The organism is Moraxella porci DSM 25326, assembly GCF_002014855.1.
Taxonomy (GTDB): domain Bacteria; phylum Pseudomonadota; class Gammaproteobacteria; order Pseudomonadales; family Moraxellaceae; genus Moraxella; species Moraxella porci.
Genome location: NZ_MUYV01000002.1, coordinates 115,344 through 165,327, shown reverse-complemented (window position 1 = coordinate 165,327; position 49,984 = coordinate 115,344). Strand labels below are relative to the sequence as shown.

48 protein-coding genes and 1 pseudogene (1 of these 49 running past the window's edge) are annotated in these 49,984 nt (G+C 49.1%); 37 read left to right on the top strand and 12 right to left on the bottom strand.

Annotated features, from left to right (window positions below):
• Positions 1-201 precede the first annotated feature (201 nt).
• Positions 202-255 (bottom strand): annotated as a pseudogene (locus tag B0681_RS10555) (DUF1289 domain-containing protein); the annotation flags it as partial.
• 190 nt (positions 256-445) lie between these two features.
• Here B0681_RS10555 and B0681_RS03575 point away from each other — a divergent pair.
• Positions 446-1,060: a YqiA/YcfP family alpha/beta fold hydrolase gene (locus B0681_RS03575; protein ID WP_078317378.1), complete on the top strand. Its 615-nt coding sequence runs from the start codon at positions 446-448 to the stop codon at positions 1,058-1,060.
• 26 nt (positions 1,061-1,086) lie between these two features.
• Here B0681_RS03575 and B0681_RS03570 read toward each other — a convergent pair whose 3' ends face one another.
• Complete coding sequence (locus B0681_RS03570; protein WP_078317377.1) at positions 1,087-1,725, bottom strand: alpha-ketoglutarate-dependent dioxygenase AlkB family protein; 639 nt, start codon at positions 1,723-1,725, stop codon at positions 1,087-1,089.
• 259 nt (positions 1,726-1,984) lie between these two features.
• Here B0681_RS03570 and B0681_RS03565 point away from each other — a divergent pair, with 259 nt between their 5' ends.
• The 4 genes from B0681_RS03565 to B0681_RS03550 all read left to right on the top strand — a co-directional run bounded on the left by B0681_RS03565 (position 1,985) and on the right by B0681_RS03550 (position 6,626).
• Positions 1,985-3,241, top strand: a complete 1,257-nt coding sequence (locus B0681_RS03565) for a putative DNA modification/repair radical SAM protein (RefSeq protein ID WP_078317376.1) — start codon at positions 1,985-1,987, stop codon at positions 3,239-3,241.
• The gene (locus B0681_RS03560; protein ID WP_078317375.1) at positions 3,238-3,999 is read left to right on the top strand and encodes a TIGR03915 family putative DNA repair protein; all 762 of its coding nucleotides are present in this window, start codon (positions 3,238-3,240) and stop codon (positions 3,997-3,999) included. Before B0681_RS03565 ends, B0681_RS03560 begins: the two co-directional genes overlap by 4 nt.
• Before the next feature lie 87 nt (positions 4,000-4,086).
• Positions 4,087-5,976, top strand: coding sequence for a DNA topoisomerase IV subunit B (gene parE, locus B0681_RS03555; protein ID WP_078317374.1), 1,890 nt, complete (start codon positions 4,087-4,089; stop codon positions 5,974-5,976).
• A gap of 2 nt (positions 5,977-5,978) precedes the next feature.
• Positions 5,979-6,626 carry a 1-acyl-sn-glycerol-3-phosphate acyltransferase gene (locus B0681_RS03550; RefSeq protein ID WP_078317373.1) on the top strand — a complete coding sequence of 216 codons (648 nt, stop codon included), beginning with the start codon at positions 5,979-5,981 and terminating at the stop codon, positions 6,624-6,626.
• A gap of 21 nt (positions 6,627-6,647) precedes the next feature.
• Here B0681_RS03550 and hisH read toward each other — a convergent pair whose 3' ends face one another.
• Both hisH and hisB read right to left on the bottom strand, forming a co-directional pair.
• On the bottom strand, positions 6,648-7,280 hold the full coding sequence (hisH, locus tag B0681_RS03545; RefSeq protein WP_078317372.1) for an imidazole glycerol phosphate synthase subunit HisH: 633 nt from the start codon (positions 7,278-7,280) through the stop codon (positions 6,648-6,650).
• A 10-nt stretch (positions 7,281-7,290) separates the two neighbouring features.
• The gene (hisB, locus tag B0681_RS03540) at positions 7,291-7,884 is read right to left on the bottom strand and encodes an imidazoleglycerol-phosphate dehydratase HisB (protein WP_078317371.1); all 594 of its coding nucleotides are present in this window, start codon (positions 7,882-7,884) and stop codon (positions 7,291-7,293) included.
• Between the two features lie 220 nt (positions 7,885-8,104).
• Here hisB and def point away from each other — a divergent pair, with 220 nt between their 5' ends.
• From def to B0681_RS03485, 11 genes are all read left to right on the top strand, one after another.
• Entirely contained in the window at positions 8,105-8,623 is a 519-nt protein-coding gene (gene def / locus B0681_RS03535) for a peptide deformylase (RefSeq protein WP_078317370.1), read from the top strand.
• 150 nt (positions 8,624-8,773) lie between these two features.
• A complete protein-coding gene (recN, locus tag B0681_RS03530; RefSeq protein WP_078317369.1) occupies positions 8,774-10,492 on the top strand; it encodes a DNA repair protein RecN in 1,719 nt (572 codons plus the stop codon).
• Positions 10,489-11,043, top strand: coding sequence for a YqgE/AlgH family protein (locus tag B0681_RS03525; protein ID WP_078317368.1), 555 nt, complete (start codon positions 10,489-10,491; stop codon positions 11,041-11,043). The genes recN and B0681_RS03525 overlap by 4 nt, the downstream gene beginning before the upstream one ends.
• The gene (gene ruvX, locus B0681_RS03520) at positions 11,043-11,519 is read left to right on the top strand and encodes a Holliday junction resolvase RuvX (protein ID WP_078317367.1); all 477 of its coding nucleotides are present in this window, start codon (positions 11,043-11,045) and stop codon (positions 11,517-11,519) included. The genes B0681_RS03525 and ruvX overlap by 1 nt, the downstream gene beginning before the upstream one ends.
• A 64-nt stretch (positions 11,520-11,583) precedes the next feature.
• Entirely contained in the window at positions 11,584-12,045 is a 462-nt protein-coding gene (locus B0681_RS03515; protein ID WP_078317366.1) for a hypothetical protein, read from the top strand.
• A gap of 24 nt (positions 12,046-12,069) precedes the next feature.
• Complete coding sequence (gene tusA, locus B0681_RS03510; protein WP_078317390.1) at positions 12,070-12,306, top strand: sulfurtransferase TusA; 237 nt, start codon at positions 12,070-12,072, stop codon at positions 12,304-12,306.
• 10 nt (positions 12,307-12,316) lie between these two features.
• Positions 12,317-13,240, top strand: a complete 924-nt coding sequence (gene xerD, locus B0681_RS03505; RefSeq protein WP_078317365.1) for a site-specific tyrosine recombinase XerD — start codon at positions 12,317-12,319, stop codon at positions 13,238-13,240.
• Positions 13,241-13,349: 109 nt separating this feature from the next.
• Positions 13,350-14,672 carry a beta-ketoacyl-ACP synthase II gene (gene fabF, locus B0681_RS03500; protein ID WP_078317364.1) on the top strand — a complete coding sequence of 441 codons (1,323 nt, stop codon included), beginning with the start codon at positions 13,350-13,352 and terminating at the stop codon, positions 14,670-14,672.
• 169 nt (positions 14,673-14,841) lie between these two features.
• Positions 14,842-16,053: an MFS transporter gene (locus tag B0681_RS03495; RefSeq protein ID WP_078317363.1), complete on the top strand. Its 1,212-nt coding sequence runs from the start codon at positions 14,842-14,844 to the stop codon at positions 16,051-16,053.
• Positions 16,054-16,211: 158 nt separating this feature from the next.
• The gene (locus B0681_RS03490; protein WP_078317389.1) at positions 16,212-16,661 is read left to right on the top strand and encodes an NfeD family protein; all 450 of its coding nucleotides are present in this window, start codon (positions 16,212-16,214) and stop codon (positions 16,659-16,661) included.
• A gap of 56 nt (positions 16,662-16,717) precedes the next feature.
• Positions 16,718-17,575 carry an SPFH domain-containing protein gene (locus B0681_RS03485; RefSeq protein ID WP_078317362.1) on the top strand — a complete coding sequence of 286 codons (858 nt, stop codon included), beginning with the start codon at positions 16,718-16,720 and terminating at the stop codon, positions 17,573-17,575.
• Positions 17,576-17,655: 80 nt separating this feature from the next.
• On the opposite strand, the gene B0681_RS03480 is transcribed toward B0681_RS03485, so the two are convergent.
• Positions 17,656-19,080 (bottom strand): phosphohexomutase domain-containing protein, encoded by a 1,425-nt coding sequence (locus B0681_RS03480; RefSeq protein WP_078317361.1) that lies wholly within the window; start codon positions 19,078-19,080, stop codon positions 17,656-17,658.
• A 197-nt stretch (positions 19,081-19,277) separates the two neighbouring features.
• Between B0681_RS03480 and cysK the strand changes: the two genes are divergently transcribed.
• The 10 genes from cysK (at position 19,278) to B0681_RS03430 (ending at position 28,139) form a co-directional block, all read left to right on the top strand.
• Positions 19,278-20,207, top strand: coding sequence for a cysteine synthase A (gene cysK / locus B0681_RS03475; protein WP_078317360.1), 930 nt, complete (start codon positions 19,278-19,280; stop codon positions 20,205-20,207).
• Between the two features lie 77 nt (positions 20,208-20,284).
• Positions 20,285-21,088, top strand: a complete 804-nt coding sequence (gene mazG / locus B0681_RS03470; RefSeq protein WP_078317359.1) for a nucleoside triphosphate pyrophosphohydrolase — start codon at positions 20,285-20,287, stop codon at positions 21,086-21,088.
• 53 nt (positions 21,089-21,141) lie between these two features.
• Complete coding sequence (locus tag B0681_RS03465; RefSeq protein ID WP_228143850.1) at positions 21,142-21,429, top strand: ComEA family DNA-binding protein; 288 nt, start codon at positions 21,142-21,144, stop codon at positions 21,427-21,429.
• A gap of 179 nt (positions 21,430-21,608) precedes the next feature.
• A complete protein-coding gene (gene pcnB / locus B0681_RS03460) occupies positions 21,609-23,468 on the top strand; it encodes a polynucleotide adenylyltransferase PcnB (protein WP_078317358.1) in 1,860 nt (619 codons plus the stop codon).
• An 11-nt stretch (positions 23,469-23,479) separates the two neighbouring features.
• Positions 23,480-23,968 carry a 2-amino-4-hydroxy-6-hydroxymethyldihydropteridine diphosphokinase gene (folK, locus tag B0681_RS03455; RefSeq protein WP_078317387.1) on the top strand — a complete coding sequence of 163 codons (489 nt, stop codon included), beginning with the start codon at positions 23,480-23,482 and terminating at the stop codon, positions 23,966-23,968.
• A gap of 73 nt (positions 23,969-24,041) precedes the next feature.
• Positions 24,042-24,869 carry a 3-methyl-2-oxobutanoate hydroxymethyltransferase gene (gene panB, locus B0681_RS03450; protein ID WP_078317357.1) on the top strand — a complete coding sequence of 276 codons (828 nt, stop codon included), beginning with the start codon at positions 24,042-24,044 and terminating at the stop codon, positions 24,867-24,869.
• Positions 24,870-24,899: 30 nt separating this feature from the next.
• Complete coding sequence (gene panC, locus B0681_RS03445; RefSeq protein WP_078317356.1) at positions 24,900-25,748, top strand: pantoate--beta-alanine ligase; 849 nt, start codon at positions 24,900-24,902, stop codon at positions 25,746-25,748.
• 62 nt (positions 25,749-25,810) lie between these two features.
• The gene (rapZ, locus tag B0681_RS03440; RefSeq protein ID WP_078317355.1) at positions 25,811-26,713 is read left to right on the top strand and encodes an RNase adapter RapZ; all 903 of its coding nucleotides are present in this window, start codon (positions 25,811-25,813) and stop codon (positions 26,711-26,713) included.
• A gap of 71 nt (positions 26,714-26,784) precedes the next feature.
• On the top strand, positions 26,785-27,288 hold the full coding sequence (gene yjgA / locus B0681_RS03435) for a ribosome biogenesis factor YjgA (RefSeq protein ID WP_078317354.1): 504 nt from the start codon (positions 26,785-26,787) through the stop codon (positions 27,286-27,288).
• Between the two features lie 425 nt (positions 27,289-27,713).
• Positions 27,714-28,139 carry an acyl-CoA thioesterase gene (locus tag B0681_RS03430; RefSeq protein ID WP_078317353.1) on the top strand — a complete coding sequence of 142 codons (426 nt, stop codon included), beginning with the start codon at positions 27,714-27,716 and terminating at the stop codon, positions 28,137-28,139.
• Positions 28,140-28,205: 66 nt separating this feature from the next.
• Here the strand turns inward: B0681_RS03430 and B0681_RS03425 are convergent, their stop codons facing one another.
• The 4 genes from B0681_RS03425 to B0681_RS03410 form a co-directional block, all read right to left on the bottom strand.
• Complete coding sequence (locus B0681_RS03425) at positions 28,206-30,203, bottom strand: TRAP transporter permease (protein ID WP_078317352.1); 1,998 nt, start codon at positions 30,201-30,203, stop codon at positions 28,206-28,208.
• Positions 30,196-30,696, bottom strand: coding sequence for a DUF1850 domain-containing protein (locus tag B0681_RS03420; protein ID WP_078317351.1), 501 nt, complete (start codon positions 30,694-30,696; stop codon positions 30,196-30,198). The genes B0681_RS03425 and B0681_RS03420 overlap by 8 nt, the downstream gene beginning before the upstream one ends.
• 79 nt (positions 30,697-30,775) lie before the next feature.
• Entirely contained in the window at positions 30,776-31,780 is a 1,005-nt protein-coding gene (locus B0681_RS03415) for a TAXI family TRAP transporter solute-binding subunit (protein ID WP_078317350.1), read from the bottom strand.
• Positions 31,781-32,274: 494 nt separating this feature from the next.
• Entirely contained in the window at positions 32,275-32,895 is a 621-nt protein-coding gene (locus B0681_RS03410; RefSeq protein ID WP_078317349.1) for a thiol:disulfide interchange protein DsbA/DsbL, read from the bottom strand.
• Positions 32,896-33,324: 429 nt separating this feature from the next.
• On the opposite strand from B0681_RS03410, the gene ubiG reads away from it, so the two are divergent.
• The 3 genes from ubiG to B0681_RS03395 are packed head-to-tail and all read left to right on the top strand — an operon-like array spanning position 33,325 to position 35,585.
• Complete coding sequence (ubiG, locus tag B0681_RS03405; RefSeq protein ID WP_078317348.1) at positions 33,325-34,077, top strand: bifunctional 2-polyprenyl-6-hydroxyphenol methylase/3-demethylubiquinol 3-O-methyltransferase UbiG; 753 nt, start codon at positions 33,325-33,327, stop codon at positions 34,075-34,077.
• A gap of 3 nt (positions 34,078-34,080) precedes the next feature.
• Positions 34,081-34,767 (top strand): HAD family hydrolase, encoded by a 687-nt coding sequence (locus B0681_RS03400; RefSeq protein WP_078317347.1) that lies wholly within the window; start codon positions 34,081-34,083, stop codon positions 34,765-34,767.
• A gap of 41 nt (positions 34,768-34,808) precedes the next feature.
• The gene (locus B0681_RS03395; RefSeq protein WP_078317346.1) at positions 34,809-35,585 is read left to right on the top strand and encodes a YciK family oxidoreductase; all 777 of its coding nucleotides are present in this window, start codon (positions 34,809-34,811) and stop codon (positions 35,583-35,585) included.
• 17 nt (positions 35,586-35,602) lie between these two features.
• Here the strand turns inward: B0681_RS03395 and B0681_RS03390 are convergent, their stop codons facing one another.
• Entirely contained in the window at positions 35,603-36,085 is a 483-nt protein-coding gene (locus B0681_RS03390) for a hypothetical protein (protein WP_078317345.1), read from the bottom strand.
• 57 nt (positions 36,086-36,142) lie between these two features.
• Between B0681_RS03390 and B0681_RS03385 the strand changes: the two genes are divergently transcribed.
• From B0681_RS03385 to B0681_RS03360, 6 genes are all read left to right on the top strand, one after another.
• On the top strand, positions 36,143-36,697 hold the full coding sequence (locus tag B0681_RS03385) for a hypothetical protein (protein ID WP_078317344.1): 555 nt from the start codon (positions 36,143-36,145) through the stop codon (positions 36,695-36,697).
• A 44-nt stretch (positions 36,698-36,741) separates the two neighbouring features.
• Positions 36,742-38,064: a hemolysin family protein gene (locus B0681_RS03380; RefSeq protein WP_078317343.1), complete on the top strand. Its 1,323-nt coding sequence runs from the start codon at positions 36,742-36,744 to the stop codon at positions 38,062-38,064.
• Between the two features lie 192 nt (positions 38,065-38,256).
• The gene (locus B0681_RS03375) at positions 38,257-39,336 is read left to right on the top strand and encodes a calcium:proton antiporter (RefSeq protein ID WP_078317342.1); all 1,080 of its coding nucleotides are present in this window, start codon (positions 38,257-38,259) and stop codon (positions 39,334-39,336) included.
• 154 nt (positions 39,337-39,490) lie between these two features.
• The gene (locus B0681_RS03370; RefSeq protein WP_078317341.1) at positions 39,491-40,414 is read left to right on the top strand and encodes a LysR family transcriptional regulator; all 924 of its coding nucleotides are present in this window, start codon (positions 39,491-39,493) and stop codon (positions 40,412-40,414) included.
• 174 nt (positions 40,415-40,588) lie between these two features.
• Positions 40,589-41,785 carry an amino acid aminotransferase gene (locus tag B0681_RS03365; protein WP_078317340.1) on the top strand — a complete coding sequence of 399 codons (1,197 nt, stop codon included), beginning with the start codon at positions 40,589-40,591 and terminating at the stop codon, positions 41,783-41,785.
• Between the two features lie 340 nt (positions 41,786-42,125).
• Positions 42,126-44,621 (top strand): TonB-dependent receptor, encoded by a 2,496-nt coding sequence (locus B0681_RS03360; protein ID WP_078317339.1) that lies wholly within the window; start codon positions 42,126-42,128, stop codon positions 44,619-44,621.
• Between the two features lie 110 nt (positions 44,622-44,731).
• Here the strand turns inward: B0681_RS03360 and B0681_RS03355 are convergent, their stop codons facing one another.
• Positions 44,732-46,249, bottom strand: a complete 1,518-nt coding sequence (locus B0681_RS03355; RefSeq protein WP_078317338.1) for a leucyl aminopeptidase — start codon at positions 46,247-46,249, stop codon at positions 44,732-44,734.
• A 297-nt stretch (positions 46,250-46,546) separates the two neighbouring features.
• Here B0681_RS03355 and B0681_RS03350 point away from each other — a divergent pair, with 297 nt between their 5' ends.
• Together B0681_RS03350 and lptG are read left to right on the top strand one after the other, a co-directional pair.
• Positions 46,547-47,746: an LPS export ABC transporter permease LptF gene (locus tag B0681_RS03350; RefSeq protein ID WP_228143849.1), complete on the top strand. Its 1,200-nt coding sequence runs from the start codon at positions 46,547-46,549 to the stop codon at positions 47,744-47,746.
• Positions 47,743-48,846 (top strand): LPS export ABC transporter permease LptG, encoded by a 1,104-nt coding sequence (lptG, locus tag B0681_RS03345; protein WP_078317337.1) that lies wholly within the window; start codon positions 47,743-47,745, stop codon positions 48,844-48,846. The genes B0681_RS03350 and lptG overlap by 4 nt, the downstream gene beginning before the upstream one ends.
• 66 nt (positions 48,847-48,912) lie before the next feature.
• Here lptG and B0681_RS03340 read toward each other — a convergent pair whose 3' ends face one another.
• Positions 48,913-49,984: the 3' portion of a DUF1615 family protein gene (locus tag B0681_RS03340; RefSeq protein WP_407661952.1), read on the bottom strand. It continues 134 nt past the right edge of the window; the window shows 1,072 of its 1,206 coding nt (coding positions 135-1,206); the start codon falls outside the window, past its right edge — the gene reads right to left on this strand; the stop codon is at positions 48,913-48,915.

Below are 49,984 nucleotides of genomic sequence, written 5' to 3'. Positions count from 1 at the left end.
TGAGGGGGTTTTTTGTTGGTTAGAATAAAGGATTTGTTGTGGTGGATATAAGCGGCTGAGTTATTAAAACATTCCCAACTGTTCTATAGCCATAGATTCTCCGTTTCGTTTACTTGCTCGATGATCGCGGATACGTTTGGCTCGGCGTGTGATGAGCAGAATGACTCTTCGCTTTTCATCATCGCTCATCTGATGCCACGCCTGTCGCTCTGTCCGATTACGCAGACAGCCGATACAATAGCCTTTTTTATTCATCGTACAGACACCGATGCAAGGGCTGTCGATGCCAAATAGTTCAAATTGCGACATGATGCGATAGCTTATGCCAAAAACTACTTAGATTTTGGCAAAAAATTTGTTAAGATGGTTTGGTTGTTAATATATCCTAAGAAGTGATGCTTAGGCAATGATTTTTTTAAACATTTGAACACATAGAGAAACGCCCATGCGATTGATTTATCTACACGGACTTGACAGCGACAGCAATGCCATCAAAGCTCAGATCACCGATGCTTATTGCCAAGAGCATCATCCTGACATCACTGTCATCCGCCCTGATTTGAACCGCTCGCCTGATGAAGTTGTGGCGTTATTGACACAGCTGATCGGCGATGGTGTGGATACGGTATTGGTCGGGTCGAGCTTGGGCGGCTATTTTGCCAATCTATTATCGGACATGACCGGCGTGCCTGCGGTATTGCTTAATCCTAGCATCCGCCCAGATCTTAGCTTTCGCCGATTTTTGCAGGATAATTTTGCTGATGATGGTGGACAGGCTTTGCAAGCAGATACGGTGATCTACACCACCACAGGCGGATGGCAGATCGTCTATGGGGATCTGGCGTGGTTTGATGACCATCGTTTACAGGCGGCATATCCAGATCGCCTAAAAGTCCTCTTAAAGCTGGGCGATGAGCTGTTGGATGCTCAGGCGACTAAAGATTTTTATACCCAAAAAGGCGCAGGCGTGCTGGCACAGGCAGGCGGTGATCATCGTATCAGTGATTATGATCAGCAGGTCGCCACCGTGATCGACTGGGTGAATCAGCTTGCCAAATGATCACTCATTTTGATCATCAGTCCCGATCACAGTATCTGCCGAAAGGTGAGATTAATGCGTGGCTGCTGCACTTTGGTGGTTTTCATTAAGGCGTGTTGCCAGTAGCGCTGAGTGCTGCCGCGCATGACGATCAGCTGCCCGTGTGCTAACGAAAGCTCGATCTTTTGTTTGCTGGATTTGTGGCGCAGTACGAATTTTCTGGTGGCGCCCAAACTTAAGGATGCGATGATCGGCATCTGCCCCAGCTTTGGCTCATCGTCACTGTGCCATCCCATGCCTTGACTGCCATCGTGATACAGATTTAATAAACAGGCATTGAAGCTGATAGGATGGATCGCTGCCAGCCTTGCTTCGATCGCAGCTTTGAGTTGTAATAACGGCTCAGGCCAAGGCAAAGCGGTGCGTGTGCTGCCTGAATAGCGATACTGCACGCCATCGTCGCCATACCACGCTACTTGCCTTGCAGTGGTGATGGTTTTGCCGTAGAGCTTGAGGACATCATGCTGCCAATCAATCCCATCGTACAGCGCATCAAAATAAGCATCGGCATCGTCTTGCCTAAAAATCACCCCACAATCCTGCACAATGCCATCATAAGGCAAAAGATTAGCCACCGTCGGATCGATGCTTAAGTTTAAGGGTGAAAATAAGTCGTGTTGCGACATGGATTTGTCCTTTTTTATCGGCGATACATCGCCTTTTCGCTGATCTGTAAGCAGTGATCAAAATCAATCACATTGTAATACGCTTTGGTAAAATTTAACACAAAATTCCCAAAAAACTCAGGCATACGCTGCTATCTTTTGGATGTAGTTTTGTTATAATTTAAGATGGATAGCGCCTTGTCGCAGGCTTAGTGATAGACCCAAATTTTATTTAAGAGTGTAAGATAAATTAAGAGAGTATTGAGATAATATAGTTGATATGATCAATTACGACAGAATTTCAAAAAAACTGGCCATTTTGGCCGATGCTGCCAAATATGATGTCTCATGTTCATCAAGCGGCGGCAATCGCAAAAACAGCGGCGGCCTTGGTGATTCCTCCAAATCAGGCATCTGTCACAGCTACACCGAAGATGGCCGCTGTGTCTCGCTACTAAAAATTTTGCTCACCAACCACTGCATCTATGACTGCGCCTACTGCACCTCGCGCCGTAGCAATGACACGGAGCGCGCCGCCTTTACGGTCGAAGAGGTGGTGGATCTGACGATGGAGTTTTATCGTCGCAACTACATTGAGGGCTTGTTTTTGTCCTCAGGCATCTTCAAAAATCCCGACTACACGATGGAGCGGCTGGTACGCGTCGCCAAAGAGCTGCGCTTGACGCACCGTTTTCATGGCTATATTCATCTAAAAACCATCCCTGGTGCATCCGATGAGCTGATGAAAGAAGCGGGTTTATATGCCGATCGCTTGTCGGTGAATATGGAAATTCCGACCATCTCAGGCCTTGCGCTGCTGGCACCTGAGAAGAACCATGATGACATGAAAGCGCCGATGCAGACGGTGCAAACGCAGATCGCCGTTTTTAAAGACAGCCAAAAAACCCACAAGCACGCCCCAAAATTCGTGCCAGCAGGTCAATCGACCCAGTTCATCATCGGCGCATCGAATGAAAACGACCATCAGATCATCCGCTTATCGAGCCATTTTTATCAGCAATATGATCTTAAACGGGTGTATTATTCAGGCTATGTGCCGATGCTTGAGGACAGTCGTTTGCCAACCAAAGATACGCCAGTGCCGTTTGTGCGTGAAAACCGCCTTTACCAAGCCGACTGGCTGATGCGCTTTTATCAATTTGAAGCCGATGAGATCTTGGATCGGGACAATCCGTTTTTGGATTTGGAATGCGATCCGAAACTGGCGTGGGCGATCCGCAACAAGGCGCATTTTCCTGTGTGCATACAGACCGCGCCGTATCGGATGATTCTGCGCATCCCAGGCGTCGGTGTGCGCAGTGCCAAAAAGATCGTCCAAGCGCGCAAATTCACCACGCTGACCTTAGATGACCTCAAAAAATTTGGCGTTGCGACCAACCGCGCCAAGTACTTTGTGGCGTTTCGTGCGCCCAATCCAGCGCTGCAATATTTGCAGCAGGATGATTTTCGCCAAATCGTGCTGAATGATACCTCAAGTAAATTTCGCAAAGCCGCTCAGCTGGATTTGTTTGCATGAATTTGGTGTTTGATGACAGCTTTGATGGGTTTTTGACAGCGGTGTTCGAGGCGTACGCACAGTCGTATGCGGTAAGTGCGATCACTGCGCGCCGTGATTTTGTGCCAGATTTTTTGATAGAGCATGTCGACATTAATACCAGCGCTCAGAAGTCTGAGCGTGTTTGGAATAAGCTAAAAGCATTATTTGGCCGTGATAATTATATGATTTTATGGGCGTTTTTATCTGAACAGCCTGATATTTATACGCACATTTATCACATCATCCGCCAAAAGATCAAACAGCCTGAAATAAATATCCTAAATCACCACACCGATGCATCGGTGGCAAGCTTTCATCGCGCCATCAAAATCGTCGGCCGTGAGCGCCATCGTATGCAAGCCTTTGTGCGCTTTGAGCTGATGGTCGGTGGGGTGTATTTTGCCAAAGTCAGCCCTGATTTTAATGTCTTGCCGCTGATTGGGCGTTTCTTTGCGCGCCGATTCGCTGACCAAAGCTGGCTGATTTTTGATGAAAAGCGTTATTTTGGCATTTATTATGATAAACAGACAAGGCAGCTGACTGAGGTGGTCGATGTGGATGCGTTCATTTTGGCACAACCCAAAAAGCATCATGACGAAGTGGAGGCGCGTTATCAGCATCTGTGGCAGACTTATTTTAAGCATGTCACCATCGCTGAGCGTAAGAATCTTAGGCATCACATCCAGCAGATGCCCAAGCGATACTGGCGCTACCTCACCGAAAAACAAGCCATCTGATCAGTCATCGATGGCTGTGATAAAATCCGATTTCCCAAAGGTTTGGCTTTGGTGTACAATGGGAAAAATTTTTCAACACTTGTAATCATGAGCAATTATAATTCACAAAACTTAGAAGTCTTAGAAGGGCTTGAGCCTGTCCGCCGCCGCCCTGGGATGTACACGGATACCACACGCCCCAACCACCTTGCCCAAGAAGTCATTGATAACTCCGTCGATGAAGCCTTGGCAGGCTATGCACGCCACATCATCGTCTGCTTGCACGCTGATGGATCGCTGTCGGTCGAAGATGATGGCCGTGGGATGCCGACAGATATTCACCCTGAGTTCAACCAGTCTGGCGTTGAGCTGATTTTGACTCGCTTGCATGCAGGTGGCAAATTTAGCACCGAAAACTATCAAGTCTCAGGCGGTCTGCACGGCGTGGGCATCAGTGTGGTCAACGCATTATCGACCCGTGTCGAAGTCACTGTATGGCGTGATGGGCTAGAGCATACGATGGCGTTCGAGCATGGTGATGCGGTGACGCCACTGATTGCCAATAAAGCATCGAATAAGAAAAAGCGTGGCACCAAAGTGCAGTTTTGGGTGGATGGCCAGTATTTTGATCATCCCAAATTTGCCATCAAAGCGCTCAAGCACACCCTAAAGGCAAAAGCGGTGCTGTCAGCAGGCTTGCAGATTGATTTTATTAATGAAATGGATCCAGCTGACAACGAAAGTTGGCAGTTCGTCGATGGTGTGGTCGGTTATCTGACTGAGCAACTTGGGGAGATGCCTTGCCTACCCGAAGAGCCATTTTATTATAGCGTTGAGCCTGCCAAGGGCGAACGCGGTGGAGCGACTTTTGCCATCTCATGGCTGTCAGAGGGTGGTATACCAATCCAAGAAAGCTATGTCAATCTGATCCCCACTGCCCAAGGTGGTACGCATGTTAATGGCCTGCGGACGGGGATTTTGGAAGCCTTGCGAGAATTTTGTGAAATTCACAACCTATTGCCACGCTCGGTCAAGCTGTCGGGCGAAGATGTATGGGATGGGGTGAATTATATTTTGTCGCTCAAATTCGTCGAGCCACAATTTAGCGGACAGACCAAAGAGCGGCTGTCTAGCCGAGAAGCAGCGCCACTGGTGCAGACGCTTGCCAAAGATGCCTTTAGCCTATGGCTCAACCAGCACCCCGACAGTGCCAAAGCCATCGCCGAGCTTGCTATTTCTAAGGCATCTCGTCGCCTTGCCACCGCTCAAAAAGTCGCCCGCAAAAAAATCACCCAAGGCCCTGCCTTGCCAGGTAAGCTGTGGGATTGTCGTGGTCGCCTAAAAGATGGCTCGGAGCTGTTTTTGGTCGAAGGTCAATCGGCAGGCGGCAGTGCTAAGCAGGCTCGAGATAATGCGTTTCAGGCAATTTTACCGCTGCGTGGTAAGATTTTGAACGCTTGGGAAGTATCGTCCGATACGGTGCTATCGAGCCAAGAGATCCACGACATCGCCATCGCCATCGGTGTCGATCCTGCTAGTGATGATTTATCTGAGCTACGCTATGATAAGATCTGTATCCTAGCCGATGCTGATAGTGATGGGTTGCATATTGCGACTTTGATTTGTGCGTTATTTGTGAAGCATTTTCCTGCACTGATTGAAGCAGGTCATCTATATGTCGCTGTGCCGCCGCTCTATCGTATCGATGCGGGCAAAGAAGTGTATTATGCACTCGATAACGAAGAGCTTGAACAGGTGCTTGCTAAGGTTGGCAACAAAAAACCACAAATTACCCGCTTTAAGGGCTTGGGTGAGATGAATCCAAGTCAACTCAAAGAAACGACGATGAATCCTGACACTCGTAAGCTTGTGCGACTGGATTTGGATGACATCAGTGCCACCAATGGCGTGATGGATATGCTACTTGCTAAAAAACGCTCTGCCGACCGCAAACACTGGCTTGAGACCAAGGGCGATTTGGCAGAATTGGCGGTGTAGCAATGAAGGGTGCAGCCTGCTCATTAGCCAAGCTCGATTATGATGATTTGGGTAAGCTGTTGCCGCGTCGTCATCGTCCGATTGCCACCAAAGTTGCTCGTAGGCTCTTATCCTTGCTAGGCTGGCGACTGCTTGGCAAACTGCCTAATGTGCCCCAAGCGGTCATCATCGGTGCACCGCATACTTCCAATGTCGATGGTGTGCCTGCGATTTTGACCATGCTTGCTTTGGGGCTGGACATCAAGGTCATGGGCAAAAAACAGCTGTTCTCTGTGCCGATACTCTCGCAGTTTTTGACATGGGTGGGAGTGATTGCCATCGACCGTGACAAAAAAGGCTCGGTATTACAGGCCAACATCGACCGCTTCGCCACAGGTGCACCGCTACTTATGGCACTAGCGCCCGAAGGTACGCGTAAGTATACCGACAGCTTTCGCACAGGCTTTTATTATCTGGCGATGGGTGCAGGTGTGCCGATTATCCCTGTCGCACTGGATTATCCGACCAAGACAGTGCGGTTTTTGGAGGTGTGCTATCCGACGGGGGATTATCAGGCGGATTTGGCGGTGATCTTGTCGGCCTATCGCGGCATCGAAGGTCGCCACCCATCACAGATGGCGCAGGTGCTACAAGATCTTAAGCTGCCCTAATTTTTGGTAAGAGCCGCTTGCTTAAGGCTGCCACTTAATGAAGTTTGACAACAGTTTTAGCCCAGCGTTGTGGCTTTTTTCGGGATGAAACTGAGTGATGAACAGATTGTCTCGAATGATGCTTGAACAAAATTGCTCGCCATACTCGGTGGTGGCGATGATCAGATTGTCATCTGCCACAGGGTCACAGTAATAACTGTGGGTAAAATAAAAATGCTCATGATTGCAGCCATCCCACAACTCATGATCAGTATCAGCATCGACACGATTCCAGCCGACATGGGGGATTTTGATCGCATGACCATTCTCGACCCAAGTCTCATCAAACAGACGCACCGCCCCTTTGATGATACCAAGACATGGCACATCCCCTTCTTCAGAATAATCAAACATCGCCTGCATACCGACACAGATGGCCATCACAGGCTTATTTGCCAGCGCATCCTTGACCGCTACATCAATGCCATGTGCGACCATATTTGCCATCGCATCACGCATCGCACCGACACCAGGGAGCATGACTTTATCCGCTGATTGGATGACTTTTGGGTCGCTTGTGATGACGACATCACCACCAGCGACACTCAGGGCATTTGCCACAGAATACAGATTACCCACGCCATAATCAAGCAGTGCAATTTTTGGGGCAGTCATGATTTTCCCCTTATAGCAATTCTTTGGTGGATGGCAGTTGGTTCAGAGCGCGCTCATCGTACTCAACCGCCATGCGTAGCGCACGAGCCAGTGCCTTAAAGACACTTTCGATTTGGTGATGGCTATTTTTGCCTTTTAGATTATCAATATGTAGCGTGATAAAGGCGTGATTGACAAGACCATAAAAGAACTCTGAAAACAAATCGACATCCATCGTGCCAATGTGCGAGCGGGTAAATGGCACATCCATATGCAGCCCTGGACGACCTGAAATATCCACCACCACACGGCTTAGGCTCTCATCAAGTGGCGCATAAAAATGTCCATAACGGCGAATGCCTTTTTTGTCGCCCAAAGCAGCCTTCAATGCCTGACCGATGGCGATGCCAACATCTTCGACGCTGTGATGGTCATCGATGTGCGTATCGCCGACGCATTTGACATCCAGATCAATCAAGCCGTGGCGTTTGATCTGATCGAGCATATGATCCAAAAACGGCACGCCCGTATCGAGCACACCTTGACCAGTGCCGTCTAGATTGATGCTGACGCTGATTTGTGTTTCGGCGGTGTTGCGGGTGATGGTGGCGGTGCGGGCGTTCATAAGTGATCCTTTGCTAACTTTTTAAACAAAGCAATATTTTGGCATAAATTACCCACCTTGCCAACTGCTAGATGCATGAATTGATGATTTTATAAAATCAATGATAAAAATTGCGAAAAACTTTGGCAAATGGGCTGGTAGATTTTGCTTTTGCCCCCATTTTCGCTATAATAGACGGTTTATTTTTTCAGACAAGTTAAGAAATACAACGAGACAAATTATGGCAGTATTACCGATTTTGGCTTATCCTGACCCACGCCTGCGCACCATCGCACAGCCTGTGGCGGTCGTTGATGAGACCATCAAAACCTTAATTGAAGATATGTTTGAGACCATGTATGATGCGCGCGGCATCGGTCTTGCGGCGACGCAGGTGGATCGCCATGTACAGGTGATTGTGATGGATCTGGCCAAAGATGGCGAAGACCCACAGCCGCAGGTCTTTATCAATCCTGTCATCACCCCACTGACCGATGAGACTAAGCCGTATCAAGAAGGCTGTCTGTCTGTACCTGAAGTCTATGACGAAGTCGAGCGTCCTGCCCGTGTCAAAATCGAAGCGCTGGATCGTGATGGTAAGCCATTTAGCATCGATGCCGATGAGCTACTTGCCGTATGCATTCAGCATGAGATGGATCATTTAAATGGCAAACTGTTTGTTGATTATCTATCGACACTCAAGCAATCTCGCGCCCGTGATAAGGTCAAAAAAGTGCTAAAAGCCCGAGAGAAGCGCTGATCGCTGTTTGAAGCCATTTGCCTTTTTTGAGTAAATGGCTTTTATTTTCGTAGGCGATCATTCAATGATGCGCGCCGATAACATTTTTATCATTGTCAAATAACACGGCTTTGATTATGATAAAAAATTGGCGCATTTTAGAGATGGACTATGCTCATATCACTCACCTTGGAAAATCTGGCACTCATCGAGGCAAAAGAAATCGGCTTTGATGGGCGTTTTAATGTCATCACTGGCGAAACTGGTGCAGGTAAGTCATTGATTTTGGATGCATTATCGCTGTGTGCAGGCGAGAGAGCTGACAGCGGTATGGTGCGTCACGGCTGCGATGAGGCGACGGTATTTGGGGAATTTGATGTCGCGGATAATGCCGAGGTGGCAGCGTGGTTCGATGAGCATGATCGCGCGCTTGACGAAGATACGCTGTTGATCCGCCGCAAAATCAGCAGCCAAGGACGCTCCAAATCTTGGATCAATGGCGTACCAGCTAGCATCAGCGAGCTTAAGAGCCTTGGGGCGATTTTGGTGAATATCCACTCTCAGCATGCTGGACTTGAGCTATTAAAGCCACAATTTGTCATTGATTGGCTCGATCGCATCGCAGCACTGGATGTCCAAAAGCAGCAAGCCAAGCAAGCTTTTTTGGCATATCAAGCCATCAAAAAACAAGCCGATGAAGCGCGCAGTCAGTCTGCACAGCGCGCCGATCGCATGGCGCTATTATCTGCCAAGCTTGGCGACATCGAGCCATTGCTATCGGTGAATTTTGAGGAAATCGAAGCTGAATATGATGAGCTGTCCGATCTTGAAAACCTCATGCGTGAGGCGATGGAGGCGGCATCGGTGCTCGATAATGACGATGATGCGCCATCGGTCGTAAGTTTGCTTGGCCGTGCGATGCGCATTTGTGACAACCACGCCAGCGCCAGCAAGACCTTTGGCGAGTGCAGTCAGCTTTTGGCGCTCGCCCAAGAGCAGATTCATGATGCTGCTGCCAAGCTGTCTGACTTTGCCGAACGCGAGCTGCCTGATGAGGCAAGGCTTGATGAGCTAAATACTTTGCTGAGTCTGGCGCATCGTTTATCTGGTAAATATCACACCCCGATCACTGACTTGATCGCTGATGCTGCCAGTTGGCAAGAAGAGCTTGATATGCTGGATGCCTTGCCTGATAATGACACGATGGATGCCAAGGTCGATGAGGCTTATGCAGCGTATTTGGCGGCGGCAGGCGCGCTCGATGAAGCACGCGTCGCGGCAGCACCTGACATCTGTGAGCGCTTGGAGGCCAGACTTTTGCCGTTGGCACTGCCCAATGCGCGCTGTGAATTTGCCTTCAATAAAAAACCTAGCGATCAATACAATGCGCATGGCACATACGACATCGCGCTGTTATTCAGTGCCAATGTGGGCATGCCGCTACAACCTCTGCACAAAGTCGCATCGGGCGGTGAGTTGTCGCGAATGGCACTGGTCATGCAGGTGATGGCTGCAGGCGATGGTGGTGCTTCTAGACCGACTTTGGTATTTGATGAGGTGGATGTAGGCATCAGCGGTGGCACAGCGCAGGTGGTCGGTGAGCTGCTGCGTACATTGGGTAAGCATCAGCAGCTCTTGGCGATCACCCATCAAGCGCAAGTTGCCGCCGCCGCGCATCGTCATATTTTGGTACAAAAAGAACATGGCCAACAAACCACCAGCGACATGCAAGTGATCAGCGGCGAGGCACAGATCGATGAGCTGGCGCGCATGTCTGGCGGGGTGAATATTACCGCAGCGACGCGCGCCCATGTCCAAAGTCTGCTCGATGACATTCGCCATGCCGATGAGCTGACCGCCAACACCGAGCCATTAGCGAGGCAGTCATGAGTGCAGCCAATTTGATCCATCATTTTTTGATTCCCAGTGCGCAGATGACAGATGAGCGCTTTAAGGGTGCGGTGATTTATATTTGTCGGCACACACCAGAGGGAGCGTGGGGATTTATCATAAATCAGCCTTTGGTGAACAGCGTCGGCGGCCTATTGAGCGAGCTGGATTTGCCTGTAACAGCAGCGGCGATGAGCACGCCTGCGCTCGATGGCGGGCCTGTGCGCCCTGAGGCAGGGTTTATCTTGCATACAGGGCAGCCTGATTATAAATCCTCATTTGCCATCGCCGAAAATGTCTGTTTGACCACCAGTAAGGACATCTTAACTCAGCTGTCTTATGATGGTCTGCGCCATTATTTGCTGTGCATGGGTTATTGTAATTGGGGCAAAGGGCAGCTGGACGCGGAGCTGGCAGCAGGTGATTGGCATGTGTGCGCTGCCGATTTGCCGACGCTATTTTCTACGCCGTTTGAGGCGCGTCTGGCGGCATGTTATGAGAAAATTGGCATCGATCCAAATCGATTGATCAGCAGTGTTGGATATGCATAATGACAAAAGCAAGTTTGATTTTGGCCTTGGACTATGGCGTCAAAAAAATGGGCATGGCGCTGGGCAATAGCGTCACGCGGGATGCGCGTCCATTTGACATTTTGGCGATGGACAATGGTCAGCCAGATTGGGATAATTTGCTTGGCATCATCGAGCATTGGGGCATTGATCAGATCCTGGTTGGGCTGCCATTAAACATGGACGGCAGCGAATCGATGATCTCAAAACGCGCGCACAAATTCGCTCGACGCTTGGCGCACCGCTTGGCTGAGCGCCGTCAAGCGGTATCGGTGTTCACTTATGATGAGCGCCTAAGTTCAAACGATGCAAGACAGACTGCGTGGGAACAAGGATGGATCTCATCACCCAAAGATGCCATCGATGATATCGCCGCGTGTTTGCTGATTGACAGCTATTATCGCCAGCCTAAGTTTGCGGTATTTGTCAACGATCATAAGCCGACGCATAAAGACTGAATTTTGTGCCTACCAGCCATCTGGCTTGGGATATCCTTTGTCTATCAATCATGGAAACCGACTCATGCAGCATCATGCTCTGATCAGCGCCCAATTTCGCCGTGCCATCCACCAAGCCAATCTGACTGTGCGCTTAGGATTGCTCGCCATCGCTTGCTTTTGTGTGTTTGGCACATTGGCAAGCCTTGCCGCCTTTAAAGACAGCGCTTGGGTATATTATGCATTTCATTATCTGCCTTATGCACTGATTGCGATCACCATACCGATGAGCTTGTATCATTGGTTTTTATTGATGCGCTATCGGGTGGTGGATTTCTCCATTTTGTTGACTGTGTTGGCAACTGGCCTTTTGACGCTGGCTTTTGCGCTGTCTTGGGGGCTGCGACATGGCGCGGATACGGTGTTTTTTATGGCGCTGTTCTTGGCGATGATTGCATGGTTTGGGATGCCGTTTTTGTTTCGGGTGAATTTAAAAAAGTTTTTGAGTTTTTTGGATGAAAAAGCCAAAAGCATGCCTGATGTATGACTTAACCAAATAGTAGAGTAAATGATGACCACGATTCACCACACCTTAGACACCCAAGGGCTGATCTGCCCTGAGCCTGTGATGCTGCTGCACAAAGCGGTGCGTACGGCTTTGGCAGGCGAGATCATTGAGGTATTGGCCACCGATCCTGCCACCACGCGTGATATTCCCAATTTTTGTCGCCATCTGGGCCATACGCTCATCAGCCAAGAGGCGCTCGATGATGGCTATCGCTATCTGATCCAAAAAAAGCTCGCCTAAGTCTGACTCGATGGCCAAATCCACTACACCCAGAAAAGACAGCGCGGTCATCTATGACGATGATCCAGAGTATCTGAGCCAATTTCGCGCCTCGATGCTGTCTCGCGGTCTGTCCACCGCCACCAGAAATGCCTACAGCCAAGATCTGCGCCTGTGTCTGCGTCTATCGGATCTGCCCATCACCCAATGGCAAAGTGTCGATGTGCAGGCGCATCTGGCCAAGCTAAAAGCCGCCGATAAATCCGAACGCTCGATCGCACGCAGTTTGGCAAGTTTGCGCCAGTTTTTCTTATGGCAAATCGATCACGGCATGCGCGATGATGATCCTTGTCAATCGATCAAAACCCCAAAGATCGGTAAAGCACTGCCAAAAACCTTATCCGAGGCGCAAGTGACCGCTTTATTGGCCGCGCCTGATGCCACCACCGTGCTTGGGCTGCGTGATAAGGCGATGCTTGAGGTGCTGTATGCATGCGGCTTGCGCGTCAGCGAATTGACTGGCTTATCCTTACCGCAGCTGAATTTGAATGCAGGCTGGCTGTCGGTCACAGGTAAGGGCAATAAGATGCGTCTGATTCCACTTGGCGACTATGCCCAAGCGGCGCTACAAGAGTATTTATCGGTGCGTGGATCATTGCTGATTGGCCAAAAAGACTGCCAAGCGGTGTTCCTAACCGAACAAGGCGGCTACATGACGCGGCATAATTTTTGGCATTTGATCAAAAAATACGCCCTGATCGCAGGCATCAGCACGGCCATTTCACCGCACACGCTCAGACACGCCTTCGCCACACATCTGGTCAATCATGGCGCTGATCTGCGCAGTGTGCAGCTGCTGCTTGGACACAGTGATTTGTCCACCACACAGATCTATACGCATGTCGCCACCGCGCGACTCCAAAGTTTGCATGCTAAGCATCATCCGCGTGGCTAATCTTAAAAAAATACATCTGTAAACTGTAATTTTGGGAAAAATCATGCTAAGATAAAACCATTTACCAAAACTTAGTACATTGATCACCAAACAGATAAACGGATACGCCATGACACAGCCAGCCAAACCAGCCAAGCTTGCTTACTTTGAAAAAAGCGATGAAGCGCGCGTCGTCATCACAGGGATGGGTGCTTTGACACCTGTAGGTCAGCAGCTTGATGAGATTTGGGAGAATCTGACCCAAGGCGTCAGTGGCATCACGCGGCTTGATGGCTTTGATGACAAAGCCGTGGCGATCGATGAGTTTCGCGCGCAGATCGCAGGCTTGGTGAAGGATTTTGATGCCAAAGCCTATCTAAACCCAAAAGAAGCACGCCGTTTTGATACTTTTGTGCATTATGCACAAGTGGCAGCGGCGATGGCACTGCATCATGCTGGCTTGATCGATGACATCAAAGGCGATAGTCTGCCTGTTAATGTCGATGGCACGCGTTTTGGGGTGGTGATGGGTTCGGGCATCGGTGGCATTCAGACCATCGAGACCAGCCGAGACACCCTAAAAGAACACGGTGCCAAAAAAGTCTCACCGTTTATCATCCCTGGTACGATCGTCAATATGCCAGCTGGCCTGATCGCCATGCGTCATGGACTCAAAGGCGCAAACCTTGCTACCGCCACCGCTTGCACCACATCGACGCACGCCATCGGACTTGGCGCGCGCTTGATCGCTTATGGTGACTGTGATGCGGTACTGGTCGGGGGCAGCGAAAAAGCATCAACACCACTTGGGCTGTCAGGCTTTGGGGCGATGCACGCACTCTCGACGCGTAACGATGAGCCGACGCGTGCCAGCCGTCCTTTTGATAAGGATCGTGATGGCTTTGTCTTGGGTGATGGTGCTGGTGCGTTGGTACTCGAAAGTCTGGCGCATGCCAAGGCACGCGGTGCGATCATCTTGGCAGAATTGGTCGGCTTTGGGATGAGTGATGATGCTAATCACATCACCAGCCCATCAGCAGGCGGCGAGGGTGCTGAGCGTGCGATGGCAGCGGCACTACAGGATGCAGGCATCAAAGCTTCCCAAGTTGGCTACATCAATGCCCATGGCACCAGCACGCCACAAGGTGATGTCGCTGAGAGTCAAGCCATCGAGCGGCTGTTTGGCAAAGACATCTTGGTCAGCTCCACCAAATCGATGACTGGCCATCTGCTCGGCGCGGCTGGGGCGATTGAGGCGATCTTTACTGTACTTGCTCTACAAAATCAACTGCTGCCACCGACCATCAATCTGGATAATCCTGATGAGGCCTGCACGCTTGACTACATCCCCCATACTGCACGCCGTGTTGATGGTGTGAATTTTGCCTTATCAAACAGCTTTGGCTTTGGCGGCACCAATGGCTCGCTGCTGTTCCGTAAATGGGATGGCTAAACTAGTATCCAGCACGAAAGCTTTGGGCGATGGCTCAAGGCTTTTTTTGCCCCAAGTGGCTGCGGAGGTGTTGCCAGCAGCATTGGCAAAATTGTGGCATTTTCACTATAATGTGAGGCTGATGATGGCAAATTTGCCATAACCAATCCAATCGACCACTGTAGATGCCATGTCTGATTCTCACACCACCCAACAATCCTCTGCATTTTCACCTGCTACTGCATCTTTGGCGCTGATCGTCATCGGACTGATTTTCGCTGCTGCCAACATGCGCTCACCTTTGGTGATGATTGGCTCGATCGCACCGATGCTTGATCGGGATTTTGGCCTAAGTGCTGATCAAATCGGCTATCTGGGCGCGCTGCCGATGCCGTTATTTGCATTGGGTTCTTTGGTGGCGGCGGTACTGGCTCGGCGCTTTGGGCTGGAGCGGATGATGATTTTGATGACGCTGTTGTTGGCTTGTGGCGTGGCGATGCGCAGCTGGTTTGGAGTGGCGGCATTGTTTTTTGGCACACTGATCTTGTCTTTTGCCATCGGTATGCTAAACGCCCTGACCGCACCATTCATCAAACAATATGCCCCAAATAACATCTCACTGGCCACAGGTGTGTTTAGCCTAAGTATGTCGCTGCTGGCTGGCATTGGCGCATGGTCTGTGGTGCCACTGGCAGACCATGTCGGCTGGCAGATGGCGATGAGTGCGTGGGCGGTGTTTGGCGTGGTGGCGGCACTGATTTGGTGGCGCATCTATCAGGCTCATAGAGGTGCAGCGAAGACGGCAAAGATGGCGCATAACGCTGCCATGATGAATCCTTGGCGCAAAAAAGCCGCTTGGCAAATGGCGGTGCTGCTTGGCTTGCAGTCATTCTTGTTTTATACCATCGCAAGTTTTTTGCCATCCATCGGCATGGGATTTGGGGCAAGTTTACAAGAAGCGACGCATCTGGCATTGGTTTTTCAGCTGATGGCGCCGCTTGCGATTCTGATATTGACTTGGCTGATGCGACGCGGTGCATCGGCCAGAGCGTTGGCGCTGACAGGCTGTGTGATGAATGTCACAGGTGTGCTTGGGATGCTATGGCTGCCTGCCGTGATGGGGCTGTGGTCGGCGCTGATGGGCTTTGGCTGTGCGCTGATATTTACACTTAGCCTAATGATGTTCTCATTGCGCACCACGAGCGCTGAGAGTGCGCGCGATCTGTCGAGCATGGTGCAGGCGGTCAGCTACAGTATTGCCATGTTTGGCCCTTTGATCATTGGCAAGCTGTATGCTTGGCAGGGCGACTGGCAGCTGCCTTTGATGGTGATGGCAGCATTGATGCTGGTCAATGTGCCGTTTGGCTATTGGGCAGCTAGCCAAAGCAAGATCGATGCTTAGTTGCGCTTTGCTTTTTGATAACGGCTGTTTTATAATCCTTAATAAGCACGGCCAACATAAAGCCAGAGGCGATGGCCGCGCATCGGCTTTTTGGTGTGCTGACTTTCACGATGGATCTTGCGCGCCTTGGATGATGGCGTCATAAGGGGGTGTTGATGATGGGATTGCAGCCATGGCATTGGGCAGTGATTGGCTTATTGCTCATGATTTTTGAGTTATTTTTACCAAGTTTTGCGGCCTTATGGTTTGGGGCGGCGGCGCTCATCACTTCGGTGGTGTCTTGGCTTGTGCCGATGGGTCTGCTTGCACAAGTCATGCTGTGGCTTGGGCTGTCGGTGCTGTTTTGTGTACTGTGGTTTCGCTTGGTGCAGCCACGCATCAAGACGCGTACCAAAGCTGGTCTGGGCGGCGCGGTGATCATCGGTGAGATCGGTATGATCACGCAGGCGGTGTGTGATGGTGGTACGGGTATCGTGCGTTTTTCGGTGCCAAAAGTTGGTGCTGCCGAGTGGCTGTGCCGCAGCGCAGATGGTCAAGCCATCGCTGTGGGCGAGCGCGTCATCGTCACCCGTGTGATGGGCAATGAGCTGATCGTCACCAAAAAATAAAGCACAAATTCAAAGGATCATCACGATCGTTATCATTGATTAATAAGGGGAAAATTATGGAGCTGAGCATTGTGGGTTTGGCGTTGATCGCCTTGGTGGTTTTCACCATTTATAAAGGGGTGAAAATGGTCTCCCAGGGCGAAAAATGGATCGTGCAGCGACTGGGTAAATACCATCAGACGCTGGAGCCGGGTCTGAATTTCATCATTCCTTATGTGGATACGGTGGCCTATAAAGTCACCACCAAAGACATCGTGCTTGACATCCCAAGCCAAGAGGTCATCACCCGAGACAATGTCGTGATCATCGCCAATGCCGTGGCTTATATCAACATCGTGCAGCCTGAACACGCTGTCTATGGCATCGAAAATTATGAGCATGGCATCCGCAATCTGGTGCAGACCTCACTGCGCTCGATCATCGGTGAGATGGATTTGGATGCAGCATTGTCCAGTCGCGATCAGATCAAAGCGCAGCTCAAGCACGCCATCAGCGATGACATCTCCGACTGGGGCATCACCCTAAAGACTGTCGAGATCCAAGACATCAAGCCATCAGCGACCATGCAGCTGGCGATGGAAGAGCAGGCGGCTGCCGAGCGTCAACGCCGTGCGATGGTGACGCGTGCTGATGGCCAAAAACAAGCCGCCATCTTAGAAGCCGATGGTCGCCTCGAGGCATCGCGTCGTGATGCCGAAGCACAAGTGGTGCTGGCGCGTGGCTCAGAAGAATCGATTCGTCTGATCTCACAAGCGATGGACGGCAAAGAAATGCCAGTGGTCTATCTGCTGGGTGAGCAGTACATTAAGGCGATGAATGACATGGCGCAGTCAAACAACGCCAAAACTGTGGTACTGCCTGCTGATATTCTCAATACTGTCAAAGGACTGGTGGGGGATAAATTTAAGTCTTAATACCCTCAAACCAAAACCCTTTGCTGTCACTTGTCAAAGGGTTTTGCTGGGGTATGTTATCAATGAGTTTTCTAACTGGCCTAGTGGTCGGCACGCACCGCACCATGCGCATCTAACAATGCCATGATTTCACGCACTTTCTCATCAAGCAAATCCGCATCACCGCGCGTCTCGATATTTAGGCGAATCAAAGGCTCAGTGTTGCTCGAACGCAGATTAAATCGCCAATCGCCAAAGTCAAGACTTAAGCCATCAAGCGTGTTTTTGGCAGGATTGAGTGAGACATATTTATCCTCTAAAGCTTGGCTGATGGTGGTGGCGTCAGTTTGTCCAAGCTTGAAATTGAGCTCGCCTGAACTTGGATGTGCAGTGATATAGTCATCGACAAGCTCTGCCAAAGATTTGCCCGTCACTGATAACAGCTCAATCAATAGCAGCCACGGCACCATACCGCTGTCGCAGTAGAAAAATTCTTTGAAATAATGATGTGCTGACATCTCGCCACCATAGATGGCACCCGTTTCACGCATCACTTGCTTGATGAATGAATGTCCAGATTTGCTCAGCGCTGGTGTGCCTCCCAGCTGCTCGATGACGTGTTCGGTGTTATAAATCACGCGTGGGTCATAGACGATGGTCTCGCCCTGATGCTTTTGTAAAAATGCCGCCGCAAGCATACCAACAACATAACTGCCATCGATAAATCGACCATCAGCATCAAACAAAAAACAGCGGTCAAAGTCGCCATCGAACGCCACACCAAAATCCGCCTGATGCGTAAGCACAGCATCACGGGTCGATGCTTGGTTGGCGATGATCATCGGGTTTGGGATACCATTTGGGAAACTGCCATCAGGCGTATGATGCACTTTGATGAGCTCAATCGGCGCACCAGCTGCTGCTAAGCGTGCTTCGATGGCATCGACCACAGGGCCTGCTGAGCCGTTGCCGCTATTGACGATGATTTTTTTGGCGGTGAATTTGGCGGTATCCACAAAGCTCATCAGTTTATCGATGTAGGCGGTTTTGTCTGATTTTTCAATCACTCGCCCTTTTGGTGCATCAATAAACTCACCACTTTCTGCCAAGGCACGTACTTCAGCCAGTCCTGTATCAGCACTGATTGGGCGAGAATTTTCACGCACCATTTTTAAGCCATTATAATTAATCGGGTTGTGGCTTGCGGTGACTTCGATGCCACCGATAGCATCATAAAAACTGGTGGCAAAATACACTTCTTCGGTGCCTGTCATGCCAAGGTCAATCACATCGACACCAGCATCGGTGATGCCCTCGATGGCGGCTGCTTTTAGATCAAAGCTTGATGGGCGAATGTCTGCACCGATGACGATGGCAGGCCGGTTGTGCGTGGTATTATTTGCCAAAATCTGTGCAAAAGCACGGCCGATGCGATAAGCGATGGACTCGTCCAGATTGACGCCAAGCTCGCCACGCACATCATAAGCCTTAAAGCAGTCGATGGTCATTGGGGCGTATGTGCTCATAATTTTTCCTAATGAGTTGAACAAATGATGACCTATTGTAGCATGACTTAGGCTGTGATGTAGCTAGATTTGGTAAAGTTTTACAAAAGTGCTTATCTGCGCATAAGTTTATCAATTTTTGGACTAAGAATTTGGCGGTAAATTATCAAAAAATTTGCTATGCTAATAGCACAATAATCACATCTAGGGAGTTTTTTATGAAAATCGCCAAAAATATCACCGAACTCGTTGGCAATACACCGCTGGTTGAGCTATCAAACCTAACAGCAGGGCTTAAGGCTCGTGTGGTGGTGAAGCTTGAATCATTTAACCCTGCAAGCTCTGTCAAGGATCGCATTGCTCTTGCGATGATTGATGATGCCGAAAAATCAGGTCAAATCACCAAAGACACCACCATCGTCGAGGCGACCAGTGGCAATACTGGCATTGGCCTTGCAATGGTAGCAGCGGCGCGCGGTTATAAGCTTGTCATCACCATGCCTGAGAGCATGAGCCTTGAGCGTCGTGCACTGCTGCGTGCATATGGCGCTGAGCTTGTACTGACACCAGCAGCTGAGGGCATGGGCGGTGCGATCGCTAAGGCGAATGAGCTTGCCGCGCAAGATGGTTATTTTATGCCACGCCAATTTGACAATGCTGCCAATCCGCAAGTGCATCGTGACACCACTGCCCAAGAGATTTGGAATGATACTGACGGTCAAGTGGATATCTTGGTCGCAGGCGTGGGTACAGGCGGCACCATCACAGGGGTGGGCGAAGTATTAAAAGCCAAAAAAGACAGTGTGCAAGTCGTCGCCGTCGAACCACAAGCATCACCGGTACTCTCTGGCGGTCAAAAAGGCCCACATCCAATCCAAGGCATCGGTGCAGGCTTTGTGCCAGCGGTGCTGAACACCGAGATTTATGATGAGATTGTGACGGTGGCGAATGACGATGCCTTTAAGGTGGCTCGTGAGTTGGCTGCCAAAGAAGGTCTGCTTGTTGGTATTTCATCAGGTGCGGCAGTAAAAGCGGCACTGGAGCTGGCGGCTCGTGATGAGAACGCAGGCAAGCTGATTGTGGTGATTATCCCATCATCAGGCGAGCGTTATTTATCGACCGCATTGTTTGCAGATTTGGCACAATAATCCGCCAAGGCAAAACACTCAAAAAACCATCGATTGTGGTATCATACCCATCGATGGTTTTATTTTAGGATAATCACATGACCCCAAGCCGAGACATTGCCGATTTACTTGCTTTGATGGCGCGCCTGCGACGAGACTGCCCGTGGGATGCCAAGCAGACCAACCAAAGCCTAGTGCCATACGCCATCGAAGAGGCCTATGAGCTTGCTGAAGCCGTCGGGCGTGGTGATATGGATGATATCAAAGGCGAGCTTGGTGATGTACTATTGCAAGTCGTGTTTCACGCACATTTGTACTGCGAGCAGGGTAAGTTTGATTTTGGTGATGTGATTTATCAGCTGATGGAAAAATTAATCCGTCGCCATCCCCATGTATTTGATAAAGAAAATCTAAAAACTGACGAAGATGTCAAACGCCGTTGGGATGAGATTAAAACGCTTGAAAATCAAGGCAAGCCACCACGCCGTATCTTGGATGTCAATGCAGGCAGTAGTCTTATGCAAGCCCAAGATGTCCAAAAAGCCGCTGCCAAAGTCGGCTTTGATTGGGATCATCTTGATGGTGCTGTGGCAAAACTATATGAAGAAATCGGCGAGCTTGCTGAGCTGATCCGTGATGCCAAGGGTAATTATCTGGATAAAGCAAACATCGATAGCCAAAAGGTGAGTGATGAGATCGGTGATTGTTTCTTTAGCTTGGTGAATGTCGCTCGCAAGCTTGGTGTCAATAGTGAGATGGCGACTTTGGGAGCGGTGATGAAGTTTCGCCGACGCTTTGAGTTTATCGAAGATCGGCTTATCGAACAAGACAAATCGGTGAATGATGCGACGCTTGATGAGATGGATCGGCTGTGGGATTTGGCAAAGACAACAGGGCTATGATGAAAAGATGCGCGCTATCCATATTGATATTATTAAGTATTACTCATCAGTCATTGGCAAACACAGTCACGCCCAAGCAGTGCTATCCTGATGCCATCAGCGCTTATGAGGCCTTAACAGAATATGATCGCACGCATGCCAAGATCATCAATATCAACACCGCCAGTGCTGCCGAGCTGACTTCATTGACAGGCATCGGGCATACCACTGCAGCTGCCATCGTCGAGTATCGTAAAGCCAATGGCAGCTTTGTCAGCGTCGATGAGCTGCTATATGTCAAGGGCATTGGTGCTGCGACTTTAAACAAAAATCGCCATCGCCTAAGCGTCATGTCTCGCTAACCAGAGTTTGGCCAAATTGACAGGTTCGCCACCGTATCGCGCTGGCACATTCTATGCCTCAAAAGGGCAGTGATGTGATGAAATTGTGTTTTTTATTCGCTTTTTTGGCAGATACGCGTTAAAATAAAGGGTTTAGTAAGATAACTTTATGGGACATTTCCCAACATCAAGGAGTAGGCATGGGCAGATCGCCTAAAAAGCCAAAACAAAAGAAAATCATGCGTACCACGCATTCGGCAAAATCCCTGCAACTACAAAAAGGCAGCTTGCCGCACAGCATCGTCGAGGTCATCGGCGCACTCCATAAAGCAGGCTTTGAAGCGTACATCGTCGGTGGCGGTGTGCGTGACAGCTTGCTTGGCCTTGCGCCCAAAGATTTTGATGCCGTCACCGACGCACGACCTTATGAGATTAAGGCGATTTTTGGCGGTCGTTGCCGTATCATCGGGCGTCGTTTTCAGCTGGCTCATGTGTATTCAGGCCGTGAGATGATTGAGGTGGCGACTTTTCGTGCGCCGCCCAAGGATGACACGCACACCACGGATGAGGGTATGATTACTCGAGATAATGTCTGGGGTGATATTGAGCAAGATTTTGCGCGCCGTGATTTTAGTATCAATGCCTTGTATTATCAGCCGATCAAAGGCGAGGTACTGGATTTTTGTGGTGCGCTCGATGACATCGAAAATAAGGTTTTGCGCCTATTGGGTGATGCGCGTGTACGCATTGAAGAAGACCCTGTGCGCCTATTGCGCGCATTGCGCTTTAAGGCAAAATTGGGCTTTGAGTTTGATGATGCGTTGGCGGCTCAATTTCATGAGGATAATTGGGCGCTACTTGAGCAAGTATCAGCGCATCGTTTGTATGACGAGAGCCAAAAGATGTTTGGCGGCGGCTATTTGGCTGCGCTGTTGCCTTTACTATTTGAACATGGCGCGATGAACAGCTTGATGAATTATGCGCCAAATGAGCCGACTGCGCTGATGACAGCGGTAGCGATCAATACCGATCGTCGTGTGGCGATGGGCAAAAGCGTCAATCCTGCGTTCTTTTATGCAGCGATGCTGTGGGAAAATTATCTGCATCAATTGGCAAAATACAAAAAACGTGGCTTGCCATTTTATGAAGCACAGCTCAAAGCTGCCGAAAAAACCATCGATGCCCAGCGCATCAAAACCGCGATTCCAAAGTTTGCCGAGCAATTTATCAGCGATATTTGGATCTTGCAGCCAAAGCTTGTCAATCCACACGTGCGTGACATCGCCAATCTTGAGCGCTTGCCGAAGTTTCGCGCGGCATTTGACTTTTTGGTGCTGCGAGAAAGCCATGACAATCATCCGCTCACTGAGCCGACCAATGGCATGGGCGCATGGTGGCAAGCCTATCAAGAGGCATCGGCTGCCGATAAAGCGCTGATGATTGAGAATTTCGGATCCGAATCAGGCATTCCCAAGCGTCGCCGCCGTGAGCGCAATAAAGATGCCAAAAGCCGCGAACTCGATCAGCTGCGAGAGCTGTCACTGCGTAGTGATGAGGTGATTGCCACGCGCCCTGAGCCACTGTTCGTGGTGCCGGGCGCTGAGGCTGTGGTCAAAGATGCTGCCAAATCTTTAAAAGTAGCGCAGCTTGAGCCGGCTAAGCCTGTGCCTGTATTTGATCCAGTGCAGTTTAGTGAGGCGGATTTTGCCAAATTGCTGGCCAATGACGAGCCATACATTCCGCCATCGCGCCATCGTAAGCGCAAGCCATCATCAAGCCTTTCTATCATCGAGCGCGAAGCTGGACTTAGTGAAAGCGATGTGGCAGCGCAAGATGATGACTTATTCAGTCAAGAAAGCGCCACGCCAAAACGCCGTCAGGCCAAGCAGTCCAAGCCAAAAGCCAGCAACAAACGCACCAAAGCTGCCAAGCCAAGCAGTAAAGCTAAGGCAAATCAATCAACAGCCAACTCCAATGCCACTGTGGTGGCGGATGATGCGACAGACAAGCCAAAACGCCGCCGTCGCAAATCCAATGCCAAGCCGAAGGCAGATGAGTGATGGATGGACAGATGACCATTTGTTATATCGGACTTGGTGGCAATATCAGCAATGCGCTTGGCACGCCCACCGAGCATATCGGTAACGCCATCACAGCGTTTGTAGATAGTGATGATTTTGATGGTGTTAAGGTGTCATCGCTATATACATCCAAGGCGTATGGCGTCACCGATCAGCCTGATTTTGTCAATGCGGTATTGATGGCAAAGACCCGCTTATCACCCTTGGCATTGCTTGATTTTTGCCAAAGCCTTGAGACGGGCGCAGGGCGGGTACGGCTACGCCATTGGGGTGAGCGAAGTCTAGATGTCGATGTTCTGCTGTATGGCGATGCCATGATCGATAGCGAGCGACTGATTGTCCCGCACAAAGAGCTGATGCTGCGTAATTTTGTGCTGATTCCACTACTTGAGCTGACGCCTGACTTGATGGTGCAGGGGCAAGCATTGGCACAGCTACCTGCCGCCCAAGATTGGCAAGGGCTTGAATTGGCAAAATAAACCACCATTAATCCAGCAATCGCCAAGCCATTTTTGGCTAAGATTTTGCAATGACAATTTTGGAATTATAATAATGAGCTATCTTGCCACACCTGCCAAGCCACCAGTCACCTTAAGCACGCTAAACAAACTCAAAGCCAAAGGTGAGAAATTCTCTTGCCTAACTTGCTATGATGCCAGTTTTGCCCATACGATGGATCAAGCAGGGATTGAGACCATTTTGGTCGGTGACAGTCTGGGCATGGTGGTGCAGGGTCATGATTCGACTCTGCCTGTGACGGTGGCGGATATGGCATATCACACTGCCAATATCGCCCGTGCCAATCGCACTGCACTGATTTTATGCGATTTGCCATTTTTGAGTTATGCAACTTTGTCTGATGCCATCAATAGTAGCCGTGCTGTGATGCAAGCTGGTGCCAATGTCGTCAAAATCGAAGGTGGTCGTGAGCTTGCCGAGACGGTACGAGTACTGGCACAAGCAGGCGTGCCGACTTGCGTGCATTTGGGGCTGACGCCACAGCTTGTCAATATCTTTGGCGGCTATAAGGTGCAGGGCAAGACTGATGAAGCTGCTGCCAAGCTACTGGAGGATGTGCAGATTTTGGTGCAGGCAGGTGCAGCGATGGTACTGCTTGAGTGCGTGCCAGCGACACTTGCCAAGCAAGTAACCCAATCGGTCAGCGTGCCAGTCATCGGTATCGGTGCAGGCGTGGATACTGACGGTCAAGTGCTTGTCATGCATGATATGCTGGGTGTTTATACTCGTAAGCCTGCCAAATTTGTCAAAAATTTCATGACAGACAGCACCAATGTGACAGGCGATATCACAGGGGCATTTGCTGCTTATCATCAAGCAGTCAAGAGCCAAGCTTTCCCAACCGATGAGCATACCTTTTAATCCCATAATAACAACAATAAGGATACGCTGATGCAAATTTTTCATACCATCACTGAGCTGCGATCTGCATTGTCTGCGACACAAGGCAAAATCGCCTTAGTGCCGACGATGGGCAATCTGCATGAGGGGCATTTGACCCTTGCCAAAATCGCTCGCACCCATGCCGATGTCGTGGTGGTGAGTATTTTTGTCAATCCGACACAGTTTGGCGTGGGTGAGGATTTTGATAGCTATCCACGCACGCTGGATGCAGATGTGGCGGCACTCAGTGATGTGGGCGTAGATTTTGTTTTTGCGCCGAGCGTCGATGAGATGTATCCGACTTATCCGCCCAATGTGCAGGTGCTCTCAGGTGAGATTACCAAGCTACTCTGCGGCAAATCCCGTCCGACGCATTTTGATGGCGTAGGTTTGGTGGTGAGTAAATTATTCAACATCGTGCGTCCTGATGTGGCGGTCTTTGGCAAAAAAGACTACCAACAGCTTGCCATCATCAGACAGCTCAATGATGAGCTGAACTTTGGTATTGACATCATTGGTGCTGACATCGTGCGAGCTGATGACGGTTTGGCATTGTCATCACGCAACCAGTATCTGAGTGCCGATGAGCGAGCGGTCGCACCTGTGCTATCTCAGACATTGCAAGCATTGGCGGACAAGCTTGCACGGGCAAGTATCATTGATTATGATGCTTTGATTGATGATGCCAAGGCGACGCTGATCCAATCAGGCTTTGTGGTAGATTATCTAGAAATTTATAATCGACAATTACAAACTGTCAGCCAAGCGGACAGAGCTTTGGTGATTTTGGCGGCGGCATGGCTTGGCAAGGCACGCCTGTTGGATAATCTGGAAGTAGATTTGGCCCAAGCAAGATAGCGCGCAGACTTGTGGTCGTGGTGCGGTATTCGTTGGTCAATTGATGACAAAAAAGGTTTCACATGAAACAGGTACAAGACAGCCCAATTTCAATCATCATCGTCTCAGGGCGTAGTGGCTCAGGCAAGACCTCGGTGCTCAATATTTTAGAGGATTTTGGCTATTATGTCATCGACAATTTGCCACCATCACTGCTGGCAGGGGCGGTGGCTCGCTTGACCGATGATACCAACATCCGTAAAATCGCATTGGGCGTTGATGTGCGTGTACCGGGGGCGGATTTGTCTAATTTCCCAACCGTACACGAAGAGCTGATTCGCCAATACGGTGAATCCGCCATCAAAGTGCTGTATGTCACGGCAGATGAGCCAGTGCTGGTGGCACGATTTGGGGCGACACGCCGTGTGCATCCGTTGATGGCAAATGGTACGGTAGGTAATCTACCCAAGGCAATCCACAATGAGATTGAGTTACTCGAGCCCATCGCCCAGCTTGCTGATATAAAGATTAACACAAGCCTACTAAACACCCATGAACTCAAAGAGCGCGTGCGTGATCATCTGGGCGTTGAGACAAAGGTCACGGTGAATCTGCTGTCGTTTGGCTTTAAATATGGCACGCCGATCGATGCCGATTTTGTGTTTGATGTGCGTATTTTACCCAATCCGCATTGGGATGAGACACTGCGAGCACAGACGGGTGAAGATGAATCGGTGAAGGCGTTTTTTGGGCAGTATCCAGAGGTCGATGCGATGGCGGATGATATCGCCGAGTTTTTGGGTAAGTGGTTGCCAAATTTCTTGCATAATAACCGCCACAGCCTCACCATTGCTATCGGCTGCACAGGTGGTAAGCATCGCTCGGTGTATGTGACACGGGGCGTGGAAGATAGGCTTGCCAAGCTGCTGCCTGATGAGATGATGATCAAAACCAAGCACCGTGAAAAACGCTACTGGTGCTGCTGATTAAACCTTGGGCGTGGCTTGCCATCTGTGCCAAACTGATTAAAAATTGAACAATATAACTTGAGAGCTTTATGATAGACTGGTCAAAAATGGATATGCGAGTCTCTCGCACCGAAATCAAAAAATCCCACGAACGCTTGCAAGCACTAGCTTTGCCACTTGCCAATCTCTCCAAAAAACAACAAAAAAATCTGCCAGTCAGCGAGTATTTTTTGGACGAATTGGCACAGTTATCCAGCATCAGCTCAGCGGCCGCCAAAAACCGCCAAATCAAGCGTATCGGCAAGCTGATCGTCGAAGAAGATCGCCATAGTTTGACTGCGGCGTTGTTTGAATGTAAATTTACACCAGAGCAGATCGCCAAGATTGAGACTTGGTATAGTCGTCTGAATTTGGCAGATGAAGCGACGATCAAGCAGTTTGTTAAGCAGTTCAACGCCAGTGAGTTTAACAGTATTTATCAGCTGCTACTGTGGATCGAATACGCCAAGCATTTAAGCGACGATGAGCTGCTAGATGAGAGTTTGGCGGATTTTCATAGCTATGTCAAAGAAGTGGCGATTTTATCGACTTGATGGATCGTGATATTGGCAGCCATAAAATGGCCTTGTTGCCAGCTTGGCGCTGCGATCAAGCCGCTCATCCATCCTGCAGAAGTGACCGCTAATCAATGTAACAATTCAATGTAACAATGCCACATGAAATTGGGTTCATGTGGCATTGTTACTTGTCCTGTTCAAAGCTTTGGTACGCAGTTTAACTTGCGTATCTTGGCTTAGCCCTATGTGATTTCCTTAATACAGCCATCATCCATGAGTCAGTCATTTCATCGACTGTATTCCTTTGCTGTATGGTCATTATCGCAAATTGCCAGAATGTACGCCAGTGGCAAATGGCGGCAATCTGTGTAAGCATTTTCTTACAAAGCAGCGATCTGCTTGTCTAACATGAGAATCTGCGCTATCATGCAAGCACGGATGCAAAACTTAAGGAGAATGTCATGGCTCGCGTGAAACTCAATCCACCGCCAACGGTACTGTACCGCACACAGCTACAGGTGCAAGTCGGGGATTTGAATTATGGCAACCATTTGGCCAATGATGCGGTACTAAAACTGGTGCATGAGGCGCGTCTACGCTGGTTGGCTACGGGCGGATTTTCTGAGCTTGACGCTGGCGGGGCAGGACTGATCATGGCGGACGCGATGGTGCAATATGCCGCCCAAAGTTTTTATGGCGAGGTGCTAGATTTTGCCATCGGAATCGGTGAGATCACGGGTTCAGGCATCGAGATTTATACCACCATCACGCGTAAGGCTGATGATCAGCTGATTGCTTTGGTTAAAAATGGCATGGTATTTTTTGATTATCAGCAACAAAAAGTAGCGAAAGTGCCGGAGCGGTTTGTGCAGTTTTTGGGGAGTTAGTTAAAAGGACACAAAAAAGAATCAGCACCGTGATGGCGCTGATTCTTTTGTCCTTGCTTGGAGGTTTTAAACATGGGCTGTTGGCGCATGTTTGGCTTGACGCAAGTTTAGGATAAACATGGCTGCTACAATACAAAGACCGATGATGTCGGTCATCATCTCAGGCACAATTAAGCAGAATGCACCGATTGCCATCACGATGCGCTGCCAGGTATTCATGGTAGTTTTAAGATAACCTTCAACAGCAGCAGACAAAGCAATTACACCGATGATAGAGGTTGCCGAAACCATGGCAATGGTATGCCAAGCTGGGCGCAAAAACTCTTTGGCTGTGACCGCGGCATCCGCTACATCGATCATCAACATGTTAGGATTGTATACAAACATAAAAGGTACGATAAATCCTGCCAAAGCCAGCTTTAAAGACTGCCAACCTGTTTTCATCGGATCACCGCCTGAAATACCAGCACCAGCGAATGCTGCCAGAGCCACAGGTGGAGTGATGTTGGCGAAAATACCAAAATAAAACACGAACATGTGCGCCACTAGAATTGGCACATCAAAGGCTGCCAAGGCAGGAGCGGCCATTGTTGCAGTAATGATATAAGCAGGAATTGATGGCAGTCCCATACCCAAAATCATTGAGGCAATCATGGTGAGCAACAGTGTCAAAAACAGCGATCCTGCACCCAAAGTGACGATTGATGAAGTCACGACCGAACCGAAACTGGTCAAATTAACCACCCCGATAACCACGCCGATCGCCGCACAAGCAGCCATTACCGATAATGACTGCTTAGCACCATCTGCCAATGCATCTAAAATGTCATTAAATCCCATGCGCGTGGCAGGTCTTAGCCAGCTGATGACGATGGTAAAGGCAATGGTATAAGCTGCAGCATAGCCGACGGGAATGTTGTTGGCAAGTAAAACAATCAGAGCGATAATTGGCAAAAGCATGTGACCGCGTTCTTTAAGCACTTCTTTGACGCGAGGCAGATCCGCCTTGGGGATGCCTTTTAGATCACGGCGGCCAGCACGAAAATGCACCTGCATGATTACCCCAAGATAATACAACAATGCAGGTAGTACGGCAGCCAATGCGATGGTACTGTACTTCACACCAGTGGTTTCTGCCATGATGAAGGCTGAGGCACCCATGATTGGAGGCAGGATTTGCCCACCAACAGATGCACTGGCCTCGACAGCACCTGCAAATTCTTTTTGATAGCCAATACGCTTCATCAAGGGAATGGTAAAGGCACCTGTACCAACAACATTCGCAACAGCCGAACCGTTAATACTGCCCATAAAACCACTGGAGATTACCGCGACTTTGGCAGGACCGCCTTGCTTATGTCCTGCAAGAGCCAGTGCCAAATCATTAAATAGTTGACCCATTCCCGAGCGTCCTAAAAAGGCGCCAAATAAGATGAATAGGAAAATAAAAGTCACCGATGCACCGATGGCAGATGAATACAGACCCTCGGTCTTTAGATATAACTGGCCAAAAATATCGCCCAAATCATAAGGCCGTGTTACCAGTCTGTCTGGCATAAAATTCATGTGGCTAATGAAAGGATATGCCAAAAAAAGTAATGAAAAAGCGGGCAAAATCCAACCTGTAATGCGTCTGGCACTCTCAAGAACCACCAGTACTGTTAGGATGGAAAAAATAACATCTGTTTGGTTTGCGATACCACCTCGGGTGCTAGCGATGGCATCAAATTGATAGATTAAGTAGCCTGCTGTGACAAAAGACAGCAATACCCAAATCCAATCATACCAAGCCACCGAGCGACGACTGCTGTTTTTGGAGGCTGGATAAATCAAAAAAATCAGCGCCGCTCCCACAGCGACATGAATTGAGCGCTGTAGCAGTTCGGCCATTGGATTGAAAGTGATGTACAAATGAAATAAAGAATAGGCGATGGCAATAGCAGCGATCAGCCACTTGGTGGTTTGGCTGGTTGGGTTGCGAGTGACAGATTCGCGATCAAATTTCTCAAGTACTGCTTGAGCATTGACATCCATCGTGCCATTTTTATTTTGCGTGTCAGTCATGACAGCTCTCCTTGATAAGCCAAAAGCCCTTTGGGTGTGTTTCTACAGCAATTTGGACTTCGCTATAATCAGGAACATGTTCATAAACAGAAAAAATATCCTGGCGGCCAATGATTTGCCCTTGCATATTGCTTGAAACGACCCAATGAATTTTTGGTAATAACACATTGCTTGAAAGCCCCACATAGCCTTCAGGTGCGGGGATGACTTGACCTGTTGACGGTGTGCCAGCCCCAAAGGTTTGCATAAAAGTTTTGGTTAGGTGTAGTTGATCATCTTGCATTTGATAATATTCTTGCCAAAACTGCTTTTCGACAGAATGTCGCCATTTGAGCGTAAAATCACGCTCGCCCCACACGCAGTCAAAAGTACTGCTGCGAATGACGATACGACGCTCATGATGGCTAAGATAACCAATAATCACTATCAGCACAACAATTGGCAGGATGAGAAGCCAAGGCTGGCGATGGGAAGTAGATGACGCTAGACGCATTTAGTTACCACACTTGAAAGATGCATACATAAAATGGCCGATGAATAACCGACCATTTTTTTGGCATCAGTCAGGATGTTTATTTTGCGCCAATTTCGTTGTAGTATTTTTGGGCACCTGGATGCAGACCTACAATCAGACCTTGCTGAGCGTTTTGAGCATTGATGCCGCTAGCTGCTTGGTGTGCGGTTTGCAGTGCAGGCAAATTGTCAAAGAATGATTTGGTTAGGTTGTATACATCATTCTCGCTCAAATCACTGCGCACAACTAAGCTGTTCATCACAGCAGCAGTTGGGATGTCAGCGGCGTTGCCATAAGTGCCTTGAGGGATGGTTTGCTCAACAAAAATGTTGTTTGCTGCAGCAACTTGAGCCACTCTGTCAGCTGGAATTGGTACGATTTGTAGATCGAATCCTTGTTGTAATTCCATCAATGATGAGTTTGGCAGACCGCTCGTAAAGAAAGCTGCATCAAGTTTGCCAGTTTTCAAACCATCAGCTGCTTCGGCAAAGCCTAAGAAGTCTGGGGTGATGTCATTATAAGTAATGCCAAGTGCCGACAACAAAGCGCGTGCTGAAGATTCGACGCCAGAGCCTTGGGCGCCAACAGCGATGCGTTTGCCGCGCAGATCATCAATGCTATTGATGCCTTTTTTGGCTGAGGTGGCGATTTGGATGTAATTTGGATACAGGCTGGCGACAGTTTGTACATTTTCAACTTTTTGTTGGAAATTGTTTGTACCATTGATGGCGTCGCTGAGCGCATCATTCATCACCAAGGCCATTTCAAGCTTGCCTTGGTTCAACAGGTTTAGGTTCTCAACCGATGCGCCTGTGGTTTGGGTTTTGGAATTGACACCAAATTGTTGTGCATAGATTTCGGCCAAAGAAGTGCCGATAATGTTAAAAGGGCCTGATGCTCCGCCAGTACCAATGGTGACAAATCGTGTATCAAGCTTATCGGCTTGAGTTGTCTGCGCACTATCAGCGCCTGCTTGGGTGTTATTTGTGGTTTGTTCGTTGCTGCAGGCAACCAATGAGAAGATGGATAAAGTGGCAGCCGCAACTTTGGTAGCTAGTTTCATGATAACTCCTTGTGATCTTAAAAGGGCAAATATTTGTCCCTCATCGTCCTAATGGACAAACAGCTTTGTAACTGTGCTGCTCATCATAACACAAAAATAATACAAATTAACCACCCTTTTTGTGTTTTTTAGCGAAATTTTAAGCAAGCAGATGTATGTTTATCCATGTTAATGTGGCACGCATCGCAAAATTAAATCCGATGGTTGTCATATATCAGGCTGGTAGAGTCAAGCGATCGATGACTGGTGTGCTGGGCAAATTAATGTAAAAACTAATTATCAATGACGGCTTAGAGTCAAAGCCAAACGACCATCACACAAGAGATACATGATGTATTTTTTGAGTTGTAAAAATAATTAAATCTACTTTATAATCATCATTTGGCTAATGAATGCACTTGGTCTAATTTTTCCTGCGTTTTTGTGGAACTTTAGTGCTTCAACACCATAAAAAATCAGCATCTGTTGGGCAGATGCTGATCAATGACCGAAAATTACTTCTTCTCTTCACGCACTTTATTGACTAGAAAATCAACCACTTGCGGCACTTTGGCATCTTCGCCTGAAACCACATATTTGCCATGTACCACGACGGCAGGTACGCCCGACAGACCATAGCGCATCGCACCAGCTTTGGCGCGCTCGATTTTGGTGGTGACAGCGAATGAGTTATATAGGCTGTCAAATTTGGCCTTATCCACGCCTTGTGAGGCATACCAGTTGCTCAATTCAGACTGTGAGCCGATGACGCGACGGTTGCCGTCTTTGTGGACGGTATCAAATAGGATTTGATGGGTTTTTTCTTGAGCGCCAAGCTGCTGAGCGGCATAAAAGCCACGCGCTGCCACTTCCCACATTGGGTTCATCGCCGCTGGGGTTTGGAAGAATGCCACATCATTAGCACGGGTTTTTGCCCATTTTTGCATATGCGGTTCTAGGTTGTAGCAGTGTGGGCAGCCATACCAAAAGAACTCACGCACCACGATGACATCGCCTGCGATATTCTCAGGATTGGCCAAAACCTGATAATCCTTACCTTCAACAAAATTGGCGTGACTAAGTGTCGCAAGGCCAACAGCGGCCGCCAGCAGTGTCGTTTTTAGAGCAAATTTCATGAGTCTTTCCTTTATTGCGCTACACATAACATAAAAAAGAACAAAACCCTCAGCCATCGTCGGTGATGGGTTTTGGGTTATCAATACAATGGGTATAGTTTAGCGCATTTTTTGGCAAATGTGGCAATAGTTTTCTTAATGCTTCGTTGCAAATTGTGTAAATTTTTGTAGTCATCCCTCAATTTTGAGTAAAAATCTGTCTCATCGTTAAGCTTAGATGACACGGTTTTAACATCCAAAAAGACAAATCAGATTACCCGTTGTGCATGGCTGCCAAACTGACTGTCAATTTTTGGTTGCTAAAACCAAGTCTATTTTTATCCAAAATTGATCAAAAACTCAGCGCATCACTGTGATCAAAAGTGGTCAAAACCATCGAAAAATGGTAAGATAGAGCCAATTTATCTTTTATATAACCTAGGAAGCACTATGCACAGCCAAGCAGATACCACCGCGCATAACGCCGATTTTGATGAGATTGGCAAATTCACCAAGCTTGCCGATGAGTGGTGGGATCGTATGGGGGCGTTCAAGTCCTTGCATGACATCAATCCGCTACGCCTAAACTGGATCGAAGATCGCACCAATGAACATCTGGGATCACCGCTGCAGGGCAAAAAAGTCGTGGATATCGGCTGCGGTGGCGGGATTTTGGCGCACTCGATGGCGGTGCGTGGTGCAAGCGTGCTGGGCATCGATTTGGGTGATGAGAATCTAAAAGCCGCTGCCATCCATGCCGATAAAACAGGCATGAGCGAGCAGGTGCAGTTTTGCTGTGTGCCAGCTGAAGTCTTGGCAAGCGATGAGGCTGAACAATATGATGTGGTGACCTGCATGGAGATGCTTGAGCACGTGCCTGATCCATCGGCGATCGTGCAGGCGTGTTTTGATTTGACCAAGCCTGGTGGCGTGTGCGTGATGAGTACCATCAATCGCAATCCAAAATCCTATCTGTTCGCCATCGTCGGTGCTGAGTATGTACTCAATTTGGTCGATAAAGGCACGCATGATTATCACAAATTCATCACGCCAGCAGAGCTTGACCAGATGGCACTGCGAGCAGGTTTTCGCCGATTTGATATGACAGGCTTACACTACAACCCCATCACCAAGCACTACTGGCTGTCCAATCGCAATGTCGATGTGAACTACATGATGGCATTTGTTAAGCCAAGCGAGTAACTGATGAAAAAACTGCAAGCGGTCTTATTTGACCTAGATGGTACGCTGATTGATACTGCCCCTGATTTTATCCGTATTATCAAAGACTTATGCCGTGAAGATGGGCGAGAAGCTCCATCGGATGCTGCCATTCGTGAGCAGGTATCGGCAGGCGCTCGTGCGATGGTGAAGCTGATTTTTGGCGAAAAATTCCACGATGTCAGTGATGATGATGCCGAGTTGTTGGCGTATCGTCAGGCGTTTTTGGATCGTTATGAGGCTGATATTTGTGTCGATAGCCAAGTCTTTTCAGGGCTAGAGACGCTACTGGCGACGCTTGAGCAGCAAGGCGTGCCTTGGGGGATTGTGACGAATAAACCTCGCTATTTGGCGACCAATTTGCTCCATCGACTTGCCCTAAGCGATCGCTGTGCGGTGTTGGTTTGTCCTGATGATGTGACGCATACCAAGCCTGATCCTGAGCCGATGTATCTGGCGTGCGACACCCTCAAGGTCGATCCGACGGCGTGCCTGTATATCGGCGATCATCATCGTGATATCGAGGCAGGTAAGGCAGCAGGGATGACGACGGTGATTGCTAAGTTTGGTTATTTATCCAAAGACGATTTGGCAAGCCTTGATACTTGGGGTGCCGATGCCATCATTGAGACCCCTGATGAGCTGCGTGAGTGGGTGCTTGGGCAGATTTAAGTTTATCAAAGTATTTAAGTTTATAAGTATATTGGAAAATTATGACAAAGCAAACCATCACGCACGATCAGATGCGTGCTTTTGATTACCAAGCCGATAGCCTGGCAGGCAAAATCATCCTAGTCACCGGTGCAGGCGACGGCATTGGCAAGGTAGCGGCATTGACCTATGCCAAATGCGGTGCGACCGTGCTACTGCTTGGCAAGACCCAATCCAAGCTTGAAGCGGTGTATGATGAGATCGAAAACTTGGGGCTTGCTGAGCCTGCGATTTTGCCACTGGATTTAGAAAAAGCAAGTTTTGCCCAGATGCAAGAGCTTGCCAATCTGATCGAAAAAGAATTTGGCCATTTAGATGGCGTACTGCATAATGCAGCGATTTTGGGCGCTTTGACACCGCTTGAGATGTATGATCCGATTACCTTTGAACAGGTGATGCGTGTGAACTCAACCGCTGTGTTTATGCTGACCCAAAGCTTGTTGCCGTTACTTAAAGCTGCCCAAAGTGGCTCGGTGGTCTTTACCACAAGTACCGTGGGGCATGATTTGCGTCCGTTTTGGGGAGCGTATGCACTCTCCAAGCAGTCTGTTGAGGGTATGACTACCATCTTTACCCAAGAAACCCAAAAATTAACCGCGCTACGCTTCAACTGCATCAATCCTGGGGCGACACGCACCAACATGCGCGCACACGCTTTTCCTGGCGAAGACCCAAACACCCTTAAGACTCCCGAAGACATCATGGCGGTCTATGTGTATCTGATGACCGATGGTGCATCAGGTGTCAAAGGGCAGGTGGTGGATTGTCAGCCTAAGTAAGCCGTGTCATCCAGCCATCAAGGACAGCGATCAAATTGACTGCTGGCATAGGCTTGAGCATTCGTTAGAAATTTTTGGCGAACCTTCGTGCTTTTGGTGGCTTGGTATATCGTCAGCTGGGTTTGATTTTCGCCATATGGACGAAAATGCAGCGCAGAGCTAGGTTTATTACCTGTATCGATATCGATGACCGCCAAGGCAGCTTGTCTGTCCAGATCGGTTTTGACATAAGTGCCTGGTATGGTGGTCATGGTTTGGATGGTGGTGCCCATGCTATTGACATAAATGGGCGTTTGAAAACTGGCTTTGGCGACGCATTTTTCGTAATTGTGCTTAGCATTGGCAAAAGCATCAATGTAATCCATAGGCAGAATCATCGAATCGGCAGGCGTGTTAAGTAGCTTTTGGTGTTTTTCTGCTCGCTTGTTGGTGGTTGCACAGCCAGCGATGACCAAGCAAGACAATACCAATACACAGACAGATTGAAAAGATCGTTTCATTTTGATAGCTCCGTTTGGGTTTTAGCTATTGTAATAAAGTTTTGCTAAGATTGGAATATGATTAAAAATTTATTGATGATGAGCGCGGTGCTGGGTTTGACAGCGTGTACCGCCAACCCTTTAACAGCTTATGCCACCAAAAGTCAGCATGATTTTTTGGCAGGTGTAGAAGCGTATGCAACTCGTGCCGCGACCCACGATCAGCCGCATGCGACGATCAGAATTTATCCTTATGTCACCGCCTTTGGTCATGGGCAACTCTCCCCACGACCGATGAATATCAAGCAGATCAATGAGGTGATCATCGACCCTAAGGATACATTCTCACAGGTGTATGAATTAAAAATGCCGTTTGAGAAAATCAATGTTCCTGCAGGTGAACAAACCATCATCGCAGGCACACATCGCGATCAACACATAAAATTTACAATGAACTTCGTTGATGGCAAAGATTATATCATCAAACCTGAGAAGATCGCAGCGGCGGGTGCGGCGTGGCGTGTGTATGAATATGAGCAAGATGCAAGATTTGCCGCCAATGCCAAAGAAGGCATCTTATTAGGTCAGCCAGTGACAGCGGTGTTGGTTGCTGATTATTCTTGGAAGCGGTAGTATCTGTATTTTTTTGTTGAGCTGAATCGATTATTGGTATTTGCATGAGTTTATTTCAAAATTTGCTGATCATCACAGCGCTGATCCTGATTTCCAGTTTTTTCTCCATTTCCGAGATCGCACTGGCAGGCGCGCGTAAGATCAAGCTAAAGCTATTGGCAGAATCAGGCGACGAACGCGCTGACAAGGTATTGCGACTCCAAGAAAATTCTGCCGACTTTTTTGCCACTTCACAGATTGGCCTGAACGCCGTCGCCATCTTGGGCGGTTCGGTGGGTGAGGGGGCGCTGCGCCCTTATTTTGCCGAATGGATTGGCATGGTCTATCAAGGGCCATGGCTTGAGAGCATCGCGTTTTTTGCGTCGTTTTTGATCGTCACATTATTATTCATCTTATATGCCGATCTGATCCCAAAGCGCATCGCGATGATCAATCCTGAGCGTGTGGCATTGGCGGTGATCAACCCGATCAACTTGGTCATCACGCTGGTCAAGCCGTTGGCATGGATAATCAATGCCATTGCCAATCTGACCTTTCGCATCTTTAAGGTCAACACCAACCGTGATGATAACATCACCTTTGATGACATCTCCGCCATCGTCGATGCTGGCGCTGAGGCAGGCGTGCTGATGGAGCAAGAGCAGCATTTTATCGAAAATGTGTTTGAGCTTGAAGAGCGTACTGTGCCATCGTCGATGACGGCGCGTGAAGATGTGGTGTTTTTTACCCTAGATGAGAGCGAAGACAGCATCCGCCAAAAGATTGCTGATTATCCATATTCCAAGTTCTTGGTGTGCAATCAGCACATCGACCAAGTCATCGGCTATGTCGATACCAAGGATATCTTGGTGCGGATTATGAAAAATCAGTCGTTTTTTCAGCTCAATGAATCCACGATCCGCAATATCCTGATTATCCCAGATACGCTGACGCTCTCAGAACTACTGGACAAATTCCGTGCCAGTAACGAGAAAATGGCCGTGGTCATCAATGAATATGCGCTCGTCGTTGGCGTGATTACGCTATCAGACATCATGATGACGGTGATGGGCGACTGGGCATCGGCTGAGCCTGAAGATCAGCAGATCATCCGCCGTGATGAAAATTCTTGGTTCATCGATGGCATCACTCCGATTGATGATGTCAAGCACGCACTGGATATTGACGAATTTCCAGATTGGGATCATTATGAGACCTTGGCAGGCTTTATCATGTATCGCTTGCGTAAGATTCCCCGCCTAGCGGACTGGGTGGAGCATGAGGGCTATAAATTTGAGGTGGTGGACATTGATCATTATAAGATTGACCAGCTCTTGGTGACGCGTCTGATTAGGGAAGATAAGCCGATCTTTAAGGAGGATGATTAAGTCAGCCAATGCGTTGACAGGTTGCCCAAATTAATATTTTAATAACAAAACATCCATCAGATTATGTTACTATGGCTGTTTTTGTTTGATGAAACTTGATGGCGATGCTTGGGATCATGTACGATCACACATTGCATCATATACTGCTGAATTGACATTTACCAAGATTCAGCAAAAATCATAGGAGTGTTTATGGCATCAAATGCTCGTTTTGGGCTGCCTGTGTGGTCGATGGCATTGCCATTGGTGGCTTGGGGCTTGTATTTTGTGGGTATCAAAGGCAGCATCCTGTTGCAGATCTTGGGCGGTGTGCTGCTCATCGGTAGCGTATTGTCCGCGGTCTATCATGCCGAGGTGGTGGCGCATAAAGTCGGTGAGCCTTTTGGTACGATCATTTTAGCGCTTGCCATCACCATCATTGAGGTGGCGCTCATCATCTCGCTGATGGTGGCAGGTGGCGATAATGCCGCTTATCTGGCGCGTGATACGGTATTTGCTGCGATTATGCTGATCTTAAACGGGATTTTGGGCTTATCATTGATGATTGGTGGCCTAAAGCACCGTGAGCAGTTTTTTGGTCAAAAGTCGGCCAGCACAGCGCTGATCACACTGGTATCGATTTTGGTGATGACACTGATTTTACCAAACTTCACCACCAGTACTGCTGAAGGCACCTATGCATCATCGCAGCTGATTTTCGTTGCCATCGCCTCGTTGGTGCTGTATGGCTCATTCATCATGGTGCAGACGGTGCGCCATCGCGATTATTTTTTGGCGGCTGATGATGACTTGGATCATCATGCTGAGCCACCATCGGGCAAGGTGACAGCGGCAAGCTTTGGCTTTTTGCTTGTCTGTTTGGGGATCGTGGTATTGCTTGCCAAGAGCTTATCGCCCAGCATCGAATCGATGGTGGCAGCGATGGGTGCGCCAGCAGCACTCGTGGGTGTGATCATTGCAGCGGTGGTGCTACTGCCCGAGGGCTTGGCTGCGCTGAATGCAGCGCGTCGCAACCGCTTTCAGACCAGTCTGAACTTGGCGCTGGGTTCGGCACTTGCCAGTATTGGTTTGACCATTCCTGCGGTGACCATCGTTTGCTTGCTATACGATATTCCGCTGGTGCTGGGTCTGGATGGCAAATCGATGGTACTGCTTGGCTTATCGACCTTTATCGTGATGCTGTCGCTGAATCAGGGCCGCACGAACATGCTGTATGGCATCGTGCTACTGGTGAATTTGGCTGCATACATCTTTACCATCATCGTGCCTTAATGCGATGAGTAGTATCAAATGGCTTGTGATCTGTGATCCAGGCCATTTTTTTTATGGCTATAACATAACATTAGTGTGATTATGGCTTGTAATTAAAAAGTTATCAACTTATAATATCAGCTTATATATCTTAAGCTGTAACCCAAGGACATTTGTGAGTACCACACTTCGACAACTCAGAGCATTTGTGCTCGTCGCCGAACAAAATAGCTTCACCAAAGCTGCCGAAACGCTGTGTTTGACGCAGTCGGCGTTGTCAGGGCTGATCAAGGAGCTGGAGCAAAATCTGGGCGTCAAACTGTTTGACCGCACGACGCGCAAGCTGTACCTGTCTGATGCAGGCATGCGACTGTTGCCCCAAGCCAAACGGGTGCTGAATGAGATGAGTGTGCTGAACGAAAAAGTCAGCAACCTAAAATCACTGCACCAAGGGCATGTGCGTCTGGCAGTCTCACAGCAGCTGTCGGCGAGTGCGATGCCAAAGTTTGTGGCGAAATTTTGTGATATTCACCCAAACATTCAAGTAACGCTGACTGACTGTTCGGTGGATCAGGTCGTCGATCACATCGAAAACCTAGAAGCTGATCTGGGCGTGGCACCCGAGCGCGTGCATTCTGATGATTTGGATGCCAGCGTGCTATTTTCATCACCATTTTATTTGGTGCTGCCAGCGACACATCCTTTTGCCAAAAAAGATGTCGTGCGCTGGACGGATCTGTTGAATGAGCGCCTGATCACATTGAACGGCCCATTCATCCAAAGCCTACAAAACGAGCTGCCAGCGCAGATCTCCAGCCGCATTTTTAATCCTGATTTTGAGGTCAATTTCTTATCGACGGCACTTGGCATGACGCGCATGGGCCTTGGTGTGACCCTGTGTCTGCTCTATGCTGCCGAATGGGTGGAACAAAACGGCCTTGTGATGCGACCGATCGCCGATCCTGTCGTTGAGCGCAAATTTTTGCTTTATACCCACAAAAACCGTTCGCTATCGCCAGCGGCGTTGGCATTTAAGGAATTTTTGGAGCAAAATGCGCACGAATTTTTGGTCAGCCATTCCAAAGCAGCCAAATTTTAATCACCACCGTCAGGCGTATGCTTGGCGGTTTTATTTTAAAATTATGCAGAAGGCGATGAATTTTCATCCACAAAGTACGCATTTTGCGTTATACTAAGTCATGCTAAATTTTGTTGTATTAACTAATAATTGATTAATACATTTTTAAAATTGTCAAACAAGAAGGATTAAGCCATGTTTGAACATGTGACCCCCTATGCAGGCGACCCGATTTTGGGTTTGATGGATAAATTTGCCAATGACCCACGCACCGATATTAAGGTGAACTTGGGCGTTGGTGTGTACTACACCGAAGATGGCAAATTGCCAGTGCTTGAGTGCGTCAAGGCAGCTGAAGCGACCATCGCCAATCCACCACGCCCACGCGGCTATCTGCCGATGGATGGTCTGCCAGGCTATCGCAAAGCTTGCCAAAACTTGCTATTTGGCGAAAACCATCCAGCCGTCGCCGAAGGCCGTGTCGCCACCATCGCAACATTGGGCGGCTCTGGTGCGCTTAAAGTCGGTGCAGACTTTATCCATCAATGGTTCCCAGCTGCCAAATGCTATGTCTCAGACCCAACTTGGGGCAATCACATCAGCATCTTTGAAGGTGCAGGCATTGAAGTGGGTAAATATCCATACTACGACCCTGCAACCATCGGCGTGAAGTTTGATGAGCTGTGTGCATTTTTCAAAACGCTCAACGAAAATGATGTCGTACTACTGCACCCATGCTGCCACAACCCAACTGGTGTGGATTTGACCCGTGAGCAGTGGGATGTGCTACTACAAATCGTCAAAGACCAAAAACTGATTCCATTTATGGACATCGCTTATCAAGGCTTTGGCGACGATATGGACGGTGATGCTTATGCCATCCGTCGTGCGGTTGAGATGGGCTTGCCTGTGTTTGTCAGCAACTCATTTTCAAAAAATCTATCACTATATGGCGAGCGTGTCGGCGGTCTATCAGTCGTCAGCCCAACCAAAGAAGAGTCGGACAAAGTCCACGGTCAACTCAAATTCACCGTGCGTCGCATCTACTCAAGCCCACCATCACACGGTAACGCAGTCGTTGACACCGTGATGAATGACGAAAAACTATTCGCTCAATGGGTTGGCGAAGTCTATGAGATGCGTGACCGTATCCGTGAAATGCGTCAAAAGCTACAAGATGTGCTATCGGCCAAGCTGCCTGAGCGTGATTTTAGCTACTTTACCAAGCAGCAAGGTATGTTCAGCTTCACTGGTCTGACTGCTGAGCAAGTGGTGCGTCTGCGTGATGAGTTTGCGGTGTATATGGTCGAAAATGGCCGTATGTGTATCGCAGGCTTGAATAATGCCAATGTCGAATATGTCGCTAATGCGATGGCAGAAGTGCTGAAATAATCAGCCGATCTGAACAGCCCATTTTCGTGATGAAAATGGGCTTTTTTTGTGCCATCAAGCGGTATCTGCCAAATACTTCGCGTCAATGGCCGACTTGCATGGATGTGACGCAGTCCGGTCACTTTTGACGCTTTGTAGTAGTTTTGGTGTGAATTGGCTCAAATCAACCCATCAATCTTCATCAGTCATCGATCGCTTGTCATCACAATAAAATGATCTGACAACAAAACTTGACGATTTAAATGTAATAGTATAACATTACAAAAACAATGCCGATCATTGAAGCGATCGGCCGTGAATCTGCAATTTGCCAATCATCCAAATCCATCCAAGGTGTCCTATGAGTCGCTACCATCCTTTGTACTGGTCGTTGATCGCAGCCATCAGTACCACCGCTTATGCTGCCGATACAGCAGCTCACACAGATGATCTGCTTAGCACTGTCATACTGCCTGAAGCAAATGTCACCATCCAACGAAACAACATCCCTGGCAGCCGCTCGCTGAATGGACATGTCGCCAAGCATGCTCTACAAAGGCGATCAGCAACCTTAGGCGATGCACTGGCAGGCGAGCTGGGCGTGCATTCTAGCCATTTTGGCGGCGGTGCATCGGCACCAATCATTCGCGGCCAAGAGGGTAAACGCATCAAGGTGCTGCAAGGCGGCAGCGATGTCGTCGATATGTCGAATATGTCACCAGATCATGCGGTGATGGTCGATACCGTGCTGTCTGATGGTGTTGAGATCATACGCGGCGCCAGTACGCTGCTGCACAGCTCTGGCAACGCAGCAGGTGTGGTAAATGTACGAGATCAAAAAATCCCCGATGCCATACCTGAGCGCATCGAAGCAGAAGGCTTGATTCGCCACATGAGCGCCAATGATGAGAAGCTGGCTGCTGCTGGCATTACTGTACCCATCGGCGAGCAGGTGGCGGTGAGAGTCGAGGGGCTGCGCCGTCATGCAGGTGATTATCAGACGCCTGATTATCAGCACGGCACTTATGCAGACCTTGAGGATTTCCAAAAACGCAAGCTTAGCTACCAAACGCTCGATCATTTGCCTGATAGCTGGGCTGAGTCGTCGGTCGCGACTCTTGGCGCGGCATGGATCGGTGAGTCGGCGTCGCTTGGGGCAGCTTATACGCATCGCAAGGATCAGTATGGCTTACCTGCGCACAATCATCTGTATGATGGCTGCTATGTGCGCATCATCGAAGAGGGTGTCAAGCTGCGCCATCCGCACCTGTATCCTTATCCAGAGCTGGCCAGCAGCGAGCAGGTGTTTTGGGACAATCCTGGCGTGATCATGAAAGACTGTCACGCGCATGATCTGGCTGCTGCGCCTTTTGTGGATTTGAGCAGTCGCCGTTTTGATGTTCAAGGGTCGATCAAACAGCCATTTAAAGGCATCGAAAAAATCGAGCTAATAGGCAGTCGCGTGCATTATCAGCACAGCGAAATCGAAGGCACAACCCGTAGCAATGACTTTAAAAACATCGGCACGGTCGCCAGACTTGAGCTGACCCAAGCACCGATTGGCGGCTTGACAGGCGTGTGGGGCGTGCAATATCTCAAACAACAAAACAGCGCACTATCACCTGCCGATTCTCACAGTGATCATGCACACCGCGGTTCGCAGCAGCTACTCAACAACAACACCATGCAAAACTTAAGTGCGTTCGGCCTACAAAGCCACCAATGGGATACTGTGCGTGCCGACATCGCTGCACGGGTCGAAAAACAAACGGTGCAAAAGTCCTTTGATCATGACAAAGTGATGGCAGAATACCACTCAGCGCTGCCTGCTGTGATGGCATCGCCCAGCGAAGCCCAAAAAGCGATCGATCATTATCAGCAATTAACAAAGCCGCACAAACAAACCGCTGTTTCTGTGGCAAGTAGCATCGATTGGCAGTTTTTGCCGCGGCATACACTAAGCCTAGCTGCCTCACATCAGCAGCGCCTGCCCACCGCCCAAGAGTTGTACGCACACGGCATGCACCTTGCCACCAATTCCTTTGAGATGGGCAATAAAGATCTTAACAAAGAAAAATCAACCAATTTGGAGCTGGCTTTGTCATATCAAGGTGAGCGCTTTGATTATCGACTGTCGGGCTATGCTTATGATTTTGATAATTATATTTATCTTGCGACCCTCAATGCCGATCCAAATAACCCAAACGCCATGAAGAGTGATCACGATCTGCGCGTAAACCGCTATATGCAAGCACCTGCCAAATTTAAAGGTCTAGAGGCGAGCATTGGTTATGCGCTGTCGGATAAATATCACCTCACAGTCTTTGGCGATGTCGTCTGGGGTAAGCTTGCTGCGCATGATCGACGGGTGAATGACAAGGTGTATTATGTTGATAATCCTGCCTTTGTTGAAGCGGTGGCACAGACACAGGCAGCAGGGCAGATTCGTCCTTGGCGAGTGCGTAACTATGTCAAAGATACGCTTGGCATCGAGCCTTATCTGGAGGTCACAGAGCCTGTGTATGTCCATGAAGTTGAGCAATATACGCCGCGTCTGCCGCCTGCGCGAGCGGGTCTGAAGATCCAAGCCGATTGGACGCCAAGCTTGTCAGGGGAGCTTGAGTATTATCGGGTGTTTGATCAAGATAAATTGGCCAGATTTGAAAGCAAAACCGATGGCCATGATATGCTGAATTTGGGCGCAACCTATCACGGCGCATTGGGCATGGGTGAGTATGATCTGTTCATCAAAGCCAATAATCTGCTAAATCAATCCGTCTATGCGCACCAAACGCATCTGCCGTATCAGCCGCAAATGGGGCGCAGTGTAAGCTTAGGAGCGACTTATCGCTTCTAAGGCTTATTCTGCCATCAGCAAACTTTGTGCTTGGCAAATTTATAAAGCTAAATTTATAAAGTCAAAAACGCAGCGACTTTGGCTGCGTTTTTGGTGATGCTTGGCGTGGATCAGTTGTCAGCTTGGCTGCGCAGATACTGAGTCAGCAGTGCCACAGGGCGGCCAGTGGCACTGGCGGTGCTACCGCTTTTCCAAGCTGTGCCTGCGATGTCTAAGTGCGCCCATGCTTGGTTGTCTTTGATGAAGCGCTTTAAGAAGCATGCTGCCGTGACCGAGCCTGCCTCACGACCGCCGATATTTTGCATGTCGGCGACTTTTGATTTGAGCTGCTCATCATAGCCATCGTCAAGTGGCATGTGCCAGACCAGATCGTTGGTGAATTCGCTGGCGGCTTCTAAAGCGAACAACAGATCTTCATCGTTACTGTACAGACCTGAGCGCACACTGCCCAGTGCGATCACGCAGGCGCCTGTGAGTGTGGCGGTGTCGATGATGGCTTTTGGCTTATAATTTTCTTGAACATAACACAGTGCATCGCAAAGCACCAGACGACCTTCAGCATCGGTGTTTAACACCTCGACGCTCATCCCATTCATGGCGGTGACGACATCGCCTGGGCGAGTGGCGCGTGCTGATGGCATGTTTTCAGCGCAGGCGAGTATTGCGACAACATCGATCGGCAAATTCGCTTCGGCGATGGCTGTGATGGTGCCTAAGATCGAGGCAGCGCCGCCCATGTCAAACTTCATCTCTTCCATGCCGGCTGATGGCTTGATCGAGATGCCACCTGAGTCAAAGGTCAAACCCTTGCCCACCAAGGCGATCGGGTCAGATAGGCGGGCTTTTTTGCTGGCTTTGCCAGTTTTGCCGTAGTATTCGATGACGGCCATTTTGCCCTCTTCGTCCGAACCTTGGCTCACTGCCAAAAAGCAGCCCATGCCCATTTTTTGCATTTCTTTTTCGCCAAGTACAGTGACGCTGATTTTGTTGGCGTATGCTTTGGATAGATGCTTGGCTTTTTTGGCAAGTTCAGAGGGGGTCAGTACATTCGGTGCTTCGTTCGCCACATCGCGCGCGGCACTGATGCCTTTATCGGTGGCGATGGCAAAGCTCAGCGCAGTCTCATAAGCGGCCAATTCATCGCGATTATTAACCAAAATCACTTCTTTTAGTGCATCGACATCGGCGCTGCTGCTCTTATGATGATCAAAGCGGTAGCTGGCGGCTTGTAGCGCAAGCACAAACTGGGTGAAATGCTTATGACAAATCACATCACCCCACAGCAGCGCAGCTTTTGGTGCGCCTTTAATGGCGGCATAAGTGTTGGCAGCGACTTTGGCGATATTGGCACCCAGCTTATCCAATTTGCCAACGCCGATGAGGGTGATGGCTGGCAGATCTTTGGCATGCAGCGCATAATCACTGACATGCTCCCCCAAGCCGCCTTTAAAATTGGCACCATCGATTAATGCCTCAGCGCGGCTGAGATATTCAGCCTCGCCCAAAGCGCCTAAGATCTCGGCTTGATCATTGACATACAGGACGATGGTGGGTAATGGGTTGTTTTTACTTGGTTTTTTTAGGGTAAGTGCGTTGGTAACGCCAAGCTTTAGCGCAGCTGATGGCATGGTAAATCCTTATTCATATTGTGAAATTGTAGTTTTATGATCAGTGATAATGATGATAAAACATAAGGTTAGTGTAGCACATTTATCCTGCTTTCAAAAAGGAAATTTATGGATCGTGAGCTGATGGCAGGCTTGATGGGTGGTTTGGTGGCGCTGTGTGCTTGATTGGGTTTTTGTTGATCTATACAGCAACACCTAGCAACAAATTAATCTGTCAAATCAGAATAATCGCTTAAAACTTGAACGGTTTTTTGTTATCATAGCTCATTTGCTATCGCTTTTTGGGAAAGTGTTTTTGTGATTTTACGCCGCTACATCACCAGCCAAGTCGCTACGACCACCGCCTTAGTCTTGGGCTTTTTGGTGGTGATGCTGCTTGGTGGCCGTCTGATCCGCTATTTTGGTATGGCGGCAGAGGGCGGACTGAATGTCGGCGTATTATTCAGTCTGATCGGCTATAATTTGCCGTATTTTCTTGAGCTGATTTTGCCATTATCATTTTTTATTGGCTTGATGCTGGTATTTGGGCGGCTGTATTCAGATCATGAGATGGCGGTGATCAATGCCAGTGGCATCAGTCGTGGCCGCATCGCACGACTGCTGATTCCACTGGTCATCGTGCTGATGTGTGTTGAGGGCTGGGTGTCGATGGCTGCCAAGCCGTGGGGCATGGAGCGTGCGACCAATATCTGGAAAGAGCAATCGATGGCGCAGGTGTTTGATCTGATTCGCCCAAAAGAATTCATCAGCAGCGGTGATTATCATCTGTATGTCGGCGAGGTCGGCGCCAATCGCGAATCACTACAAGATGTCATCATCGTGCAGATGAACAGCCGATCTTCACTGCCTGCACCATCTGATCAGACGCCTGCCGATGAGGTGGTGGCTGAGTTGCCCGAGGCGGTCGCAGAGCAAATCAGCAGCAAAGACTCCATTATTTTTGCCAAATCAGCCACTCAAGTTGAGAACACCGCAGGCCAAATTCAGCTGGATTTATATCAAGGTCGGCGCTATGAGGTCGATCCGACGAGTCGCCAATACAGCCAAATCGGCTTTGAGCGCTATCGCATCACTTTATCGGCAGATCGACCTGCAGACAGCAGCAGCATGCGCATCGAGGGCGTCTCAACGCCGCAGCTCATTGGCATCATTCAAGGCACGGCATCACGAGACAATCCACTCGAGGCCCATGCTGAGCTGGGTTATCGGCTGAGCATGCCGTGGCTGATCGTGCTGGCTGTGATGATGGCAACTCCTTTATCCTATGTGCGTCCGCGCCAAGGTCGATGGCTCAAATTAATTCCTGCGATTTTTATTTATGTGGCGAGCGTGTTGGTGATCATCTCGCTCAAAGACAGCATCAGCAAAGGCAAATTGCCGCCGATGACTTATCTTGTGGCGGTGCTGCTGCTGACGGCTTTTGCGCTGTATTTGAACTACCATCAGCGACTGATGGCGCGGATGCAGTTGACGCGGCAGCATAAGGAGGCGGCATGAAGCCTTGGATCTTGCCCAGATATGTGATTCGTTCGGCTTTGCTTGCGATGACAGGTGCGGTCGTTGGGCTGTGGCTGTTGCAGATGGTGTTTGCTTATTTGGGTGAGCTTGAGAACATCACCGATACTTATACTCTCAAAGATGCGCTACAATTTATCTTATACCGCTCGCCGTATTTTTTGGTGCAGTTTATTCCCACAGGCGCGCTACTGGGCGCTGTGATCGGCTTGGGCTTGCTTGCCAATCACAGTGAGCTGGTTATCATGCGCGCCTCAGGGATTAGCCTATATCGGATCATCGGCTGGGTGATGCTGCCAGCGTTTATTTTTGTGGCGATCTCTTTGGCGGTCAATCAGTTTGTGCTGCCTGTGGCCAATCAGCATGCCGCCGCCATAAAAAACGACACCATTTACGAAAAACTCATCACCATCGATGGCTATTGGGCGGTACAAAATGAGGGCGATACCCAAGAGGTGGTGTACATCAGCTACGCAGACAGTGAGGGTAAGCTTGGTGAAGTCAAGCGCTATCAGCTCAAAGATGGGCAGTTGCTCGCAGCGTTTCGTGCCGATACTGGCACCTATCAGCCAAAGCCGCTTGATGCTGGCACAGATGCCCGCTATACTTGGCAGCTGTCAGGGGTTGATGAGGTCACGGTAGGCAGTGATCGCGTCGAGCAGCAGCATGCCGATGCGCGTTATCTGACTTTGCCGATCGCACCCACCGATGTACATCTGCTCACGCGCGAGCCTGAGGATCTGTCTTTGAGCGATCTGTATGCGCATCATCGTCTAATGCAGCATCAAGGCGCGCGGTCGATCCGCCATGAGCTGGCTTTTTGGCAGAAGCTGTTATCGCCATTTGCCGTGCTGTCACTGGTGTTGGTGGCCTCATCATTTGTGTTTGGGTCGCTCAGATCGCAAGGCTTGGGTTTGCGCATCGTATTGGCGCTGCTCACAGGTTTGTTGTTTAGCTATTTGACTGATCTGACAGGCTTTGTGGCACTGGCGACAGGATTGCCGCCACTGTTGATGGCGGTGCTGCCGATCGTGATCAGCACCTTGGCAGGGATGTATTTATTAAATAAAAAATCCAAATAAAGCCATCGCAGGGCAGGATGTTGATGCTTCACGACGCCCAAATCAGCATGCCAAGCGATGCTCAAATCACACCAAGCGCTGCTTTTTGGCGGTCGCCATGCAGGTCTGATAGCGGCCATCGACGCGAGTGGCGAACCAGTTGGTATTATAATCTCGGCTCAGCTTCGGCCCTGAGATGACGACTTTTGGCATGATGGCATAAGCGGCTTTACGCCCCATTTTGTCATAAAATAGCTTGTTGACCGTTTGATAAGTCACCGTTTGCTCGAAGGCTTGGGTTTTTTCCTTTTTAAAATCATTACGAATCTGCCGTTCACTCACGGGTGTGGGCGCGGTCGCTAGCAGGGCGATGGCGGCGGCTTCGGTTGAGGATTTTTTGGTCAATGGACTGCCATCTTTATATAATAACAAATCTCCATCAATATCAATCTTCTCACCGCTCAATGTCACCAGTCGCTGCTGAAAGGCAGCATTGCGGCTAGAATACATCCCAGAGTTATAATCAGCAAAGCGATATAAGGGCTTGTCATAATCAGCCTGATACACCATCAAGCGATGGATGCCATAATACAGACCGCCATATTGGGTGTACAGATCGGCTCGTAGATCTCTGTCGCTCATGCTCATGCGCCGATGTGCGCGTGCATAATCGATGTGTACTTGCATCGAGCCGAGGGTGGTGATGGGATTGACGCGTTCATCGATGCCTTGGCCAGACAGCTTGGTGATGTTGGTTAAGGCGGCAACTTTATAGGTGCTGGTAAAATAATCAAAAATCTCTTGGTACAGCTCATCGAGTTGTTTTTCGGTTTTTACTGCTTTGATTTGCTTGATGAAATTATTGTCTTTGGTGGGGCGCGTCTCTAGCATGGTGCGAAAAACGCTGGCCATATTTTTGCCCAGTTTATCTTCTAATTTCTCATCGATCGCGGATAAGGCAGCATTACCCAGATTGGGGACGGCAGGGTCGGCATGAAAGTTGGATTCTTGATCGATGACCGCGATGGCGGTGCAGATGCTGCTGGCGTCTTTGGGTAATTTTAAGTCATCATAGATGGCCGAGATGTCGGCAGCCCAACTTTTGGTGTTTTTGACGCGTTTGGGGATCAGTTTGGCGATTTGGGCATCGGTGAGTGCT

What these genes read in the sequence shown, in the direction of transcription:
- B0681_RS03575 (WP_078317378.1), top strand. Translation starts at nt 446, where the DNA reads ATGCGATTGATTTATCTACACGGACTTGACAGCGACAGCAATGCCATC.
- B0681_RS03570 (WP_078317377.1), bottom strand. Translation starts at nt 1,725, where the DNA reads ATGTCGCAACACGACTTATTTTCACCCTTAAACTTAAGCATCGATCCG.
- B0681_RS03565 (WP_078317376.1), top strand. Translation starts at nt 1,985, where the DNA reads ATGATCAATTACGACAGAATTTCAAAAAAACTGGCCATTTTGGCCGAT.
- B0681_RS03560 (WP_078317375.1), top strand. Translation starts at nt 3,238, where the DNA reads ATGAATTTGGTGTTTGATGACAGCTTTGATGGGTTTTTGACAGCGGTG.
- parE (WP_078317374.1), top strand. Translation starts at nt 4,087, where the DNA reads ATGAGCAATTATAATTCACAAAACTTAGAAGTCTTAGAAGGGCTTGAG.
- B0681_RS03550 (WP_078317373.1), top strand. Translation starts at nt 5,979, where the DNA reads ATGAAGGGTGCAGCCTGCTCATTAGCCAAGCTCGATTATGATGATTTG.
- hisH (WP_078317372.1), bottom strand. Translation starts at nt 7,280, where the DNA reads ATGACTGCCCCAAAAATTGCACTGCTTGATTATGGCGTGGGTAATCTG.
- hisB (WP_078317371.1), bottom strand. Translation starts at nt 7,884, where the DNA reads ATGAACGCCCGCACCGCCACCATCACCCGCAACACCGCCGAAACACAA.
- def (WP_078317370.1), top strand. Translation starts at nt 8,105, where the DNA reads ATGGCAGTATTACCGATTTTGGCTTATCCTGACCCACGCCTGCGCACC.
- recN (WP_078317369.1), top strand. Translation starts at nt 8,774, where the DNA reads ATGCTCATATCACTCACCTTGGAAAATCTGGCACTCATCGAGGCAAAA.
- B0681_RS03525 (WP_078317368.1), top strand. Translation starts at nt 10,489, where the DNA reads ATGAGTGCAGCCAATTTGATCCATCATTTTTTGATTCCCAGTGCGCAG.
- ruvX (WP_078317367.1), top strand. Translation starts at nt 11,043, where the DNA reads ATGACAAAAGCAAGTTTGATTTTGGCCTTGGACTATGGCGTCAAAAAA.
- B0681_RS03515 (WP_078317366.1), top strand. Translation starts at nt 11,584, where the DNA reads ATGCAGCATCATGCTCTGATCAGCGCCCAATTTCGCCGTGCCATCCAC.
- tusA (WP_078317390.1), top strand. Translation starts at nt 12,070, where the DNA reads ATGACCACGATTCACCACACCTTAGACACCCAAGGGCTGATCTGCCCT.
- xerD (WP_078317365.1), top strand. Translation starts at nt 12,317, where the DNA reads ATGGCCAAATCCACTACACCCAGAAAAGACAGCGCGGTCATCTATGAC.
- fabF (WP_078317364.1), top strand. Translation starts at nt 13,350, where the DNA reads ATGACACAGCCAGCCAAACCAGCCAAGCTTGCTTACTTTGAAAAAAGC.
- B0681_RS03495 (WP_078317363.1), top strand. Translation starts at nt 14,842, where the DNA reads ATGTCTGATTCTCACACCACCCAACAATCCTCTGCATTTTCACCTGCT.
- B0681_RS03490 (WP_078317389.1), top strand. Translation starts at nt 16,212, where the DNA reads ATGGGATTGCAGCCATGGCATTGGGCAGTGATTGGCTTATTGCTCATG.
- B0681_RS03485 (WP_078317362.1), top strand. Translation starts at nt 16,718, where the DNA reads ATGGAGCTGAGCATTGTGGGTTTGGCGTTGATCGCCTTGGTGGTTTTC.
- B0681_RS03480 (WP_078317361.1), bottom strand. Translation starts at nt 19,080, where the DNA reads ATGAGCACATACGCCCCAATGACCATCGACTGCTTTAAGGCTTATGAT.
- cysK (WP_078317360.1), top strand. Translation starts at nt 19,278, where the DNA reads ATGAAAATCGCCAAAAATATCACCGAACTCGTTGGCAATACACCGCTG.
- mazG (WP_078317359.1), top strand. Translation starts at nt 20,285, where the DNA reads ATGACCCCAAGCCGAGACATTGCCGATTTACTTGCTTTGATGGCGCGC.
- pcnB (WP_078317358.1), top strand. Translation starts at nt 21,609, where the DNA reads ATGGGCAGATCGCCTAAAAAGCCAAAACAAAAGAAAATCATGCGTACC.
- folK (WP_078317387.1), top strand. Translation starts at nt 23,480, where the DNA reads ATGACCATTTGTTATATCGGACTTGGTGGCAATATCAGCAATGCGCTT.
- panB (WP_078317357.1), top strand. Translation starts at nt 24,042, where the DNA reads ATGAGCTATCTTGCCACACCTGCCAAGCCACCAGTCACCTTAAGCACG.
- panC (WP_078317356.1), top strand. Translation starts at nt 24,900, where the DNA reads ATGCAAATTTTTCATACCATCACTGAGCTGCGATCTGCATTGTCTGCG.
- rapZ (WP_078317355.1), top strand. Translation starts at nt 25,811, where the DNA reads ATGAAACAGGTACAAGACAGCCCAATTTCAATCATCATCGTCTCAGGG.
- yjgA (WP_078317354.1), top strand. Translation starts at nt 26,785, where the DNA reads ATGATAGACTGGTCAAAAATGGATATGCGAGTCTCTCGCACCGAAATC.
- B0681_RS03430 (WP_078317353.1), top strand. Translation starts at nt 27,714, where the DNA reads ATGGCTCGCGTGAAACTCAATCCACCGCCAACGGTACTGTACCGCACA.
- B0681_RS03425 (WP_078317352.1), bottom strand. Translation starts at nt 30,203, where the DNA reads ATGACTGACACGCAAAATAAAAATGGCACGATGGATGTCAATGCTCAA.
- B0681_RS03420 (WP_078317351.1), bottom strand. Translation starts at nt 30,696, where the DNA reads ATGCGTCTAGCGTCATCTACTTCCCATCGCCAGCCTTGGCTTCTCATC.
- B0681_RS03415 (WP_078317350.1), bottom strand. Translation starts at nt 31,780, where the DNA reads ATGAAACTAGCTACCAAAGTTGCGGCTGCCACTTTATCCATCTTCTCA.
- B0681_RS03410 (WP_078317349.1), bottom strand. Translation starts at nt 32,895, where the DNA reads ATGAAATTTGCTCTAAAAACGACACTGCTGGCGGCCGCTGTTGGCCTT.
- ubiG (WP_078317348.1), top strand. Translation starts at nt 33,325, where the DNA reads ATGCACAGCCAAGCAGATACCACCGCGCATAACGCCGATTTTGATGAG.
- B0681_RS03400 (WP_078317347.1), top strand. Translation starts at nt 34,081, where the DNA reads ATGAAAAAACTGCAAGCGGTCTTATTTGACCTAGATGGTACGCTGATT.
- B0681_RS03395 (WP_078317346.1), top strand. Translation starts at nt 34,809, where the DNA reads ATGACAAAGCAAACCATCACGCACGATCAGATGCGTGCTTTTGATTAC.
- B0681_RS03390 (WP_078317345.1), bottom strand. Translation starts at nt 36,085, where the DNA reads ATGAAACGATCTTTTCAATCTGTCTGTGTATTGGTATTGTCTTGCTTG.
- B0681_RS03385 (WP_078317344.1), top strand. Translation starts at nt 36,143, where the DNA reads ATGATTAAAAATTTATTGATGATGAGCGCGGTGCTGGGTTTGACAGCG.
- B0681_RS03380 (WP_078317343.1), top strand. Translation starts at nt 36,742, where the DNA reads ATGAGTTTATTTCAAAATTTGCTGATCATCACAGCGCTGATCCTGATT.
- B0681_RS03375 (WP_078317342.1), top strand. Translation starts at nt 38,257, where the DNA reads ATGGCATCAAATGCTCGTTTTGGGCTGCCTGTGTGGTCGATGGCATTG.
- B0681_RS03365 (WP_078317340.1), top strand. Translation starts at nt 40,589, where the DNA reads ATGTTTGAACATGTGACCCCCTATGCAGGCGACCCGATTTTGGGTTTG.
- B0681_RS03360 (WP_078317339.1), top strand. Translation starts at nt 42,126, where the DNA reads ATGAGTCGCTACCATCCTTTGTACTGGTCGTTGATCGCAGCCATCAGT.
- B0681_RS03355 (WP_078317338.1), bottom strand. Translation starts at nt 46,249, where the DNA reads ATGCCATCAGCTGCGCTAAAGCTTGGCGTTACCAACGCACTTACCCTA.
- lptG (WP_078317337.1), top strand. Translation starts at nt 47,743, where the DNA reads ATGAAGCCTTGGATCTTGCCCAGATATGTGATTCGTTCGGCTTTGCTT.